This window comes from Streptomyces sp. NPDC020422, assembly GCF_044386705.1.
Classification (GTDB): Bacteria; Actinomycetota; Actinomycetes; order Streptomycetales; family Streptomycetaceae; genus Streptomyces.
This window is the reverse complement of record NZ_JBIRVJ010000003.1, coordinates 616284-672045: the sequence shown is the minus strand read 5'-3', so window position 1 is coordinate 672045 and position 55762 is coordinate 616284. Positions and strand designations below refer to the sequence as shown.

Genomic DNA, 55762 nt, shown 5'->3' with positions numbered 1-55762 from the left:
CGCCCGGCGAGTCGGCCTCGACGACGAAGGCGGTGATGCCGCCCCGGTGGCCCTCGGAGGCGGGGACGCGGGCCATGACGACCAGGAGGTCCGCGACGACGCCGTTGGTGGTCCACAGCTTCACCCCGTCGAGGACGTACGTGTCGTCCCCTTCGGGTACGGCGGTGGTGGCGAGGCGGGCCGGGTCGGAGCCGACGTCGGGCTCGGTGAGGAGGAAGGCGGAGAGGTCGGTGCGGGCCAGCCGCGGCAGGAAGGCGTCCTTCTGCTCCTGGGTGCCGAAGAGCTTCAGCGGCTGGGGCACGCCGATCGACTGGTGGGCGGAGAGCAGCGCGCCGAGCGCGGGACTGACCGAGCCGACGAGGGCGAGGGCCCGGTTGTAGTACAGCTGGGTGAGGCCGAGGCCGCCGTACTTGGGGTCGATCTTCATGCCGAGCGCGCCGAGCTCCTTGAGGCCGGTGACGGTCTCGTCGGGGATGCGGGCCTCGCGCTCGATGCGGGCGCCGTCGACGCGGGTCTCGCAGAACTCCCGCAGTTTGGCGAGGAAGGCCTCGCCCCGCCGTACGTCCTCGTCGGCGGGGAGCGGGTGCGGATGGATGAGGTCGAGACGGAAGCGGCCGAGGAAGAGCTCCTTGGCGAAGCTCGGCTTGTGCCAGTCCTGCTGGCGTGCCGCCTCGGCGACCTGCCGGGCCTCGCGTTCGGAGACCTTGGGCGGGCGCTGGGTGGGTGCGGACATGAGGGGCTCACCTCGCCGCTCGTCGGGGGCCTTGAGTGGCTACTCGTCCGTCGTACCCGATATCCACGGGTTGGGAAAGACGAGCGGAGCGGATGGCGGACGCGTAGGGTCCCCGCCATGTCTCAGACGATCAAGCTCATCATCCACATCTCGTGTCTGCCGGGCCGGGGCGCGGAGCAGGCCGCCGCTTTCGAGGCGCTCGCGCCGGTGGTACGGGCGGAGGAGGGGTGCCTCCAGTACGACCTGCACCGGGTGGCGGACGACCCCGACCGCTTCGTGCTGCTGGAGCGCTGGGCCTCGGCCGAGGCGCTCGCCGCGCATGACGCCGCCGGGCACATGACGGCGGCGGACGCGGCGAACAAGGCCTTCAGGGCCGGTCCCGCCCGGGTCGTGAGGCTGCTGGACGCGCCGGTCGCGTAGGGCGGGAGGACAGGAGACGGCCGGAGCCCCCGCACAGTGGGCTCCGGCCGTCGGTCTGTGGTGCGTACGTACGGGTTACAGCGCCAGGCCCGTGAGGACCAGGACCCGCTCGTAGGTGTAGTCGTCCATGGCGTACTTGACGCCCTCGCGGCCGACGCCGGAGCGCTTGGCGCCGCCGTACGGCATCTGGTCGGCGCGGTAGGACGGGACGTCGCCGACGATCACGCCGCCGACCTCCAGGGCGCGGTGGGCGCGGAAGGCGGCCTGCAGGTCGTGGGTGAAGACACCGGCCTGGAGGCCGAAGTCCGAGTCGTTGACCGCGGCGAAGGCCTCGGCCTCGCCGTCGACCTTGGCGATGGTCAGGACCGGGCCGAAGACCTCGGCGCGGGCCAGGGTGACGTCGGCCGGGAGGTCGGTGAGGACGGTCGGGGCGTAGGTGGCGCCCTCGCGCTTGCCGCCGGCGAGGAGCTTGGCGCCGGCCGCGACGGCCTCGTCCACCCAGGCCTCGACGCGCTTGGCGGCGTTCTCGTCGACGAGCGGGCCGACGTCGGTGGCGTCGTCCGCCGGGTCACCGGTGACCTGGGCCTCGACGGCGGCGACGATCTTCGGCACCAGGCGCTCGTAGAGCGAGGCGTCGGCGATCACGCGCTGCACCGAGATGCAGGACTGGCCGCCCTGGTAGTTGGAGAAGGTGGCGATGCGGGTCGCCGCCCAGTCCAGGTCGGCCTCGGAGGACCAGTCGGGCAGCACGACGGCGGCGGCGTTGCCGCCGAGCTCCAGGGTGCAGTGCTTGTGCGGCACGGACTCCTGGATGGCGTAGCCGACCTTGTCCGAGCCGGTGAAGGAGATGACCGGGAGGCGCTCGTCCTGGACCAGGGCGGGCATGCGGTCGTTCGGCACGGTCAGGATCGACCAGGAGCCGGCCGGCAGGTCGGTCTCGGCCAGGATCTCGCCCAGGACGAGGGAGGAGATCGGGGTGGCCGGGGCCGGCTTGAGGATGATCGGGGCACCGACGGCGATGGCCGGGGCGACCTTGTGGGCGCTGAGGTTCAGCGGGAAGTTGAACGGGGCGATGCCGAGGACGACGCCCTTGGGGATGCGGCGGGTGAGCGCCAGACGGCCGACACCGCCGGCCTCGGTGTCGAGGCGCTGGGCCTCGCCGCCGTTGAAGCGACGGGCCTCCTCCGCGGCGAAGCGGAACACGGACACGGCGCGGCCGACCTCGCCGCGGGCCCACTTGATGGGCTTGCCGTTCTCGGCGGAGATCAGCTGGGCGATCTCCTCGGTGCGCTCGGCGAGGCGCTTCGACACGTGGTCGAGCGCGGCGGCGCGGACGTGCGCCGGGGTGGCGGCGAACTCGTCGACGACGGCGTGCGCGGCGGCGACGGCCTCTTCGACCTGGGCCTCGGTGGGCACGCTGACCTTGCCGACCAGACGTCCGTCGAAGGAGTTCGTGACGTCGAAGGTGGCCTCGCCGGTGGCCTCGCGGCCGGCGAGCCAGAAGGCGTGGGTGGTCGTCATTGCGTACCGGCCCTTTCCGTATCGGTGCATCGCTCGGGGGTGCGTGCGATCGCTCTGCTGACACGTTAGGGCGAAGCGGGCAGCGGGAGGCTTGTCCGCTGTGGAGTGGTGACGGGGCCCTCCTGTCCGCTTTGGCGCGCCGCTGTGGGCTGCCCCCGCCCCCGGCTCGGGGCGGGGGCGGGGATCAGCGGCGCCGTTCGGTCGAGACGATCAGGCAGACTCCGCCGACGACGATCGCACCGCCGAGCACGATGGGCCAGGTCAGGGCCTCGTCGAGGACGAGGGCGCCGAGGGCGACCGCGACGACCGGGTTCACGTACGCGTAGGTGGCGACCAGCGAGAGCGGTGCGGCCTGGAGGAGCCAGGCGTAGGCGGTGAAGGCGAGCAGCGAGCCGAAGACGACCAGATAGGCCAGGGCCGCCCAGGAGCGCCCGGAGACGGCGGAGAGGTCGAGGCCGTGCTGCTCGCCGCGGACCAGGCCGACGCCGAAGCCCGCGAGGCCGCCGGCGATCATCTCGTAGGCACTGGCGGTGAAGGGGTTGGCCGGCATCGGCAGGCGGGAGGAGCTGAACGAGCCGACCGACCAGCACAGCGTCGCGACGATCACGAGGACGACCCCGCCCGCCTTCACCTCGCCGCTGAGGCCCGGCAGGGTGAGCACGGCGAGACCGACCAGGCCGAGCAGCACTCCGGCGAGGCCGCCCCTGGTCGGCCGGTCCCCCGAGAGGGCCTTGAGGACGACCACCCAGGCCGGGACGACGGCGATGAGCAGCGCCGCGAGTCCGGAGGGCACGGAGGTCTCGGCGAGCACGACGAGCCCGTTGCCGCCGAGGATGAGCAGCAGGCCGACCCCGACGGCCGAGGCGAGCTGCCGGGGCGTCACCTTGAGCGCGGCGGGCCCCTGCCGCAGGGCGATGATCCCCGCGAGGATCAGCCCGGCCGTGACGAAGCGGGTGCCGGCGGACAGGAACGGCGGCAGGGTCTCGACGACGATCCGGATCCCGAGGTACGTCGACCCCCAGACGACGTACACGATGCCGAGGGCGGCCCATACGGCACCGGAGATCCGGCGGGCGGGGGCGGACGGCTTCTCGGGCCGGGCGGGCTGGGCGGGCTGCTCGTGCTTCTCGTGGTACTCGTGGTGCTCGGGGGCCGGATCGACGGCGGGGGTTGTCATGTGCAGGAGATTAGGCAGCGGGGCGGGACAAGGCCAAGAAATTTGCCCGGGATCGGGCAGCATGAAGGCGATTGACGCCCCGATCATGCCGTCTCGGCCACGTCGGCCACACCGGCCACGTCGGCCATGTCGGCGACGCCGGCCACACCGACCACGTCGGCCATGTCGGCGACGCCGGCCACACCGACCAGGTCGGCGACGTCGGCCCCATCGGCCCCATCGGCCCCATCGGCCACACCGAATCCGCCGGCCGTGTCACCCGGTTCGCGTCCGGCTACTCCGCCGGGCCCCCTCCCCCGCCCTCCCCCGTCGCCTTCAGGGCCAGCCACAGCTCCATCCGCACGTCCGGGTCGTCGAGCGACCGCCCGAGGATCTCCTCCACGCGGCGCATCCGGTAGCGCAGGGTGTGCCGGTGGACGCCCAGGTCGGCGGCGGCCGCGTCCCACTGGCCGTGCCGCGAGAGCCAGGCGCGCAGGGAGGCGACGAGGTCGCCGCGGCCGGTGGCGTCGTGCTCGTAGAGGGCGCGCAGCAGCCCGTCGGCGAAGGCGCGGACGGCGTCGTCGGCGAGGAGCGGCAGGACGGATCCGGCGGCCAGCTCCTCGTGCTCGACGAGGGCCCTGCCGCGGCGGCGGGCGACGGACAGGGCCTGTTCGGCCTGCTTGTACGCGGCGGCGGCCGCGATCGGGCCGGTCGGGGCGGACAGGCCGACGAAGACCTCGGCCTCCTCGGCCTCCCGTGACGCGTACGCCTCGCAGGCGGTGACCACCGCTCCCCCGTCCCCGGCGAGGACCATGAGCCGTTCCTCGGACTCGGGCACGGTCAGGACGGACTCGCCCGCCCGGGCCGCGGCGGCTTCGAGCGACTCGGCGAGCACCGCGAGCGGGGCCTCGCCCGAGCTCGCCTCGGTCGACGCGGGCTCGGCGATGAGCAGCCGGAAGGGCGCGTCGAGCAGGCCGCCGTAGAGGTCGCCGGCGACCGCGCGGGCGTGGTCGGGCTGCCCGGCGAGCAGCATCCGCAGCACGGCCGCGCCGAGCCGCTGTTCGGCGGCCTGGAGGGACCGGGAGCGTTCCGTCGTGAGGGTGAGCAGGGCGATGGCGGAGTGCACCGCGTACCGCTCGGCCGTGCCCAGCGGCGCCCCCGTGCCGACGGCGAGCGCACCGCGCACCCGGCGTCCGGTGCCCAGGGACTGCAGCTCGACCCGGTCGTCGGTGCCGCCGACCACGGCGCTGGCGGGCGCGGGGCGCTCGCGGAGCCGTTCGACGTCGGCGGTGAGGCGGGCGGCCCGGCGGGCGGCCCACTCGGGCGAGGCGGCGAGGACGCTGCCGGAGGTGTCGTACAGCGCGGCCCAGCCGTCGATGTGCGCGGCGAGCCGGGCGACGACGGCGTCCGGGCCCTCGGCGAGGGCGGCCCTGGTCAGTTCGCGCTGGGCCTCGAAGCCGGCGGTCACCGCCCGGTACTGGTCGGCGGCGATGGCCGCCGACACGGCCTTGCTGATCGCGAGGAACGGGGTGCGGCGCGGCACTTCGAGCAGCGGCAGGGACTCCTCGCGGGCCGCGTCCAGGAGCGCCCGCGGGATCTCCTCGTAGTTGACGCCGACGGCGAAGCCGAGCCCGACCACGCCCGCCCCGAGCAGCCGCCGGACGTAGCGGCGCATCGCCTCCGGGTCCTCGGCGTCGAGGGTGAGCGCGGTGGTGAGCAGCAGCTCGCCGCCCTCCATGTAGGGGACGGGGTCGGCGAGCTCGCTGACGTGCGCCCAGCGCACGGGGGTGTCGAGGCGGTCCTCACCGGCACGGACGGTGAGCTTGAGCGCCGAGTGCTGGACGAGCGAGGCGAGGGTGGGCGGCATTGGGGACCGTCTTTGAGGGGAGGGAGGCGCGCCGCCTGTCCGGCGGCGCGCCCCCGATTGTGCCAGCCCGCCGAGGGGGGCGCCCTCAGCCGCCCAGCCGCACCAGGAAGGGCGGCGTCTGCTCGCCGTCCACATGGGTGAGGGAGACGACGGCGTGCCCGAGGGGGACGGAGTGGGCGAGGTCGGAGGCGGACCACCGCTCGCGTTCGACCTCGCGGACGGTGACGGCCTCCGTCGTCACGGCCTCGCCCGTGAGCTTCTTCCGCAGGGCGTGCAGGACCCGTGTCATGGGCGCGTCCGCGAAGACCGTGTGGTGGGCCACCTCGGTGGCCTCCACCCGTTCGGTGCCCCACGCCTGCGCGAAGGCCCGGCCCTCCCAGGCGGACACCCCGGCGAAGGCCATCCGGCAGCCGACCGCCGCGAGGAGCGGCCCGTGCAGCGCGGCGGGCACGTCCGCGAGGGTGCGCAGCGCGAGCACGACACCCGCGTGCTGGGGTCGCAGGCCCTGCAGGGCCTGGACCGTCCCCGGGGTGAGCGCGCCCGCCGCGTCGTCGAGCACCAGGCAGGCGAAGGGCCCGCGCCCGGCACGCGCGCGGGTGACGGCCTGGAACTGGGCGAGGACGAGCCGGTTGAGCAGGCGGCCCGCCTCCTCGTGGCCGCCCTCCGGCAGGCTGATCCGCACCCGCATCGGGTGCTGGGCGACCGCCTGGAGCGAGAAGGGCCGCACCTCGCTCCCGCCGCCGAAGAACCCGGCGAAGACGGGCCGGTCGAGCACGGCGAGCCGGTCGGCGAGGACGGGGCCGACATCCGTCGGGGTGCCCACCTGCCGCATCCGGGAGTCCAGCTCGCGCCGCATGGTCTGCGCGCCCTCCGGCGGCAGGAGGTCGAGCAGGGCCCGCAGCGTCTCGGGGATCCCTTCGAGCAACTCGCGGAGGACCGGCACGGTCGGGAAGCGGCCGTGCGCGGCCCGGTACGGGCCGATGAGCTGGGCCAGCGCGGTGGCGGCGCGCCGCATCTCCACGCCCTCCATGTCCCCGACCAGCCCCTCGGCGAGGACGGCCGCGGCCTCGTCGGCGTCGGTGGACCCGGCGTACAGGTCCAGGTCGTAGGCGGAGGACGGGTCGCCGAGACGCACCACGACGTCGTACGCCGCGTCGGGTCCGAGCGGTGCACGGGGCGTGCCGACGGCGACGACGGCGCAGCTGCCGGTGAGGGCCTGGAGGACGAGCGACTCGACGACCGGTCCGACCAGGGCGCGGCTCTTTCCGGTGCCCGAGGGGCCGACGGCCAGGAGCGAGGTGCCGAGCACTCCGGGTTCGAGGGCGAGTCCGGCACCGTGGTAGGCGTACGGGGTGCGTTCGGCCGGGGCGTAGCGCCCGAGCAGGACCTGGCCCGTGAGCAGGTCGTGCGGGGTCGAGCGGTGGGGAAGGTCGCGGGCGCCCGAAGGGTGGGTGGCCGCCGCGGCACCCTGTTCCAGGAGGGCGCGGACGAGGGCGGCACGCCCCGCGGTGTCGCGGGCGGTCTCCCGCCAGGCGCGGCGGACGCGCGCGCAGTCGACGTCGTTCATCCGTCCGCCGGCCACGTCGACGGCGAGCCGGTCGGCGGCCTGGTGCTCCCCGGACTCCCTCAGCTGCGGCCACTGGGACAGCGGGACGGCGGGCGCGGCGGGGTGCCGGGCGGCCACGTCGGCGGCTGCGGTCCGACGGGCGCGGAGGAGCTCCGCCCAGCGGCCGAGCCTGGCGAACGGCCAGACGACCAGCGCCGTGATCACCGCGTACAGGGAGTAGACGAGGAGGGGCGAGGCGAAGGTGTCGTAGCCGCCGGTGAGCAGGGCGGTGAGGCCCATCACCGCGGGGACGATCGGGAGCGGGTCCCAGTCGAGGCCCGGCACCTCGGGCCAGACCAGCGCGAGGACGACCAGGGCGAGGACGCCGGCGAGCGCGGCGCGGACCGGCGGGCGGCAACGGTCGAGATAGAACTGCGTGACCCTGCGCCAGCCGCCGATCCGGTCGATCGCCCAGAGCATCAGGAGAAAGACGACACCGGCGAAGACGCGGTGTGCCTCGCCCCCGTGCCAGTCCCGCGGGGAGGTGGTCCCGGGCCACCACCACTCCGACGGCGTGAGGGCCTGGAGCGGGAGGTAGCCGTAGGGGACGACGCCTCGCGTCCAGGAGGACCAGAGGAACATCCCGATGAGCACCGGGATGAACATGCCGGCGATGGTGACCGGCTTGATCCGCTCGGCCGGGGGGTACGCCGTCTGCGCGTACCGGTACCGCCAGATCCCCAGCCCCGCCTCGGGCCGTGGCGCGTCCAGCCACTCGGCCACCGGATGGCGCGCCTCGGGCGCCCGGTCCGGCGGCGGCGGGGCGGCGGCCGGGCGCGGAGGGACGAGGGGGGCGGGGGGAACGAGCGGGGCGGCGGCCGGAGGGGGCGTCTGCGTCGCGCCCGGCTCGACCGCCGGGCTCGGCGGCCGGCCGGTCGGCGGAACCGCCGGCACCCCGCCCCCCGGCCCCCCAGGCCGCGGCACCCCCGTCGGCGCCTCCCGGGCCGGTCGGGGCCACGTCCCGCCGGACGGGTCGCGTGACTCGTACGTGCCTTCGGTCTCCATGAACCCCTGCCCCCTGACCAGCCAGGTCGCCGCATCCGTGCAAGCGTCAATCTAGTGGTGATCGGCGCCGTCCGAGCCGTTTCGCCCAGCCGGGCGGCAGCGTGCCGTCACGAGTGCCGTCCGGAGCGCCGCCATGTCCACCGCGGACAACGACACACCCCCCAACACTCCCGATCGGCGCATGCCTCTCGCCCTCCCTCGCGCCTAGCCTGCGGAGGAAACCCGCAAGTGCGTCCAGAACACCCCCAGGAGCCCCGCATGAACGCTGTCCCGCAGGAGCGGCGCGTCGTCACCGCCATCCCCGGCCCGAAGTCGCAGGAGCTTCAGGCCCGCCGTCTCGACGCGGTCGCCGGTGGCGTGGGCTCCGTGCTGCCCGTGTTCACCAAGCGGGCCGGCGGCGGCATCATCGAGGACGTCGACGGCAACCAGCTGATCGACTTCGGCTCCGGCATCGCCGTGACCTCCGTCGGCGCCTCCGCCGAGGCCGTGGTGCGCCGCGCCTCCGCGCAGCTCGCCGACTTCACCCACACCTGTTTCATGGTGACGCCGTACGAGGGTTACGTGGAGGTCTGCGAGGCGCTGTCCGAGCTGACCCCGGGCGACCACGCCAAGAAGTCCGCCCTGTTCAACTCGGGCGCCGAGGCGGTCGAGAACGCGGTCAAGATCGCCCGTTCGTACTCCAAGCGCCAGGCCGTCGTCGTCTTCGACCACGGCTACCACGGCCGGACGAACCTCACGATGGCGCTGACGGCGAAGAACATGCCGTACAAGCAGGGCTTCGGCCCGTTCGCGCCCGAGGTCTACCGCGTGCCGGTCGCCTACGGCTACCGCTGGCCCACCGGTGCGGAGAACTGCGGCCCCGAGGCCGCCGCCCAGGCGATCGACCAGATCAGCAAGCAGATCGGCGCCGAGAACGTCGCCGCGATCATCATCGAGCCGGTCCTCGGCGAGGGCGGCTTCATCGAGCCGGCCAAGGGCTTCCTGCCGGCGATCGTGAAGTTCGCCAACGACAACGGCATCGTGTTCGTCGCGGACGAGATCCAGTCCGGCTTCTGCCGCACCGGCCAGTGGTTCGCCTGTGAGGACGAGGGCATCGTCCCCGACCTCATCACCACCGCCAAGGGCATCGCGGGCGGTCTGCCGCTCGCCGCGGTGACCGGCCGCGCCGAGATCATGGACTCCGTCCACGGCGGCGGCCTGGGCGGCACCTACGGCGGCAACCCGGTCGCGTGCGCCGGTGCGCTCGGCGCCATCGAGACCATGAAGGAGCTCGACCTCAACGCCGCGGCGAAGAAGATCGAGTCCGTCATGAAGGCCCGTCTGACGGCCATGCAGGAGAAGTTCCCGATCATCGGCGACATCCGCGGCCGCGGTGCGATGATCGCGATCGAGCTGGTCAAGGACCAGGCGACCAAGGAGCCGAACCCGGAGGCCGCCGGCGCGCTCGCGAAGGCCTGCCACGCCGAGGGCGTCCTCGTGCTGACCTGTGGCACCTACGGCAACGTGCTGCGCTTCCTGCCGCCGCTGGTGATCGGTGACGACCTTCTGAACGAGGGCCTGGACGTGATCGAAAGCGCGTTCACCCAGATCTGACGCTCCGTGTGAAGAAGCTGTGGGGGGCCGATGGCGGGATGGAGATCCGGCTGTCGGTCCCCCTTTTCGTGCCGTACGGTTTCTGCAGATGAGAGAAACACCCCGGGCGGAGCCTCCCCAGCCCCGCCCACACCGTGCCCTCGCGCACACCGCTGGAGCCCTGGGCTCCGGAACTCCTCACCGATCGGATGGCCGCCCGCCCCACACCCCCCGGGGCGCGCGGCAGCCCGGTCAAGGCGACCGCCCCGGAACCACCCCCCCTGTTCCGGGGCGGTCGGCTGCCTTCTGGGCCCTTGTCGCCCTCGCCCTCACCACCTGGCAGGTGGTGGTCCGCGGCCCGTTGGCCCGTCTCGACGAACGCCTCTCCCGCGCCCTGGTGGACACCGTCCCGCGCGGTCTGAGCGAGGCCGCCTCCGATCTGGGAGGGCCCCTGGTCGCCCTTCCGGTGCTTCTCGCCGCCATGGCGTACGCGTACGCGCGGGGGCGCCGCGCCGCCGCCCTCTTCGCGGGGCTCGCCATGGCCGCCGTACCGCTGCTGGTGGTCCCCCTGAAGGAGTGGACCGCCCGGCCGGGCCCGCTGGAGCCCTGGGCGCACGGCTACTACCCCTCGGGGCACACGGCCACCGCCCTGGTCGCCTACTTCGGCGCGGCCTTCCTGGTGTCCCGGCGCCTGGTGCCCGTCGCCGCCGTGCTCACGGCGGTGACGGGCACCGGGCTGGTCCTGCGGGGCTACCACTGGCCCCTGGACGTGCTGGCCAGCTGCTGCCTCGGCGTGCTGATCCTGTTCGCCGCCTCGGGCGGGCCGCGTCAGGGGAAGTAGGCGTCGAAGTTCCGGCTGAACTCGCCCTGGTTGTAGCGGTCCCAGTTGATCGACCAGGTCATCAGGCCGCGCAGGGCCGGCCAGCTGCCGTGGGTCTGGTACGTGCCGCAGTTCTGCTTCTTCGTCAGGCAGTCCAGGGCCTTGTTCACCTCGGCCGGGGCGGTGTACCCGTTGCCGGCCTGGGTGGAGGCGGGCAGACCGATGGCGACCTGCTCGGGGCGGAGGGCCGGGAAGACGCGGGAGGTGTCGCCGGCCACGGGGAAGCCCGTCAGGAGCATGTCGGTCATCGCGATGTGGAAGTCCGCGCCGCCCATCGAGTGGTACTGGTTGTCGAGGCCCATGATCGAGCCCGAGTTGTAGTCCTGGACGTGCAGCAGGGTGAGGTCGTCGCGCAGGGCGTGGATGACCGGGAGGTACGCGCCGGCGCGCGGGTCCTGGCCGCCCCAGGGGCCGGAGCCGTAGTACTGGTAGCCGAGCTGGACGAAGAAGGTCTCGGGGGCCATCGTCAGGACGAAGCCGGCGCCGTATCTGGCCTTCAGCGCCTTCACCGCCGAGATCAGGTTGACGATGACCGGGCTGGTCGGGTTGCGGAAGTCGGTGTCGCCGGTCTGGAGCGACAGGGAGTGGCCCTCGAAGTCGATGTCGAGGCCGTCGAGTCCGTACTCGTCGATGATCTTCGAGACGGAGGAGACGAAGGTGTCGCGGGCGGCGGTGGTGGCGAGCTGGACCTGGCCGTTCTGGCCGCCGATGGAGATCAGGACCTTCTTGCCCGCGGCCTGCTTGGCCTTGATGGCGGCCTTGAAGTCGGCGACGGACTCCACGTTCGGGCACGCGGTCGCGGGGCAGAGGCTGAAGCGGATGTCGCCCGAGGTCACCGAGGTCGGCTCGCCGAAGGCGAGGTTGATGACGTCCCAGGAGTCGGGGACGTCGGCCATCCGGGTGTAGCCGGAGCCGTTGGCGAAGCTCGCGTGGAGGTAGCCGACGAGCGCGTGGGCGGGCAGGGTCCCGCCGGGGTTGCCGCCGCCCCCGCTGGTGGTCGTCCCGGTCACGGCGGTGGACTTCGCCGACTCCCCGGCGCTGTTGGCCGCCGAGACCTGGAAGGTGTACGAGGTGGCGGCGGCCAGGCCGGTCGCCGTGTACGAGGTGCCGGTGACGGTCGCGAGCGGGGCGCCGTCCTTGTGGACCTTGTAGCTCGTGGCGCCCGCCACCGCCGGCCAGCTCAGCGTGACGGAGGAGGAGGTCGCGGAGCCCGCGGTCAGGCCGGTCGGGGTCGCGGGGACCTGGACCGGGTCGCCGCCCGGGCCGAGGAGGGACAGGTCGTCGGCGAGGTAGGCGCCGGTGCCGTACCAGCCGTGGGTGTAGATCGTGACCGAGGTGGTCGAGGCGCCGGTGGTGAAGCTGGTGGCGAGGCGCTGCCAGTCGGGGGCCGACTGGGTCCAGGTGGAGACGTCGGTGGTGCCGGTGCCGGAGGCGCCGAGGTAGACGTAGCTGCCGCGGACCCAGCCGCTGAGCGCGTAGGTGGAGTTCGGCTTCACGGTGACGGTCTGGGAGCACCGGGCGTTGTCGCTGCCCGCGGGGGTCGCCTGGAGGGCCTTCGTCCCGCCGTGCACGGGCGACGGGACGACGGCTCCGCTGCCCGCCGTACAGCTCCAGCCGTCCAGGCCGGACTCGAAGCCGCCGTTGCGGGCGAGCTCGGTGTCGGCGGCGTGGGCCAGGGGGGTGAGCGCCACGAGTCCGCCGGCGGCGAGGGCGCCCGCGAGGAGCAGGGTGAGAGGTCTGGAGCGGTCCACAACTGCCTCCGGGAGTGGGGGGAATCGAGGTGGAGCGCGCCACAGCATGGTCCAGACCAATTGAGTGGTCAAGACCTCTGTTCGGCATGACGGTGCCTCAGACTCCCTCGATCTCCCCTTTTCCGCGCGCCAGTTGGCCGGCCGCCTCGTGCATGGCCAGTTCGAGCAGGGTGGCGTCCGTGAGCGTGCCCGAGGCGTCCGGCGCCACCAGCCAGCGCACCCCGCCGGCCGCGCGCCCGGGATACGGGACGACGATCCAGGTGCCGCTGCCCGCGCCGCGCACCCCGGTGCCGAGCCAGCGGGCGGCGGTCCCCGGCGGCACGAAGAAGCCCATCCGGGCGTCGCCGAAGTCCGCCAGGACCGGCCCGGGCCGGTCCACCAGCCGGGTCAGCACGTCGAGCGTCGGATAGCCGAGCTCGGCCGGCAGGATCAGCACGTCCCAGCGCCTGCCGGCGGGCAGCAGCGCGACCCCGTGCGGGTTGCGCTCCCACTCCCACCGGCAGGCGTCGGGATCGGGTGCGACCGAGGCCAGCCACTCCACGGCCGTCCTGGCGTCCGAAGCCCCCGAACCAGTCATCGCAACGGTCTCCTCTCCACAGGGACCCGCCGGTCGCGGTGTCCACACGGAGAGAGGGGGCTGCCTCGCGGTTATGACGCGGGTTTCCTACCCGCTGGTTGTGAGCTGCGTCACAGGTTCCGTCAGCTGTCGAAGCCCAGGCCCAGCTTGTCCATCGTCTTCAGCCACAGGTTCCGCCGGCCGCCGTTCTCGTCGGCCCGGGCCAGCGACCACTTGGTCAGCCCGATGCCGGCCCAGGCGATCGGCTCCGGCGGGAACGGCAGCGGCTTGGAGCGGACCATCTCCAGCTGCGTCCGCTCGGTCCGCTCACCCGCCAGCAGGTCCAGCATCACGTCCGCGCCGAAGCGCGTCGCGCCCACGCCGAGGCCGGTGTAGCCCTGCGCGTACGCCACCTTGCCCTGGTGCGAGGTGCCGAAGAAGGCCGAGAAGCGCGAGCAGGTGTCGATGGCTCCGCCCCAGGCGTGGCTGAAGCGCAGGCCCTCCAGCTGCGGGAAGCAGGTGAAGAAGTGCCCGGCGAGCTTCAGATACGTCTCCGGGCGGTGGTCCATCTCGGCGGTCACCTTGCCGCCGAAGGGGTACACCGCGTCGTAGCCGCCCCACAGGATGCGGTTGTCCGCGGTGATCCGGAAGTAGTGGAACTGGTTGGCGCTGTCGCCGAGGCCCTGCCGGTTCTTCCAGCCGATGGAGGCCAGCTGCGCGTCCGAGAGCGGCTCGGTCATCAGCGCGTAGTCGTAGACCGGGACCGTGTAGTGCCGCAGCCGCTTGACCAGCGAGGGGAAGACGTTGGTGCCGAGGGCGACCCGGCGGGCCGCGACCCGGCCGTAGGGCGTGCGCACGGCCATGCCGCCGCCCGCCGACACCAGGTCGAGCGCCGGGGTGTTCTCGAAGATCCGCACGCCCAGGTCGAGACAGGCCCGCTTGAGGCCCCAGGCCAGCTTCGCCGGGTGGAGCATGGCGACCCCGCGGCGGTCCCACAGACCGCCCTGGAAGGTCGGCGAGTCGACCTCGGCCCGGACCGCGTCGCGGTCCAGGAACTCCATGCCGTCCGCGAGACCGAGCCGGTCGGCCTCCTCGTACAGCTCGTGGAGCTCGTCCAGCTGGTAGGCCTCGGTGGCCACGTCGATCTCGCCGGTGCGCTCGAAGTCGCAGTCCAGGGAGTAGCGGGCGACGGCCTCCTCGATGGCGTCGAGGTTCCGCTCGCCCAGCCGCTCCAGGGTGGCGAGCTCGCCCGGCCAGCGGGCGAGCCCGTTGCCCAGGCCGTGGGTGAGGGAGGCGGCGCAGAAACCGCCGTTGCGGCCCGAGGCGGCCCAGCCCACCTCGCGGCCTTCGATGAGCACGACATCCCGGGAGGGGTCGCGCTCCTTGGCGAGGAGCGCGGTCCACAGTCCGCTGTAGCCGCCGCCCACGACGAGCAGGTCGCACCGCTCGGTGCCGGTGAGGGCGGGGACGGCTCCGGGCTTGCCGGGGTCTTCCAGCCAGAAGGGGACGGGCTGGGCGTCGGAGAGAGATTGTGCAGCGAGACGCATGGCGACTGGGGCCATGGTTTCCAACTCCTTCGGTGCCTGACCGACGGTCGGTCAGGCTGTTGCTGTTTTCTTGCGCCGGCTTGTGACGATCTGTCCGGCCACTACCACCAGGACCGCGATGACGAACATCGCCGTACCGATGACGTTGATCTGGACGGGCGTACCGCGCTGCGCCGAGCCCCAGACGAACATGGGGAAGGTCACGGTGGAGCCCGCGTTGAAGTTGGTGATGATGAAGTCGTCGAACGAGAGCGCGAAGGCGAGCAGGGCGCCGGCCGCGATGCCGGGAGCGGCGATCGGCAGCGTCACCCGCAGGAAGGTCTGCACCGGTCCGGCGTAGAGGTCGCGCGCTGCCTCCTCAAGACGCGGGTCCATGGACATCACACGCGCCTTGACCGCCGTCACGACGAACGACAGGCAGAACATGATGTGGGCGATCAGGACCGTCCAGAAGCCCAGCTCGGCCCCCATGTTGAGGAAGAGCGTGAGCAGCGAGGCGGCCATGACGACCTCGGGCATCGCCATCGGCAGGAAGATCAGCGAGTTGATCGCGCCGCGCGCCCGGAAGCGGTAGCGGACGAGCGCGAACGCGATCATCGTGCCGAGCACGACCGCGCCGACCGTCGCCCAGGCGGCGAGCTGGAGCGAGAGCGAGAGGGACTCGCACATGTCCGCGACGCCGCAGGGGTCCTTCCAGGCGTCCAGGGAGAACTGCTGCCACGCGTAGTTGAAGCGCCCGTTCGGCTTGTTGAACGAGAACACCATCACGACGACGTTCGGCAGGATCATGTACGCGAGCGTGAGCAGACCCGCGATGACGACGAGGTGCTGTCGGATCCAACGCATCAGACCAGGTCCTCCGTTCCCGCCCGGCGGATGTAGACGGTGACCATGAGCAGCACGATCGCCATGAGGATGAAGGACAGCGCGGCGGCCGTCGGATAGTCGAGGACCCGCAGGAACTGCGACTGGATGACGTTGCCGACCATCTTGGTGTCGGTCGAGCCGAGCAGCTCGGCGTTGACGTAGTCACCGCTCGCCGGGATGAAGGTGAGCAGCGTGCCGGAGACGACACCCGGCATGGACAGCGGGAACGTCACCTTGCGGAAGGTGGTCGCCGGGGAGGCGTAGAGGTCCTGGGCGGCCTCGTGCAGCCGCCCGTCGATCCGCTCCAGCGAGGTGTACAGCGGCAGGATCATGAAGGGGAGGAAGTTGTACGTCAGACCGCACACCACCGCCATCGGCGTGGCGAGCACCCGGCTGCCCTCGGTCCAGCCGAGCCAGCTGGTGACGTCGAGGACGTGCAGGGCGTTGAGGGCGTCCACGACGAGGCTGTCGTCCGCGAGGATCGTCTTCCAGGCCAGCGTCCGGATGAGGAAGCTGGTGAAGAACGGCGCGATGACGAGGACCAGCAGGACGTTGCGCCAGCGGCCGGCCTTGAAGGCGATCAGATACGCCAGCGGGTAGCCGAGCAGCAGACAGAGCAGGGTCGCGGTGCCCGCGTACAGCAGCGAGCGGACGAACTGCGGCCAGTACTCCTGGAAGGCGTCCCAGTAGGTCTGGAAGTGCCAGGTGACCTCGAAGCCCTTCTCCAGGGAGCCGGTCTGCACCGAGGTGGAGGCCTGGTAGACCATCGGCAGCGCGAAGAAGACCAGCAGCCAGACGATGCCGGGCAGCAGCAGCCAGTACGGGACGAGCCGCTTGCGGGTGGAGGGCTTGCGGAGGGCCGGCTCCTCCAGGGGCCCGGTCTCCTTGACGAGGGTGGCGCTCATGCGGCGTCCCCCACCGTCTCCACGCCGGCGTCGATGTCCTGGGCGGCGTCGAGGCCGAAGGTGTGGGCCGGGTTCCAGTGCAGGACGACCTCGGCGCCGGGGGCCAGGCGGGCGTCCCTCTCGATGTTCTGCTCGTAGACCTGGAGCTCCGCGCCGGCCGGCGAGTTCACCACGTACTGGGTGGAGACGCCGATGAACGAGGAGTCGACGATCCGGCCGGTGACCCGGTTGCGGCCGTCGGCGATCTGCCCCGCGTCGTCGGCGTGGGTCAGCGAGATCTTCTCCGGGCGCACGCCGACCAGCACCTTGCCGCCGCTGCGGACGGCGTCCGTACAGCGGTCGCCGGGGACGCGGAGCTTGGCGCCGCCGGCGGTGGCGAGGACGTCCGCGCCGCCGGCCTCGAGGACCTCCGCCTCGATGAGGTTGGAGGTGCCGAGGAAGTTGGCGACGAAGGTGGTCCGCGGGTTCTCGTACAGCTCGGCGGGGGCGCCGAGCTGCTCGACACGGCCGCCGTTCATCACCGCGACCTGGTCGGCCATGGTCATGGCCTCCTCCTGGTCGTGCGTGACGTGCACGAAGGTGATGCCGACCTCGGTCTGGATGCGCTTCAGCTCCAGCTGCATCTGCCGGCGCAGCTTGAGGTCGAGCGCGCCGAGCGGCTCGTCGAGCAGGAGCACCTGCGGGTGGTTGATGAGCGCGCGGGCCACGGCGACGCGCTGCTGCTGGCCGCCGGAGAGCTGGTGCGGCTTCTTGTGGGCGTGCTCGCCGAGCTGCACGAGCTCGATCATCTCGTCCACCTGCGGCTTCACCGACTTGATGCCGCGCCGGCGCAGACCGAAGGCGATGTTCTCGAAGATGTTCATGTGCGGGAAGAGCGCGTAGGACTGGAAGACCGTGTTCACCGGCCGTTTGTACGGCTGGAGGTCGGTCACGTCCCGGTCGCCGAGGAAGACGGTGCCCGTGGTGGGGTCCTCCAGGCCGGCGATCATGCGCAGCGTGGTCGTCTTGCCGCAGCCGGAGGCGCCGAGGAGCGCGAAGAACGAGCCCTGCGGGATCGTCAGGTCGAGCGGGTGGACGGCCTGGAAGGAGCCGTAGGACTTGCTGATGCCGGAGAGACGGACGTCGCCGCCGGTGTTCTTTTCGGTGTGAGCAGTCTTGTCAGTCATGGGTTGCGGTCCCGGAAGGTCGTAAGGAAGGGGGCGGCGGCTGTCAGGCACCGATGAGCTTGGCGAACTTCTCCTCGTACGCGGTCTCCTCCGCGCTGCTCAGCGAGCGGAACGCGTGCGACTTCCGGGCCATCGCCTTGTCGGGGACGATCAGCGTGTTGTTCGCGAGCTCCGGGTCGATCTTGGCGAGCTCGTCCTTCACCCCGTCGACCGGGCAGACGTAGTTGATGTACGCGGCCAGCTGCGCGGCGACCGGAAGCTCGTAGTAGTAGTCGATGAGCTTCTCGGCGTTGGTCTTGTGCCGGGCCTGCGCCGGGACGAGCAGGTTGTCGCTGGAGGTGATGTAGCCGGCCGAGGGGATCGCGAACTTGATGTCCGGGTTGTCCGCCTGGAGCTGGATGACGTCACCGGCCCAGGCGAGACAGGCCGCCAGGTCGCCCTTGTCGAGGTCGGAGGTGTAGTCGTTGCCGGTGAAGCGGCGGATCTGCTTCTTGTCGACGCCCTTCTGGAGGCGCCCGACGGCCGCGTCGAAGTCGGCGTCGGTGAACTTCCCCGGGTCCTTGCCCATGTCGATGAGGGTCATGCCGACCGAGTCGCGCATCTCGGTGAGGAAGCCGACCCGGCCCTTGAGCGCCGGGTCGTCGAGCAGCTGGCTGACCGAGTCGACCTTCCGGCCGCCGGTCGCCTTGGAGTTGTACGCGATGACGGTCGAGATGCCCGTCCAGGGGTACGAGTAGGCCCGGCCCGGGTCCCAGTCGGGGCGCCGGAACTGCGGGGAGAGGTTGGCGTACGCGTTGGGGAGGTTCGCGGCGTCCAGCTTCTGTGCCCAGCCGAGCCGGATGATGCGGGCGGCCAGCCAGTCGGTGACGCAGATCAGGTCGCGGCCGGTGTCCTGGCCGGCCGCGAGCTGCGGCTTGATCTTGCCGAAGAACTCGACGTTGTCGTTGATGTCCTCGGTGTACTTGACCTTGATGCCGGTCCGCCTGGCGAACGCCTCCAGCGACGGGCGGGACTTCTCGTCCTCGCTGACGTCCATGTACTCGGTCCAGTTGGAGAAGCTCAGCGTCTTCTCCTTGGCCGAGACGTCGATGGACGCCGGCCCCTGGCCCTCCCGCTTGGCCGGCGGGATGCCGCAGGCGGTCAGGCCCGCGAGACCGCCGACGGTGAGTGCGCCCACGCCTCCGGCGCGCAGCACGGAGCGGCGGGTGAGCGCGCCCCGGCCGCTCGTGAGGCTGCGCCGCATCGCAGCGATCTGCGCCGCGGAGAGGCTGTCGGGCTGGTACTGCTCCATGCGCTGTGCCCTTTCGGGATGGGTTGGCCGCTGGTCCGGCGGCTGACTGCTATCGGTCCCCGAAGATCGTGCGGTGCCAGTCCTTGGCCGCCACCGCGGTGTTGTCGTACATCACGTGCTTGACCTGCGTGTACTCCTCGAAGGAGTACGCCGACATGTCCTTTCCGAAGCCGGAGGCCTTGTAGCCGCCGTGGGGCATCTCGCTGATGATCGGGATGTGGTCGTTGACCCACACACAGCCCGCCTTGATCTCGCGGGTGGCCCGGTTGGCCCGGTAGACGTCGCGGCTCCAGGCGGAGGCCGCGAGGCCGTACGGGGTGTCGTTGGCGAGCCGGATGCCCTCGTCGTCGCTGTCGAAGGGCAGGGCCACCAGGACCGGGCCGAAGATCTCCGACTGCACGACCTCGCTGTCCTGTGCCGCGCCGGTGATCAGGGTGGGGCGATAGTACGCCCCGTCCTTCAGGTCGCCCCCGGGGGCTTCGCCGCCGGTGACGACGGTGGCGTAGCCGCGGGCGCGCTCGACGAAGCCGGCCACCCGGTCGCGCTGGGCGTGGCTGATGAGCGGCCCGAGGTCGGTCGAGGGGTCGAACGGGTCGCCGAGCCGCACCGTCTCCATGAGCTCGGCGACTCGGGCGACGAAGGCGTCGAACAGCGGCCGCTGCACATAGGCGCGGGTGGCCGCGGTGCAGTCCTGCCCGCTGTTGATGAGCGAGGCGGCGACGGCGCCGTGGGCGGCGGCCTCCAGGTCGGCGTCGTCGAAGACGACGAAGGGGGCCTTGCCGCCCAGCTCCAGGTGGAGCCGCTTGACGGTGGCGGTGGCGATCTCGGCGACGCGCTTGCCGACCGGGGTGGAGCCGGTGAAGGAGGTCATCACCACGTCGGGGTGGCCGACCAGGTGCTCGCCCACGGTGCGGCCGGCGCCGGTGACGACGTTGACGACTCCGTCGGGGATCCCGGCCTCGGTGGCCGCCTGCGCGAACATCAGCGAGGTCAGCGGGGTGAGCTCGGCCGGCTTGAGGACGATGGTGTTGCCCGCCGCGATCGCCGGGAGGATCTTCCAGGCCGCCATCTGGAGCGGGTAGTTCCAGGGGGCGATGGAACCGACCACGCCGATGGGCTCGCGCCGTACGTAGGAGGTGTGGTCGCCGTCGTACTCGGCGGCCGACTGGCCCTGGAGGTGACGGGCCGCGCCGGCGAAGAAGGCCGTGTTGTCGACCGTGCCGGGGACGTCGAACTCGGTGGTCAGCTTGATGGGCTTGCCGCACTGGAGCGACTCGACGGCGGCGATGTCCGCCGCCCGCTCGGCCAGGATGCCGGCGAAGCGGTGCAGGGCCTCGGCGCGCTCGCCCGGGGTGGCACCGGCCCAGCCGGGGAAGGCCGCCTTCGCGGCGGCGACGGCCTCGTCGACGTCGGCCGTGGAGGCCAGCGTGTAGGTGTAGACGCTCTCGCCCGTCGCCGGGTCGATGACGCTGTGCTCCTCACCCGAGGTCCCGGGGCGGAGCCGCCCCCCGATGTACTGCGCGCCGTCCGCGAAACGGTCCGACACCTGGAAGCGGTTGCCCATGACGCTCTCCGTTGTTCCCGCTCGAATTGAGTGCCGATCCTGACAGAGGAGATCGGGTGCAACAAGTGATTCCGTTGTTGCCTTTTGGTTACGCGACGGAATCGGTCGACCATGTGTCGAGAGCGGCCGGAAATTGCCGTACGGAGTGTCCGTGGCGGGTGGGAAGGTGGCGTGCATGAAGGATCTTGAGGGGCTGATCGACCAGGTCAGACGAGGTGGGAGGGTCAAGTGGCTGCACTTCTGGGGCCACCGCCCGCGGCCGGACGGCGAGCTGTCGGCGAGCTGCCTGAGCCAGTGGTGGCCGTCGCCCTTCGTGGTGGACGGCGTGCGCTACGCGACGGCGGAGCACTGGATGATGGCCGCGAAGGCGAGGCTGTTCGGGGACCCGGAGGCCGAGGCCGCGGCGCTGGCGGCGCCCACGCCCGCGCAGGCGAAGAACGCCGGACGCCTGGTCCGCGGCTTCGACGAGACGGTCTGGGAGCGCGAGCGGTTCGGCATCGTCACGGCCGGCAGCGTCCACAAGTTCGGCGCCGACGAGGCGCTCAGGGCGTTCCTGGTCGGAACGGGCTCGCGCGTCCTGGTGGAGGCGAGCCCGCTGGACCGCGTCTGGGGCATCGGCCTGGCCGCGGACGACCCGCGGGCCCGGGACCCGCGGCGCTGGCGCGGGCTCAATCTGCTGGGCTTCGCGCTGATGGAGGCGCGGGAGCGGCTGCGCTGACGGGGGCCCGGCCGGGGCCGCGGCTCCGACCGGGCTCCGGCGGTCCTAGCGGGCCGCGGTGTCCACGACGAGCGAGGTCGCGAACGGGTCCTCGTCCGAGTCGCTCTGGGACTCGCCCTCGACGATGGCCCAGATGATGAACGCGAGGAACACCGCGCTCACCAGGGTGCCGATCGAGCCGAGCACCACACCGGCGATGGCCATGCCCCGGTTGGTCGCCTCGCCCCGGTTCGCCTTCTTCAGGCCGATGATGCCGAAGACCAGCGCCAGGATGCCCAGGACGATCCCCAGGCCGTACATGCAGAAGCCGGCGACCGCGATGATGCCGAGCACCATCGAGGTGACGCCCATCCCGTTGGACGGGGACTGCTGCCAGCCCGGCTGCCCGTACCCCGCGCCGTAGCTCGGGTACGGCGAGGCCGGCGGGTAGCCGTAGGACGGCGCGGCCGGCGCCGGGGCCGGCGGAGCCGTCGGGTAGCCGAACGCGCCGCCCGGGGCGACCGGCGGCGGCGGGACCTCGTTGCCCGGCATCGAGATCACGGTGTTCTGGTCGTGGACCGGCGGCGTCGCCGGGGTCGCCGGGGTCGCCGGCTTGCTCAGCTCGACGCCGTCCTGGTTGGGCGGAGCCCACGGGTCCACCGGCTGGTCGCTGTTCTCGGACATTGGGCCTCCCCCATCGTGGTCACGCCATGCTACGACCTCGCCCTTCGGGGGAAGGGGCCCGGCCTACCATGACCCGATGACCGACCTGCATTCCTTCATCGCCGGGCTCCCCAAGGCCGAGCTGCACGTCCACCACGTCGGCTCTGCCTCGCCGCGGATCGTCGCCGAGCTGGCGGCCCGCCACCCGGACTCCAAGGTCCCGACCGACCCGGAGGCCCTGAGCGACTACTTCGTCTTCACCGACTTCGCGCACTTCATCGACGTGTACCTGTCGGTGGTGGACCTGGTGCGCACGCCCGAGGACGTCCGGCTGCTGACCTACGAGGTCGCCCGGGACATGGCCCGGCAGAACATCCGCTACGCCGAGCTGACCATCACCCCGTACAGCTCCACCCGCCGCGGCATCGACGAGCACGCCTTCATGGCGGCCATCGAGGACGCCCGCAAGGCCGCCGAGAACGAGCTCGGCGTGATCCTGCGCTGGTGCTTCGACATCCCCGGCGAGGCCGGCCTCGAGGCGGCCGAGGAGACCGCGCGGCTCGCCGTCGAGCTGCGGCCCGAGGGCCTGGTCGCCTTCGGCCTCGGCGGCCCGGAGATCGGTGTGCCGCGCCCGCAGTTCAAGCCGTACTTCGACCGGGCCCGCGCGGCCGGGCTGCACTCGGTGCCGCACGCCGGCGAGACCACCGGGCCCCAGACGGTCTGGGACGCCCTGACCGAGCTGGGCGCCGAGCGCATCGGCCACGGCACCAGCTCGGTGCAGGACCCGGAGCTCCTGAAGCACCTGGCCGAGCACCGGATCGCCCTGGAGGTCTGCCCGACGTCCAACATCGCCACCCGTGCCGTGGAGCGTCTGGAGGACCACCCCATCCGGCAGATGGTGGACGCCGGCGTGCTCGTCACGATCAACAGCGACGACCCGCCGATGTTCGGCACCGACCTCAACAACGAGTACGCCGTCGCCGCCCGCCTGCTGGGCCTGGACGAGCGCGGTGTCGCGGCCCTCGCCAAGAACGCGGTCGAGGCCTCGTTCCTGGACGAGGCCGGCAAGGCCCGGATCGTCCAGGAGATCGACACGTACACGGAGCAGTGGCTGGCGCGCTGAGCGCCGGGAGAATGGGGTCATGGACCCCGTCACTGTCGTAGGCCACCGCGGCGACCCCTACCGCGTCCGCGAGAACACCGTCCCGTCGATCGTCTCGGCGATCGACCGGGGCGCGGACGCCGTGGAGGTCGACGTGCGGCTCACCAAGGACGGCGTGCCCGTCCTGCTCCACGACGACACCCTCAAGCGGCTCTGGAAGGTCGAGCGCCCGCTGTCCTCGCTGACGGTCGGCAACCTCGAGGAGCTCACCCAGGGCCGGGTGCCGACGCTGCGCGAGGCGCTGATCGCCGCCGGGGCGCACCGGCTGATGCTCGATCTGCCGGGGGGCGACGAGCGCTCGGTGCGCACGGTCGTCGGCACGGTCCGCGAGTGCGGGGCGGGCGAGCGCGTGTACTACTGCGCCGGGGCCGTCGCCATGCTCCAGGTGCGCGCCGCCGACCCGGCCGCGGAGATCGCCCTGACCTGGAACACGCTGGTCCCGCCGCGTCGGGCGCTGCTCGAAGCGGTGCGCCCGCGGTGGCTCAACTACCGCTTCGGCCTGGCGAGTCGGGAGCTGGTGGCGCGGGTGCACAAGGACGGCCTGCTGGTCTCCACCTGGACCGCGGACACCGCCTGGACCATGCGTAAGCTGATCCGCAACGGGGTGGATTCGATCACCACCAACCGGGTCGACACCCTCGCCGCCGTACTGCGAAAGGCCCGTGCATGAACGACAGGATCCGCACCGACATCGCGCACAACGCCCGTGTGTGGAACTACTGGCTCGGCGGCAAGGACAACTATCCGGTGGACCGGGCGGTCGGCGACCAGGTCACGTCCTTCCATCCGAGCATCGGCGCGGTGGCCCGGGCGGACCGGGCGTTCCTCGGGCGGGCGGTGACCCTGCTCGCGGCGGAGGCGGGGACGCGCCAGTTCCTCGACGTCGGTACGGGGCTGCCGACGGCCGACAACACCCACGAGGTCGCGCAGCGGGTGGCGCCGGAGTCCCGGGTGGTCTACGTCGACAACGACCCGATCGTCCTGACGCACGCGCGGGCGCTGCTGACCAGCTCGCCCGAGGGCCTGACCGAGTACGTGGACGCGGACGCCCACGACCCGGAGCGGATCCTGGCGGCGGCCGCCGGGACGCTGGACTTCTCGCGGCCGGTCGCGGTGCTGATGCTGGGCATCCTCAACTTCGTCCTGGACACCGACGAGGCCCGGTCGATCGTGCGCACGCTGATGGCGCCGCTGCCGTCCGGCAGTCATCTCGTGCTGACCCATCCGACCTTCGACGCGGAGGTGGGCGGCGAGGGGAACATCGCGGCGATGGAGTTCTGGAACGCCAACGCCACCCCGCCGATCACCGCGCGCGGCCGGGCGGAGTTCGCCTCCTTCCTGGACGGTCTCGAACTGCTCGAGCCGGGGATCGTGTCCTGCGCGCAGTGGCGTGCGCCGGGGGCGGCGGCGGTCGCGCAGTACGGAGCGGTGGGCCGCAAGCCGTAATGGGGGCAGGGGGGACACGGGGGTTGCGCGCGCTGCGCGGGGTTCGGGAGGTCCAGGGGCTGCGGGACTGGGCCGCCGCCCATCCGTGGGCGGTGGACATCGGTCTGGCGCTGCTGGTGCAGGCGGCGATGACGATGCCGTTCGTGGTGCCGCGCCCGCCCGAACTGGAGCCGGCGACCTGGCCGGCGTACGGGCTGACGACGCTCACCGTGCTGCCGCTGGTGTGGCGGCGGCGGGCGCCGATGACGGTGCTGTTCGCGCTGCTGGCGGCCGGCGCCCTGTACAAGCTGGCGCTCGAAGGCCCCGGGCAGCCGCTGCCGTACCCGGGGCTGGTCAGCGTCTACACGGTCGCCGTGCTCTCGCCGCCGTGGAAGCGGCTGGTGACGGCGCTGCTGCTGCTCGTCGCGGTGCCGGTGTCGGTGTGGCTCAACACCCAGTCGGCGCGTGAACTGACCTTCTCGCTCTTCGTGTTCGGCGCCGCCTGTGTCTTCGGGCGGCTGACGGACGCCCGGCAGCGGGCCCACCGGGTCGAGGCCGAGCAGGCCGCCGCCCGGGAACGGTCCCGGATCGCCCGGGAGATGCACGACATCCTGTCGCACGCGGTGAGCCTGATGATCGTGCAGGCCGAGGCGGGACCGCTGGCGGTGCGCAGGGCGCCCGAGCGGGCCGAGGCCGCGTTCGAGGCGATCTCGGAGACCGGGCGCGACGCGATGGCCCAGCTGCGCGGGATGCTGGGCGTGCTGCGCGACGAGGGCGGTTCCGCCGCGCCGCGGGACCCGCAGCCGGGCGTCGACCGGCTGCCGGAGCTCGTCGAGCGGGTGCGGGGCGGCGGCATCGAGGTGCGGTACGCGACGGAGGGCACCGTGCGGCCGCTGCCCGCGGCGACCGGGGCGACGGTCTTCCGGATCGTTCAGGAGGCGCTCACCAACGTGGTCAAGCACGCGGAGGCCGGCTCGGTGTCGGTGCGGCTCGGCTACCGCGGCGACGAGGTGGAGGTCCGGGTGACGGACGACGGGCGCGGCCCGCGGCCCGGTGGTTCCGGGGGGCACGGCCTGGTCGGGGTCCGCGAGCGGGCCGCCGCCCACGGCGGCAGGGCCTCGGCCGGGCCGGGCCCGGACGGGCGTGGTTTCGAGCTGCGGGCGGTGCTCCCGCTGGAGGTGCGCGGATGACGCTGCGCGTGGTGGTGGCGGACGACCAGGAGCTGGTGCGCAGCGGCTTCTCGCTGATCCTGGACGTGCAGGAGGACATCGAGGTGGTCGCGGAGGTCGGGGACGGCGCCGCGGCGGTGGAGGCGGTGCGGCGGCTGCGGCCCGATGTGGCGCTGCTCGACATCCGGATGCCCCGGATGGACGGGATCGAGGCGTGCCGGCTGATCAGCGCGGAGTCGGAGTGCCGGACGGTGATCCTGACGACCTTCGACTCGGACGAGTACGTGTACGAGGCGCTGCACGCGGGCGCGAGCGGCTTCCTCCTGAAGGACGTGCGCCGGGACGACCTGGTGCACGCGGTCCGGGTGGTGGCGGCGGGCGAGGCGCTGCTCGCCCCCTCGGTGGCCCGGCGCCTGGTGGAGCAGTACACGGCGGCGGGTCCGCGCCGGGCCGGGACGCCCGCCGACGCGCGCCTCGACGTGCTGACGGGGCGGGAGCGGGAGACGCTGCTGCTGCTCGCGCGGGGGCTGTCCAACGCGGAGATCGCGGCGGAGCTGGTGGTGAGCGACCACACGGTGAAGACGCACGTGGGCAATGTGCTGGCGAAGCTGGGGCTGCGGGACCGGATCCAGGCGGTGATCTGCGCGTACGAGACGGGGCTCGTGGCGGCCGGGCCTCCCCCGGGCGGGGGAGCTTTCCGGGGGTGACTCCCCCGGCCGGGTGAGGAAAGCCGGCCGCGCGAACCGCCGGTGCGGGCGATCCGGGGAACGCGCCTGGTCAGCAGGATGGAGCCATCCCGAACGACGGCTCACACCCACGGAGTTGACCATGAAGCGCACGACCCGCACCCTGCTCGCCGCCGCCCTCGTCCTGGGTGTCGCGGCGGGCCCCTCGGTCCTGTCGAGCGCCGCCGCCCCGGTGCCGGCGGCGGCCGCCGAGCCGGGTGCGCAGCGGAGCCCGGACCTGAGCGCGGTGATCGCCGGGCTGCCCTCGAAGGACGCGACGGCGGCGCTGGTGAGGGTCGGCGGCACGGAGGGCGCCTGGCAGGGCGGCGCGGGCGTGCACGACCTGCGGACGAACCGGCCGGCCGATCCGGGGGGCCGCTTCCGGGCCGGCTCGGTGACCAAGGTGTTCACGGCCGCGGTCGCGCTGCAGCTGGCGGGCGAGGGCCGGATCGACCTGGACCGCTCGGCCCGTTCGTATCTGCCGGAGCTGATCCCCGCCGCGTACGCCGGTGTCACGGTGCGCCAGTTGCTGAACCACACGCACGGGATCCCGGCGGCCGAGATGCCCGGCGAGACGGTCGAGGAGTGGTGCGCGAACCGCTTCGTGGCGCACGACCCTCGGGACATGGTCCGCTCGGCGACCGCGCGGCCGCGCGAGTTCGCCCCGGGTGAGAAGCAGCACTATCTGAACATCGGCTACACGATCGCCGGTCTGATCATCGAGCGCGTCACGGGCGACTCGTACGCGCACCAGGTGGGCACGCGCGTGCTGCGCCCGCTCGGTCTGCGCGACACCTTCTTCCCCGGCGCGAACCCGCGCATCGAGGGGCGCCACAACCACGGCTACCAGACCATGCGGCTGGACGACGGCACGACCGGGCTGCGGGACGTGTCCGTCTGGGGCGCCACGGACGGCTTCGCGGCCGGGGACCTGATCTCCACCACCGCGGACCTGGAGCGCTTCACCGACGCCCTGTTCGCGGGCCGGGTGGTGCGCGGGCCGCTCCTGGAGGAGATGTTCACGCTGCCGCAGGTGGCGGACCTCGGGACCGGGGACCCGGCCGCGTACTCCGTCGGTCTGTCGATGAAGAAGCTCGGCGGGCGGGAGGTGTGGGGCAAGACGGGCGGCCGCTGGGGCTACAACGCGGCCATCGCCTCGACCCGCCACGGCGAGCGGACCCTGGTCTACAGCGTCAACTCCACCGACGCCAAGGGCCAGGAGATGAACAAGGTGGCGCTGAACCTCATGCTGGCGACGTACGGGATGCCGTCGGCCTGAGGGCCGGTGCGGCTTCCAGGGCTTCCAGGCGCTTGATCATCCGGCGGACGACGAGCAGCGGGACGATGCCGAGGACCCCGAAGGACATGTCGATGACCGACCACCAGAAGGGGATGCCGCGGATCGGGCCGCAGACCAGGGCGAGCGGGATGATCCCGACACAGGCGATCATGCCGAACTCGACCACCCAGATGTTGCGGACCGGGTCGCGGTAGGGGCCGTAGAAGGCGACGGCGATGACGAGGTGGGCGAAGGCCAGCCAGTCGGTGCCGTAGAGCAGGTAGGGGGCGTCGGCGTCGGCTCCTTCGAGGCCGGTGCGGACGCGGGCGATCCACTCGGCGAGGCCGGGGAAGGCGTCGGCGAGGGGCGCCGCCCAGGAGTCGAGGGCGCCGTCGGCCAGGCGCAGTTCGGTGACGAGCGGGAACGCGGTGGCTCCGCTCAGCACCAGACAGACGATGAAGACGACAAGCCAGATGCGGATGCGCGTGGAGAGGGCTCTGGGCCCGTTCGTGTCGCTCATGGGGGCAGCGTACGCCCCTCATGAACACGTTCAAAAATGGGGGGCCAGCTTGCGCCCGACCGCGTGCGCGACGACGGTCGCCCCCGCCGCGATCGCGGTCCCGGCCACCACGTCCCTGGCCCGGGTGGGCCGCAGCACTCCCGCCCGCCGCAGCCGGCCGCGGGCCCACAGGGTGAAGGGAACGACCACGAGCGGCGAGGTCACCGAGCCGGGGGTCACCCCGCGCACGGCCGCCGCCTGGGCGAGATGCACCAGCCCGTGCAGCCCGAAGCCGTTCAAGGCGCCCTGGTAGAAGGCCGACCGGCCGCCCGACCGGCCGCCCGCGGCGGCGGCCGCGCCGACGATCGCGGCCATCACCGCCACCGCTGCCCGGAACTCGCGGTCGTCCACCGATCCGGCCGCCTTCCACACCGCCTCCGGCACCGCCGGGAAGCGCTCCCGCAGCCGGGGCAGGTTCTCCCGCATCCAGCGCGGCCCGCAGGCCACCTCCTCGGCGTCGTGCAGCGCCCAGGCGGCGAACAGGCCGTACGTGGCGAGGGCGTCCAGGGGTGCGTCTCTCGTGATCCGGTCCGTCATGCCCCGAGAACTCACAGCCCGACGATGGAGTTCCACCGCTTGGCGAACTCGGCGCGCTCCTCCGCGGAGATGTCCCGGGCGATGGCCAGCCGCGCCCGCATCGCGTCGTCCGGGAAGATCAGCGGGTCCTCGGCGAGCGCCGCGCGCTCCTCGTCGCCCGAGTCGGCGAGGACGTCGCGGGCCGCGGGGACCGGGCAGACGTAGTTGACCCAGGCGGCCAGCTCGGCGGCGACCTCGGGCTCGTAGTAGTAGTCGACGAGCCGCTCGGCGTTGGTCTTGTGCCGCGCCAGATTGGGGATCATCAGGGACTCGGCCCACAGCTCGGCGCCCTCCTCGGGCACCACGAACGCGATGTCCGGGTTGTCGGCCTGGAGCTGGATGACGTCGCCGGAGTACGCCTGGCAGGCGAGCACGTCGCCGGTGGACAGGTCCTTGATGTAGTCGTTGCCGGTGAAGCGCCGGATGTGCTTGCGCCGGACCAGGCCCTCCATCTGCTCGCACAGTCCGTGGAAGTCGTCCGCGGTCCAGCGGGTGACGTCGACGCCCCGGCCCTGCATGAGCAGCGCGAAGGACTCGTCGAGCCCGGAGAGCAGGGTGACCTTGCCGCGCAGGTCGTCGGCCCACAGCTCCTGGGTCGACCGGATCTCCCGCCCGAGCTTCCTGCGGTTGTACGCGATGCCGGTGATCCCGGACTGCCAGGGCACCGAGTGCAGCCGCCCCTCGTCGAAGGCGGGGCTGCGCAGCAGCGGGTCGAGGTGCCTGGCGACGTTGGGCTGCCGGGCCCGGTCCATCTCCTGGACCCAGCCGAGCCGTACGTAGCGGGCGGCCATCCAGTCGCTGATCACGACGAGGTCCCGGCCGGTCTCCTGGTGGTTCATCAGGGCCGGGCCGATCTTGCCGAAGAACTCGTCGTTGTCGTTGATCTCCTCCGTGTAGCGCACGGAGATCCCGGTCCGCTTCGCGAAGGCGTCCAGGGTCGGCCGCTTCCTGGCGTCCTCGTCGTCGGTGTCGATGTAGAGCGGCCAGTTCGCGAAGTGCAGCAACCGGTCCCGCGCGGACAGGTCGCGCCCGGCCCGGTCCTCCGGGTCGACATAGGCGGCGGGCACCCCGCAGCCGGCGAGGAGCGCGGCGGCGCCGGCACCGCCGATCCCCCGCAGCAGGGCGCGGCGGGACGGGTTCTGGCTCACGGGGACTCTCGCTGTCGCTGTCACCCGCCCAGCATCGTCGGCGCCCACGAACAGCGGCAATGGACGCTCCGTCGACCGGGACGGCGCGGCCCCGACACCTTGTCGATCAAGGTGCCGGGGCCGCGGGGGGCGAGGGGGATCAGCCCAGGGACGTCATCACGTGCTTGATGCGCGTGTAGTCGTCGAAGCCGTAGGCCGACAGGTCCTTGCCGTAGCCGGACTTCTTGAAGCCGCCGTGGGGCATCTCGGCGACCAGCGGGATGTGGGTGTTGATCCACACGCAGCCGAAGTCGAGGGCCTTGGACATGCGCATCGCGCGGGCGTGGTCCTTCGTCCAGACCGAGGAGGCCAGGGCGAACTCGACGCCGTTGGCGAACTCGAGCGCCTGGGCCTCGTCCGTGAAGGACTGGACCGTGATGACCGGGCCGAAGACCTCGTTCTGGATGATCTCGTCGTCCTGCTTGAGGCCGGAGACGACGGTCGGGGCGTAGAAGTAGCCCTTGTCGCCGACCCGGTGGCCGCCCGCCTCGACCTTGGCGTGCGCCGGCAGGCGGTCGATGAAGCCGCTGACCTGCTTCAGCTGGTTGGCGTTGTTCAGCGGGCCGTAGAGCACGTCCTCGTCGTCCGGCTGGCCGGTCTTGGTCTCGCTCGCGGCCTTGGCGAGGGCGGCGACGAACTCGTCGTGGATCGACTCGTGGACCAGGACGCGGGTGGCGGCCGTACAGTCCTGGCCGGCGTTGAAGAAGCCCGCGACGGAGATGTCGCCGACGGCCGCCTCGATGTCGGTGTCCTCGAAGACCACGACCGGGGCCTTGCCGCCCAGCTCCAGGTGGACGCGCTTGACGTCCTTGGCCGCCGACTCGGCGACCTGCATGCCGGCGCGGACCGAGCCGGTGATGGAGGCCATCGCCGGGGTCGGGTGCTCGACCATGGCCTTGCCGGTCTCGCGGTCGCCGCAGATGACGTTGAAGACGCCCTTGGGGACGATCTGGCCGATGATCTCGGCGATCAGGACGGTCGACGCGGGGGTGGTGTCCGAGGGCTTGAGGACGACCGTGTTGCCCGCGGCGAGGGCCGGGGCGAACTTCCACACGGCCATCATCATCGGGTAGTTCCACGGCGCGACCTGGGCGCAGACGCCGACCGGCTCGCGGCGGACGATCGAGGTCATGCCCTCCATGTACTCACCGGCCGAGCGGCCCTCGAGCATGCGGGCGGCACCGGCGAAGAAGCGGATCTGGTCCACCATCGGGGGGACCTCCTCGCTCGCGGTGAGGGCGGTGGGCTTGCCGGTGTTCTCGACCTCGGCGGCGATGAGGTCCTCGGCGCGCTCCTCGAAGGCGTCCGCGATCTTCAGCAGGACCTTCTGGCGCTCGGACGGCGTCGTGTCGCGCCAGGCGGGGAAGGCGGCCGCGGCGGCCTCCATGGCGGCGTCGACGTCGGCCTGGCCGGAAAGCGGGGAGGTGGCGTACACCTCACCCGTGGCGGGGTTGATCACGTCGATGGTGCGGCCGTCGGCCGCGTCGCGGAACTCCCCGTTGATGTAGTTGCGAAGCCGGCGCAGCTCGGTGGTCACTTGCCACCCCTCCTGTCACGTTCTGTCTCCGCACTCCGTCGTGCGGCGTCCCGCGTGGGCGGAACACCTCAGAGCCTAGTCGGTCGGCTGACGCTTTCAACAGGCCCGAGCCTCGCCAACTTCGGATTCCGTTAGATCATCGACCTCGAACAACGGATTTCATCACTTTGGGGTTGCAAGACCGACGAGGTTCGGTGCACAGTGAGGTCGTGGCCAGTCGAAGCACAGACTCCAGAACCGGAACCGGTTCGTCCCCGACGATCGATGCCGTCTCCCTGGCGATCATCGAGCAGCTCCAGGAGGACGGTCGCCGTCCCTACGCAGCCATCGGAAAGGCCGTCGGCCTCTCCGAAGCCGCCGTACGACAGCGCGTCCAGAAGCTGCTCGACCAGGGCGTCATGCAGATCGTCGCCGTCACCGACCCGCTCACCGTGGGCTTCAGGCGGCAGGCGATGGTCGGCATCAACGTCGAGGGTGACCTGGATCCGGTCGCGGAGGCGCTGACCGCCATGGCCGAATGCGAGTACGTGGTGATGACCGCGGGCTCCTTCGACCTCATGGTGGAGGTCGTCTGCGAGGACGACGACCACCTTCTGGATGTGATCAACAAGCGCATCCGCACCCTCCCCGGGGTGCGCTCCACCGAGAGCTTCGTCTACCTGAAGCTCAAGAAGCAGACCTATATGTGGGGAACCCGATAGCCGTGAGCCAGGACCTGTCCAAGACCGCCTACGACCACCTGTGGATGCACTTCACCCGCATGTCGTCGTACGAGAACAACCCCGTCCCCACCATCGTCCGCGGTGAGGGCACCTACATCTTCGACGACAAGGGCAAGCGCTACCTCGACGGCCTCGCCGGCCTGTTCGTGGTCAACGCCGGTCACGGCCGCAAGGAGCTGGCCGAGGTCGCGTACAAGCAGGCCCAGGAGCTCGCGTTCTTCCCCGTGTGGTCGTACGCGCACCCCAAGGCCGTCGAGCTCGCCGAGCGTCTGGCGGACTACGCCCCCGGCGACCTGAACAAGGTCTTCTTCACCACCGGTGGCGGCGAGGCCGTCGAGACCGCGTGGAAGCTCGCCAAGCAGTACTTCAAGCTGCAGGGCAAGCACACCAAGTACAAGGTCATCTCGCGTGCGGTCGCCTACCACGGCACCCCGCAGGGCGCCCTGTCCATCACCGGTCTGCCGGCCCTGAAGGCCCCCTTCGAGCCGCTGGTCCCCGGCGCGCACAAGGTGCCGAACACCAACATCTACCGCGCCCCGATCCACGGCGACGACCCCGAGGCCTTCGGCCGCTGGGCCGCCGACCAGATCGAGCAGCAGATCCTCTTCGAGGGCCCCGACACCGTCGCGGCCGTCTTCCTGGAGCCGGTGCAGAACGCCGGTGGCTGCTTCCCGCCGCCGCCCGGGTACTTCCAGCGCGTCCGCGAGATCTGCGACCAGTACGACGTGCTGCTCGTCTCCGACGAGACGATCTGCGCCTTCGGCCGCCTCGGCACGATGTTCGCCTGTGACAAGTTCGGCTACGTGCCCGACATGATCACCTGCGCCAAGGGCATGACCTCGGGCTACTCCCCGATCGGCGCCTGCATCGTCTCGGACCGCATCGCGGAGCCGTTCTACAAGGGCGACAACACCTTCCTGCACGGCTACACCTTCGGTGGTCACCCGGTGTCCTCCGCCGTGGCCCTGGCGAACCTCGACATCTTCGACAAGGAGGGCCTGAACCAGCACGTGCTGGACCAGGAGGGCAACTTCTTCTCGACGCTGCAGAAGCTGCACGACCTGCCGATCGTCGGCGACGTCCGCGGCAACGGCTTCTTCTACGGCATCGAGCTCGTCAAGGACAAGGCCACCAAGGAGTCCTTCAACGACGAGGAAGTGGAGCGCGTGCTCTACGGCTTCCTCTCGAAGGCGCTCTACGACAACGGCCTGTACTGCCGTGCCGACGACCGTGGCGACCCGGTCATCCAGCTGGCTCCGCCGCTGATCGCGGACCAGACCACGTTCGACGAGATCGAGCAGATCCTCCGGGCCACCCTCACCGAGGCCTGGTCGAAGCTGTAGATCTCGACGTGCGCCACGCCGCCCTCACGGCGTGACCCCGGCCCGGGCATGCGGCCATCCGAGTGGATGGCGGCGGCCCGGGCCGCGTGCTGTCCGTACAAACCGATCTGAATCCTTACGGTGCCGAGTGACGCCGCCGCCCGTCCACCAGGGCCCTCCGGGGACCCCAGTGACCGACAGGCCCGTCCCCTCGTTCCCCCGGACGGGGGAACGGACTCTGTTTGGCTTCGACATCGAGGTGTACGCGATGGCCCCACCGGACAACGACGTGCTCTGGGCGCGTTCCCTGCACTGCACCCTGGGCGGCACGGACGTCCTGACCGGCGTCTCCCTCGGCGTACGCGAAGGCGAGATCCTCGCCCTCGTCGGACCGCGCGGCAGCGGCAAGACCACCCTGATGCGCTGCCTCTCCGGCCAGACCGTCGCCCGGCAGGGCGAGGTCTGGTTCAACAGCGCCCCCGTGCACACCCTCGCCACCGCCCAGCGCGAACGGCTGCGGCGCGAGCGCTTCGGCTGGATCGACCCCGAGCCCGGGCTCGTCCCCGAACTCTCCGGCTGGGAAAACGCCGCCCTGCCCCTGCTGCTGCGCGGCATCTCCCACCGGGCCGCCAAGACCTGCGCCCTGGAATGGCTCGACCGCCTCGACGCCGGCGCAGCCGCCCGCAGACGCCCGAACGCCCTCACCCAGTCCCAGCGCCAGCGGATCGCCATCGCCCGCGCCCTCGTCACCACCCCCTCGGTGCTCTTCGCCGACGAGCCGACCGCCACCCTGCACCGGGCCGACGGCACCCAGGTGCTGCGCACCCTCGCCGCCGCGGCCCGCTCGCACGGGATCACCGTGCTGCTCGCGACCCACGACCCCGAGGTCGCCGCCCTCGCCGACCGCACGGTCGCGCTCCTCGACGGACGGCGCGTCGGCTCCGTACCGCCGGCCACCGGGGCGGAGGGCGTCACCGCGTGCTCGCTCTCCGTCTAGTCCGCGGCTCCCACCCCCTGGTCCAGCTCCGCCGCCTGCTCGTCGCCGCCGCCGCGGCGGGCGTCGGCTTCCTGCTGCTGTGCACCCTGGGCTACGCGGTAGGCCACCCGGACCGCTCCTCGGCCTCCCTGCTGCGCCTGCTGTGGTGCACGCTGCCGCTCGCCGCGACGGTGCAGTTCGCGGTGGCGGTGGCCAGGACCGACCCCAGCACCCGGCCCCGGCCGGGCCTCTCCGCGGTCGGCCTCGGCCCCGCCCGGCTCACCGCCGTCGCGGCGGCGTCCACCGCGGTCGCGTGCACCCTCGGCTCCATGGTCGCCCTCCTCTTCTACCTGCACCTGCGCGGCGACATCACCGGCCTGCCCTTCGACGGCGCGGCGGCCGAGCTGCTCGCCGCCGACCAGCCGATCCCGCTGGCGGCGGCGCTCACCCTGCTCGCGGTCCTGCCGGTGGTCGCGGCGACGGCCGCGGGCCTGGCCCTGCGCCCCCGCAAAGCCGCCGAGACCACCCCGCAGCCCTCGGGCCTCCCCTGGGGCGTGGCCCTGCTCGCGACCGGCCTCGCCCTGGAGACCTACGCGGGGCGGACCGGCAGCGGCGGCGTCCTCGCGGGCTGGATCCTCACCGCGGTGGGCCTGGCGATGGCGGGCCCGGGCCTCACCCACTGGTGCGGCCGGCTCCTCCAGATGGTCCGGCCCGGCGCGGTCCGCCTCCTGGCGGGCCGCGTCCTGATCTCCGAGTCCCGCCGCATCGGGCGCCCCCTGGGCGTGGTGTGCGCGGTCGGCTCGGGCGTCGTCGCCGCGCTGGCCCTGGGCGGCGGCATCGGCCCCCTGACCGGCCTGGGCGCCACCCTGGTCATCGCCTGCACGACGGCGACCCTCCTGACGGCGGCCTTGGAAGCCCGCCAGTCCCGCACGCTCACCACCGAGGCCCTCCTCCGCATCGGCGCCCCGCCGACGGTCCTGCGCACCGCGGCCCTCATGCGAGCGGCCGTCCTCCTGGCGGTGTTCGTCCCCTTGACCTGGACGGTGGGCGAACTGGCGGCGGTACCCCTGAGAGGCTGACCGCCTGCGCCGACGGCGCGCGGGCGGCACGGCAACACCCGCACACCGCTGCCGGCCCCGGCGCACGAGCGGCGCGGGCGGGGCCCCCGGGCCCGGCCGGAGGCCGGGCACCGGCCCGCGCCCGCCGCCTATCGTGGCCCCATGCCGACGCATCCGCACCAACGGGAGATCCACTCCCTCGCCGAGTTCGACGCCGCGCTCGGCGCGCACGGCTCCCTCACCTCGTACCGGATCCAGTCCGTCGACCTCACCGACCGCACCTTCGCCCTGCTCGCCGCCTCCACCGCCGACGCCGTCTTCCTGGGCTGCGCCATGCAGCCGGAGGCCGCCGCCAAGGTGCGGGCGGACGGCGCGCTGGTGTTCCCGCCGGTGCCGGACCTGCCGTTCCACCCGTACCGGGCACGGCTCTACTCCCCCGAGGAACTGTTCGAGGGCATCGCCACGCACCCGTACGAGGCGACCCCGGACGCCCGCGCGTACGCCTGGTTCCAGCGGACCAGGGAGGACGGCGACATCTTCTCCTCGATCCTGCGCTCCCTCCACGACGACGCCATCTCGGACGCGCTGGACGAGCACCTGACGGGCGCCCGGGTCGTCGGCGTGATGGGCGGACACCGGATGGGCCGGGGCACGGAGGCGTACGCGGGGGCGGCCCGGCTCGGGCGGTCGCTGGCGCGCGGGGGACTGACCGTCGCGACCGGCGGCGGACCCGGCGCGATGGAGGCGGCGAACCTGGGCGCGTACACCGCCCCGCTCGCCGACGCCGTCCTCGACGAGGCCCTGGAGCTGCTCGCCAAGGCGCCGTCGTTCACGCCCTCGGTCGCGGACTGGGCGCGGGCCGCCTTCGAGGTACGGGCCCGGTGGCCGCGCGGCGGCGACTCGGTCGGCATCCCCACCTGGTTCTACGGCCACGAGCCGCCGAACCCGTTCGCCGCCCGCATCGCCAAGTACTTCGCCAACGCGACCCGCGAGGACGGTCTGCTCGCCCGCTCGAACGCCGGGATCGTGTTCCTGCCGGGCGCGGCCGGCACGGTGCAGGAGATCTTCGACAACGCGACGCCGAACTACTACGCCCCGCCGAGCGGACCCACCCCGATGGTCCTGGTGGACCGCGCCCACTGGACCGAGCGCCTGCCGGCCTGGCCGCTGCTCGGCGCACTCGCGCAGGGGCGCCCGATGGCGGCCCGGATCGCGCTGGTCGACTCGGTCGACGAGGCCCCGGCGGCACTGGCCCGGCTGGCGGAGGCGTAGCACTCCCCACCGGCGCCCCGCCTCGACGCCCCGCGGACCGTCAGCCGTCGAGGACGAGGACGTCCTCCGCGCGGAAGGCCACGTCCACCGCCCCGCCCTCCTCCGGCGCGTCCCGCAGCGGGAACTCCGCCTCCAGGGCCGGGCCCTCGACGGGCCGGAGGCGTACGGCGACGTGGTTGCCGCGGAAGGTGCGGGACTCGACCCGGCAGGGCAGCCCCTCGCCGGGGGCGACGAGACGGACGCCGCCGGGGCGGACGAGGAGGCGCCGGTCGCCCTGGGCGGAGCCGTCCGGGACGGGGATCTTGCCCCAGGCGGTGTCGGCGGCGGCCCCGGTGACCGTGGCCGCGACCACGTTGTCGAAGCCGAGGAAGCGCGCCACGAACTCGGAGGCGGGCCGGCGCCAGACCTCCAGGGGCGTGCCGGACTGGGCGATCCGCCCGTCCCGCATCACCACGACCCGGTCGCCGAGCGCGAAGGCCTCGCCCTGGTCGTGGGTGACGGCGAGCACGGTGGTGCCCAACTGCCCGAAGAGGCCGCGGAGCTCGATCACGAGCCGTTCGCGCAAGCCCCGGTCGAGCTGGCCCAGCGGCTCGTCGAGCATGAGCAGCCGGGGCCGGGGGGCGAGCGCCCTGGCGAGGGCGACGCGCTGCTGCTCGCCGCCGGAGAGCGAGGAGACGGACCGGCGCCCGGCGCCCGGGAGGCCGACGAGGTCGAGCAACTCCTCGACGCGGGCGCCCTGTTCTGCCTTGGGGGTGCCGTGCATGCGCAGCCCGAAGGCCACGTTCCCGGCGACGTCGCGCTGCGGGAACAGCTGGTGGTCCTGGAACATGAGGCCGACCCCGCGCCGGTGCACCGGCACCCCGGTCTGGTCGGCGCCGCCGAGGAGCACGCGGCCCGCGGAGAGCGGCTGGAGTCCGGCGACGGCCCGCAGCAGGGTGGACTTGCCGCTGCCGCTGGGTCCGAGCACGCACACGATCTCGTGGTCGGCGACCTCCAGGTCCACCGCGTCGAGCACCGCGCGGTCCCCGAAGCGTACGGTCGCGCCGTCGAGCGTCAGCATCAGAACTCCCCCGGGGTCCGGTCGGAGCGCAGCCGTTCGAGGAGCAGCAGGGACACCGCGCACACCACCATCAGGATCGTCGAAAGGGCCATGGCCTGGCCGTAGTTGAGCTCGCCCGGCCGGCCGAGCAGCCGGGCCACGGCCACCGGCAGGGTCGGGTTGTCGGGGCGGGCGATGAAGACCGTCGCACCGAACTCGCCGAGCGAGACGGCGAAGGCGAACCCGGCGGCGATGAGCAGCGCGCGCCGCACGAGCGGCAGGTCGACCTCGCGCCAGGCCCGCCACGGCGAGGCCCCGAGCACGGCGGCGGCCTCCCGCAGCCGATCGTCCACCGCACGGAGCACGGGGAGCATGGTCCGTACGACGAAGGGGACGCCGACCAGGGCCTGTGCGAGCGGCACCAGGATCCAACTGGCCCGAAGGTCGAGCGGCGGCTCGTCGAGGGTGATGAGGAAGCCGAAGCCGACCGTCACGGCGGACACCCCGAGCGGCAGCATGAGCAGCGCGTCGAAGCCGCGGACGAGACGGCCGGCCCGCCTGGTGAGCGCGGCGGCGGCGAGCCCGCCGATGACGACGGCGATGGCGGTGGCGGCAAGCGCGTACTGCAGGGAGTTGACGATGGTGTCGGTCATCGGCACGAGGAAGGTGCCGTTCTCGTCCACGGACTGCAGCGCCCGGTAGTAGTCGAGGCCGTAGCCGGTCGGGGTGGCCAGCGAGCGTTCGACGAGGACGCCGAGCGGCGCCAGGATCAGCAGCCCGATCGACAGCAGGACGGCGGCGAGCAGCAGCCACTGGCCGGCGCCGCGCGGGCGGGCGGCGGTGCGCTCCGGCGGGACCAGCCGCAGCGCGGTCTCCCGGCGGCGGACCATCCGGGCGTGCACGGCGAGGATCGCGCCGACGGCGACGAACTGCACGATCGTGAGGACGGCGGCGGTGGAGAGCTGGAGCCGGTCGGCGGTCTGCCGGTAGATCTCGGTCTCCAGGGTGGAGTACGCGGGGCCGCCGAGGATCTGCACGATGCCGAAGGAGCTCGCGGTGAACAGGAACACCATGAGCGCGGCGGCGCCGACGGACGGGCCGAGGGCCGGCAGGGTCACCGTCCGCCAGGCCCGCCATCGGGAGGCGCCGAGGACCCGGGCGGCCTCCTCCTGGCGGGGGTCGAGCTGGGACCAGAGGCCGCCGACGGTGCGGACGACGACGGCGTAGTTGAAGAAGACGTGGGCGATCAGGATGGCCCACACGGTGGTGTCGAGCCGGACGCCCCACAGCTCGTCGAGCAGCCCGCGACGCCCGACCAGGGCGAGGAACGCCGTGCCCACCATGACGGTGGGCAGGACGAACGGCACGGTGACGACGGCGCGCAGCACCCGCTTGCCCGGGAAGTCGAACCGGGCGAAGACGTACGCGCCGGGCAGGGCGACGAGCAGGGTGAGCGCGGTGGAGGCGAGCGCCTGCCACAGCGTGAACCACAGCACGTCGAGGATCTCGGGGCTGCCGAGCGTCTCGGTGAAGCGGCCGAGCTCCCAGTGCCCGTCCGGCCTGAGCCCGCGCTCGACGATCGAGACGACGGGCCAGGCGAAGAAGACGGCGAAGAACGCGACGGGCAGCACCATGAGGGCCGGCCGCGCCGCGTTCCCCGTGCGGCCCGGGGCGGCTACTTCAGGACGAGCGAGGTCCACTGCCGGATCCACTGCTCGCGGTTGGCGGCGATCTTCTCGGGCGCCATGGTCTCCGGCTTGTCGACGACCACACCGTGCTTGGTGAAGAGTTCGGGGAGCGCGGCGTCGTCGGTGACCGGGTTGACGAACATCTGGAGCGGCATGTCGTCCTGGAACTTCTTGGAGATCAGGAAGTCGATCAGCGCCTTGCCGCCCTCGGGGTTCTTCGCCCCGTTCAGCAGGCCCGCGAACTCGGTCTGCCGGAAGCAGGTGCCGGTGGAGACGCCGGTCGGCGCCACCTTCGGCTGGGGCTCGGCGTAGAGCACCTCGACCGGCGGGCTCGATGCGTAGGAGACGACGAGCGGACGGTCGCCCTTGGCCTTCTTGCCGCCGGCGGAGCCGGAGAACTCCTGGTTGTAGGCGAGCTCCCAGCTGTCGACGGTCTTCACGCCGTTGGCCTTGAGCTTCTTCCAGTAGTCCGGCCAGCCGGCGTCGCCGTACTTCGCGGCGGTGCCGAGCAGGAAGCCGAGGCCCGGGGAGGAGCGCTCGGGGTTCTCGACGACCAGGAGGTCCTTGTACGCCGGCTTGGCCAGGTCGTCGAAGGACTGCGGGGGCGCGAGCTTCTTGTCGGCGAAGTACTGCTTGTCGTAGTTGACGCAGATGTCGCCGGAGTCGATCGGGGTGACCCGGTGCTCCTTGTCGAGCCGGAGCGCGGCGGGGATCCGGTCCAGGCCCTTCGCCTCGTACGGGGTGAAGATGCCGTTGTCGAGGGCGCGGGAGAGCAGGGTGTTGTCGACGCCGAAGAAGACGTCGCCCTGGGGGGAGCCCTTGGTGAGGATCTCCTTGTTGACGGCCTCGCCGGCGTCGCCGCTCTTGAGGACCTTGATCGTGAAACCGGTCTGCTTGGTGAACTCCGCCAGCACCTCCTTGGAGGCGTTGAAGGAGTCGTGGCTGACCAGGGTGACGGTCTTCGGCGCGGGCGAGTCGCTCTTGCCGGCGGCTCCGCGCGCGTCGTCGGTGCCGCAGGCGCCGAGGGTGGCGACGCCGAGCGCCGCGACGAGCGCGGCGGCGGCGGCCTTCTTGGTGTTCACGTGGACTTCCTCCTGGGTGTGACCAGGAAGAGACGCGGCCCTGCCCGCGTCCGGGGGACCCGGACGCGGGCAGGGCGCAACAGCTCGAGTTACGACCGAACTTCCTACCCAGAATGACCTGGGCAAGGTTCAGAGGGTCTGCGGCCTTACGGTTGCCGCACTCTCAGCGCTGTGGCGCTCCCCTGTCGGAATATGCAGATGTGTTCGAGCTCAGAGTACAAGGTCAGCGTTCGGCGGCCGCGAGCTGTCCACAGGCACCGTCGATCTCCTGTCCGCGGGTGTCGCGGACGGTGACGGGCACGCCGTGGCGGGCGATGGCCTCGACGAACGCCTTCTCGTCCTCGGGACGGGACGCGGTCCACTTGGAGCCGGGCGTCGGGTTGAGCGGGATCAGGTTGACGTGCACCCGCTTGCCCTTGAGCAGCTTGCCCAGCAGGTCGCCACGCCAGGCCTGGTCGTTGATGTCCCTGATCAGGGCGTACTCGATGGAGATTCGGCGGCCGGACTTCTCCGCGTACTCCCAGGCGGCGTCGAGGACCTCGCGGACCTTCCACCGGGTGTTGACGGGGACCAGGGTGTCGCGCAGCTCGTCGTCGGGGGCGTGCAGCGAGACCGCGAGGCGGCACTTGAAGCCCTCGTCGGCGAAGCGCAGCATCGCCGGGACCAGGCCGACGGTGGAGACCGTGATCCCGCGCTGGGACAGGCCGAGGCCGTCGGGCTCCGGGTCGGTCAGCCGCCGGATGGCTCCGACGACCCGCTTGTAGTTGGCGAGCGGCTCGCCCATGCCCATGAAGACGATGTTGGAGAGCCGGGCCGGCCCACCGGGGACCTCGCCGTCGCGCAGGGCGCGCATGCCGTCGACGATCTGGTGCACGATCTCGGCGGTGGACAGGTTGCGGTCGAGCCCCGCCTGGCCGGTGGCGCAGAAGGGGCAGTTCATCCCGCAGCCCGCCTGCGAGGAGATGCACATGGTCACCCGGTCCGGGTAGCGCATGAGCACCGACTCGACGAGCGTGCCGTCGTGCAGCCGCCACAGCGTCTTGCGGGTGGTGTCGTCGTCACAGGAGATGTGCCGCACCACCGACATCAGATCGGGCAGCAGCTCCCCCGCGAGCTTCTCGCGCGAGCCGGCGGGGATGTCGGTCCACTCCGCCGGGTCGTGCGCGTAGCGCGCGAAGTAGTGCGTGGACAGCTGCTTGGCGCGAAACGGCTTCTCGCCGATCGCGGCGACCGCCTCCTTGCGCTCAGCGGGCGTGAGGTCGGCGAGGTGCCGCGGGGGCTGCTTGGCTCCGCGCGGGGCGACGAAAGTGAGTTCTCCGGGCTTGGGCATGGTCCTACCAGTGTCGCAGACGCGCGCCGGTGTCCCCGTTCCACGGACGGGGCGGTGTCAGGGTCGCGTCGAGCCGGGCTGGGTCCCGGGGATGCGGGAGGTGAAGAAGAGCGCCACGACGGAGGCGAGGGCCAGGATCGCCAGGGCGGCGCGCAGGCCGTCGAGGCGGGCCGCGGCGTTGGCGTCCAGGGCGGCCTGGGTGACCTCGGGGTCGACGCCCGCCTGGTCGAGGGCGTCGGTGAGCTGGGCGTCCGAGAGGAACGGGATGCCGCTCTGGAGCTCCACGGAGGCCTGGCTCTTGACCTCGGCGGGGACGGCCGGGTTCTGGTCGATGGTGGTCAGGAACGACGAGGTGAGCACCGCGATCATGATCGAGCCGGCGAGCGCCGTGCCGATGGAGGCGCCGAGGTTGGTGACGGCGTTCTGCAGGCCGCCGACCCGGGCGCTCTCCTCGTCGGGGACGGCGGAGACGGTGACCGAGCCCAGCTGGGAGGCGAGCGCGCCCATGCCGAGGCCGATGAGCAGCAGCGGCAGGGTGACGACCTCCGCTCCGGCGTCCGCGTCCAGGGCGCCCATGAGGACGATCGCCCCGGCGAGCAGGGCGAACACGCCGAGCCGCACCACCCGGCGGGGCGAGACGTCGGGGAAGAAGCGCGGGATGAGCAGCGCGGCCGCCAGCAGGGTCACCGACAGCGGCAGGATGTGCGCACCGGTCTTCAGCGCGGACAGGCCGAGGGCGACGGAGAGGTAGAGCGGGACGAGGAAGAAGACGCCCATCTGCACCAGGTACTGGAAGAAGAACATGGTCAGACCGCCGGTGAGCTGCCGGTTCCGCAGCATCGCCGGGTCCACCAGCGTGTCCCCGCCCCGGCGCGCGAGCCGGGACTCCCAGCGCAGGAAGGACCAGAGCAGCAGCAGGCCCGCGAGCGCCAGCCACACGGTCGGGGAGACGCCGAGCCAGGAGGGCGCGTCCGGCTTGGGCCGGACCCAGCCCCACGCCCCCGAGCGCAGCACGCCGTAGACGAAGGCCCCGAGGCCGGCGGCGGACAGGAACGCCCCGACCACGTCGAGGCGCGGCGGCTCGGTGACCGGGGCGTCGGCGATGCGGCGGGCGAAGACGAGGATGACGAGGACGACGAACACCTCGCCGGCGAAGACCCACCGCCAGGAGAAGTAGGTCGTAGCGAGACCGCCGATGAGCGGTCCGAGCGCGATGGCGACGGCTCCGGCGGCCGCCACCACGCCGTACGCCGTCGGGCGCCGTTCGGTGGGGAAGTTCCCGGCGACCAGGGCCACGATGGCGGGCATGATGAGCGCCGCGCCGACGCCTTCGAGGAACGACCAGCCGATCAGCAGGACGGTCAGGTTGGGGGCGAGGGCCGTGGTGAGGGAGCCGCAGCCGTAGACCACACAGCCGATCATGAAGGCGCGCTTGCGGCCGATCAGCGCCCCGACGGTGCCGCCGGGGATCATCAGCATCGCCATCACCAGGGTGTACGCGGTGATCGCGCCCTGGATCCCGGTGACCGTGGTTCCCACGTCCTCGGCCACGGTCGCGATGGACACGTTCATGACGGAGCTGTCGAGCGCCATCAGGAACTGCCCCGCCGCCAGGGTCAGCAGGACGGTGGTGGCCCCCGTGGCGCCCCGGGCCGGGTGTGCCTTCGCTGTCATGGTGCGATGCCTGCCCCGGCGGACGCGCCCGGGCCACGACACGCCGCACACGTCCCCCGTCCGGCGGATGACCGAAGGGCCCGCCGCCCCCAGGGGGACGACGGGCCCTTCGTACGAACCGGACCGTCAGCCGCTGCCCACGAACAGCACGAGGAGCAGCCACACCACCGGAGCGGTCGGCAGCAGGGAGTCCAGGCGGTCCATGATGCCGCCGTGGCCGGGCAGCAGGGTGCCCATGTCCTTGATGCCGAGGTCGCGCTTGATCATCGACTCGCCCAGGTCGCCCAGGGTCGCGCTGGCCGCGACCGCGAGGCCGAGGATCAGGCCCTGCCACCAGGTGCCGTCGTGGATCATGAACTGCATGCACAGCGCGCCGGCCGCCATCGCGAAGGCCACCGCGCCGACCAGGCCCTCGCGGGTCTTGCCGGGGCTGATGCGCGGGGCGAGCTTGTGCTTGCCGAAGCGCCAGCCGACGGCGTACGCGCCGGTGTCGCTGACCACCGTGAGGATCAGGAAGGTCAGCACCCGCTGCGGGCCGTCGTCGGCGGTCAGCAGCATCGCCACGAAGGTCGCGAGGAACGGCACGTAGAACGCGGCGAAGACACCCGCCGTGACGTCCTTCAGATAGCCCTCGGGAGGCTCCGTCATCCGCCACACCAGGACGGCGAGCGCGGTCAGGGCCATCGCGACCCACGCGCCCTCCGCGCCCCGCACGTATCCGGCGACGACCATCGCCGCGCCGCCGACCGCGAGCGGGACCAGCGGGGCCTTGATGTTCTTGCGCTCCTGCAGGCGGGAGGTGAGCTCCCACAGGCCGACCACCACGGCGACCGCTATGACGCCGACGAACGCCGGCTTCCAGATGAACAGCGAGGCGATGATGACGGCGCCGAGGCCGAGGCCGACCCCTATGGCCGCGCCCAGGTCACGGCCCGCGCTCTTCTTCTGCCGCGGCTGCTGCCGGGGCGAAGGCGCGCTCGTGGGCTGGGACGGGCTGGACATGGGCTCCTGCGGGTGCTCGTGCGGCGTCTCGTCACGGAACAGGGGACCGCTCGGCTGAGCGGCCCCCCGGTCGTGATCGTCCTGGTTGTCGCCGGCGGGAACGTCGTCGGACACGATGGGCATGGGCCGAGTCTGCGCCGCCTGCCGCCCTTCGTAGGCGGGACCCGCCGGGGCAGGCCCCTGGTCGGGTCCCCCGAAGCCGGTTCCGGCCGGGGCCCCCCAGGAAGAGTCGTTCATCAGACCTCGAGGAGCTCGGCTTCCTTGTGCTTCAGCAGCTCGTCCACCTGCGCGACGTACTTCGCGGTGAGGTCGTCGAGCTCCTTCTCGGCACGGCGCACGTCGTCCTCGCCGGCCTCCTTGTCCTTGACCAGCTTGTCCAGCGAGTCCTTGGCCTTGCGGCGCACGGAGCGGATGGAGACGCGGGAGTCCTCGGCCTTGCCCTTGGCGACCTTGATGTACTCGCGGCGGCGCTCCTCGGTCAGCTCGGGGAACGTCACACGGATGATGTTGCCGTCGTTGCTCGGGTTGACGCCCAGGTCCGAGTCGCGGATGGCCTGCTCGATGTTGCGCAGCGCGCTCTTGTCGAACGGGGTCACCACGGCCATGCGCGGCTCCGGCACCGAGAACGACGCCAGCTGATTGATCGGCGTGATGGCGCCGTAGTACTCCGCCACGATCTTGTTGAACATCGCCGGGTGCGCACGGCCCGTGCGGATCGCGGCGAAGTCCTCCTTGGCGACCACGACGGCCTTCTCCATCTTCTCCTCGGCCTCGAGGAGGGTCTCTTCGATCACCACTTGCTCCTGCGTGTCGTCGCGTTGTGTCCTGCACGGTGTACGACCGGCAGGGCTCTGTCCATCCCCTCGCGGGGCGGTTCCCGGTTCGGGTCAGGCCCGGGTGCCCTGGTCGCTCACGAGAGTGCCGATCTTCTCACCCTTCACCGCACGCGCGATATTGCCCTCGGCGAGCAGCTCGAAGACGAGGATGGGGAGGGCGTTGTCCCGGCACAGCGTGATGGCGGTGGCATCGGCGACCTTGAGGTCGCGGGCGAGCACCTCGCCGTACTCCAGCGCGTCGAACTTGACCGCGTCCGGGTTGGTCTTGGGGTCGGAGTCGTAGACTCCGTCGACACCGTTCTTGCCCATGAGCAGGGCCTCGGCGTCGATCTCGAGGGCGCGCTGCGCCGCGGTGGTGTCGGTGGAGAAGTACGGCATGCCCATACCGGCACCGAAGATGACCACGCGGCCCTTCTCCAGGTGGCGCACGGCACGCAGCGGGATGTACGGCTCGGCGACCTGGCCCATGGTGATGGCGGTCTGGACGCGGGAGTCGATGCCCTCCTTCTCCAGGAAGTCCTGGAGGGCGAGGCAGTTCATCACCGTGCCGAGCATGCCCATGTAGTCCGAACGGGCCCGGTCCATGCCGCGCTGCTGGAGCTCGGCGCCGCGGAAGAAGTTGCCGCCGCCGATCACGACCGCGATCTCCCAGCCGTCCCGGACCACGGCGGCGATCTCGCGCGCGATGGCGTGCACGACGTCCGGGTCGACGCCAAGCCCGGTGCCGCCGGAGAAGGCTTCTCCGGACAGCTTCAGCATGTAGCGGCCGGTCTTCGTGCCGTTGTTGTCGTCGCCCTGTGCGGCGCCCTGATTCATGGAGATCTCCTCGTGCACATACGAAGAAGGCCATTGCCTTGGGTCCTTGCGGTTTCCCCTACGGCAATGGCCTCCTCGTCAGATCTGCGGTCGTCCCACGCGTGCGCGGACGACTGCTTCAGACCCTACCGGGGTCTGGTGTCCGTTGCGTACGGACTCAGATGCCGACCTTGATGCGGGTGAAGCGCTTCAGGGTGACACCGGCCTCGTCCAGGACCTTCTGGACGGACTTCTTGTTGTCGAGGGCGTACGGCTGGCCGAGCAGCGTGGCGTCCTTGAAGAAGCCGTTGACGCGACCCTCGACGATCTTGGCGATCGCGGCCTCGGGCTTGCCCTCGGCGCGGGTGGTCTCCTCGGCGATGCGACGCTCGGACTCGACGACGTCGGCCGGCACGTCTTCCTTGGTGAGGTACTTCGGGGCGAACGCGGCGATGTGCTGCGCGACACCCTTGGCGGTCTCGGCGTCGGCCTTGTCCAGCTCGACCAGGACACCGATCTGCGGCGGCAGGTCGGGCATGGTGCGGTGCATGTACGCGAAGACGAAGCCGTCGTTGTACTGCGCGAAGCGGTCCAGGACGATCTTCTCGCCGAGGTTGGCGTTGGCCTCGTCGACGTACGCCTGCACGGTCTTGCCGGCCTCGATCTCGGAGGCGAGCAGGGCCTCGATGTCGGCCGGGGAGGTGGCGGCGACGTGGGCGGCGAGCGCGTTGGCGACGGCGAGGAACTTGTCACCCTTGGCGACGAAGTCCGTCTCGCACTTCAGCTCGACCAGGACACCGGAGGTGTTGTCGTCGGCGATGAGGGAGACCACGGCGCCGTTCTCGGCGGAGCGGCCCTCGCGCTTGGCGACACCCTTCTGGCCCTTGATGCGCAGGGCCTCGACGGCCTTGTCGACGTCGCCGTCGGCCTCGTCCAGGGCCTTCTTGCAGTCCATCATGCCGGCGCCGGTGAGCTCGCGGAGCTTCTTGACGTCAGCGGCGGTGTAGTTCGCCATGAGTCTGTTTCTCTCTCGAAGTCTGAAAGATCGGGCGGGTCCACGGGTGGACGGCGGGGGCTTCGTGGGCCCCCGCCGTCGTCACCCGAAGGTCCTCAGGGTCCTGAAGGGTCAGGCCTGCTCGGCGTCCGCGGCCGGAGCCTCGGCAGCGGCCTCGGCCGGAGCCTCGTCGGCCTTCTTCTCGCCCTCGAGCAGGTCGCGCTCCCACTCGGCGAGGGGCTCGCCGGCGGCCTTCTCGCCCGGCTTCGAGTCGCCGGTCGCGGCGCCGGAGCGGGCGATGAGGCCCTCGGCGACGGCGTCGGCGATCACGCGGGTGAGCAGGGTGACGGAGCGGATCGCGTCGTCGTTGCCCGGGATCTTGTAGTCGACCTCGTCGGGGTCGCAGTTGGTGTCGAGGATCGCGACGACCGGGATGTGGAGCTTGCGCGCCTCACCGACGGCGATGTGCTCCTTCTTGGTGTCGACGATCCAGACGGCGCTCGGCACCTTCTGCATCTCGCGGATACCACCGAGGGTCTTCTCCAGCTTGGCCTTCTCGCGGGAGAGGACCAGGAGCTCCTTCTTGGTGAGGCCGGAGGCGGCCACGTCCTCGAAGTCGATCTGCTCGAGCTCCTTGAGGCGCTGCAGACGCTTGTAGACGGTCGAGAAGTTGGTGAGCATGCCACCCAGCCAGCGCTGGTTGACGTACGGCATGCCGACGCGCGTCGCCTGCTCGGCGATGGCCTCCTGGGCCTGCTTCTTCGTACCGACGAACATGATGGAGCCGCCGTGCGCGACGGTCTCCTTGACGAACTCGTAGGCGCGGTCGATGTACGACAGCGACTGGAGCAGGTCGATGATGTAGATGCCGTTGCGCTCGGTGAAGATGAAGCGCTTCATCTTCGGGTTCCAGCGACGGGTCTGGTGACCGAAGTGGACGCCGCTCTCCAGCAGCTCCCGCATCGTGACGACGGCCATGGCCGTATCTCCTTGGGTTTCTCGGTTGTGTTCCTGACGCCCCGACGCGCCGTGCCACGAGGGACCGAAAGGCGCTGCCATCCGCCTCGGGAGACCGATGGCGGGGCGTGCGAAGTCGACCCGGTGACCCGGGTCGCCATGGAAAGTGTACGGGACCCCGGGAGCGCCGGGTGACGGTGCTGTCCACAACCGGCCGCTCGTCCACAGATCCGGGCCGGCGCCGCCGGGGCGCCGAAGGGCCGGGCAGCCTGGGCCCATGCACCTCGTCACGCTGTTTCTGCCGCCCCTGTTGTCCCTGCTCAGCGCGGTCTGGCCGGTCGGGCCGCCGCGGCCCGAGGTCCTGCGCGGCTGGGAGCCGCCGCCCGGCCCCTACGCGGCCGGGCACCGCGGCGTCGACCTCGCGGCCCCGCCGGGCGCCCCGGTGCGGGCGCCCGCGGCGGGCACGGTCGCCTTCGCGGGTCCCGTCGGCGGACGGGGCGTCCTGACGATCACCCTCACGGGGACGGGTCCGGTGCCGCTGCGGACGACCTACGGACCGGTGGAGCCCCTCGTCCGGGCCGGCACCGCCGTCGGTCCCGGCGACGTGGTGGCCCGGGTCGCCCCCGGGGGTCACTGTCCGCGGTCCTGTCTGCACTGGGGCCTGCTGCGCGGCGACGCCTATCTGAACCCGCTGGCGCTGGTGCGCGGCGGCCCGTCCCGGCTGCTGCCGGTGCCGCGGCCGGGGCCGTTCCCGGGGCCCTTCCCTGTGGCTCAGGCGCCGCGGACGCCGCCCAGGGCCATGGAGACGGCGGCCTCGGCGATGACGGCGGGGTCCTCGGCGGCGCCGAGTTCGATACGGCGGACGGCCGCGTCCACCACGCCCTGGAGGAGCATCGCCTCCAGGCGGGGCTGAGGGCGGCCCAGGGCGGTGAGGGCGTCGACGATCATGGTGACCAGGCCGCCGTGCGCGGCGCGGATCTTCTCCCTGGCGCCGTCGTCCAGCTCGCTCGCGGAGATCGCGACCACCGCGCGGTGGCGCCGGTCGCCGACGAGCTCCAGCTGGGTGCGGACGTACGCCTCCACCTTGCCCTCGGCCGTCGTCGCGCCGGCCATGGCGGCCTCGACCTCGGCGGCCCAGACCGGGAAGTCGACGGCGCACAGCTCCTCGACCACGGCGGCGCGGGAGCGGAAGTACTCGTAGACCGAGGAGCGGGCCAGGCCCGTGCGCTCGGCGAGGGCGGGGAAGGTCAGCGCCTCCGTCCCGCCTTCGGACAGCAGGGACCGCGCGGCGTCCAGCAGGGCGCCGCGCTGCATCGTCCGGTGCTCGGCCACGGAGGCCGCTCGAATCCTTGGCACGGATCCACTGTACGACCGGAGCGCGCCGCCCGGTCAGCGCCCTACGTCGGCCAGCTTGGCGCGCAGCTGCAGGACGGACTTGGTGTGGATCTGGCTGACCCTGCTCTCGGTGACGCCGAGGACATGGCCGATCTCCGCCAGGGTGAGGCCCTCGTAGTAGTAGAGCGTGACGACGGTCTTCTCCCGCTCCGGGAGGGTGTTGATCGCGCGGGCGAGCAGTCGGCGCAGCTCGCGGTCCTCGGCGACCTCCACGGGGTTGTCGGCCGCGGTGTCCTCGAGCGTGTCCATCAGGGAGAGCCGGTCGCCGCCCTCGCCGCCGACGTGCAGCAGCTCTTCCAGGGCGACCACGTTGGCCAGGGACAACTGGCTGAAGACGGAGTGCAGTTCCTCAAGGGTGACGCCCATCTCCGCGGCCACCTCCGGCTCGGAGGGGGTCCGCCGCAGCTGCGCCTCCAGGGTGGCGTAGGCCCGTTCGACGTTGCGGGCCTTCTGCCGGACGGAGCGGGGGATCCAGTCGAGGGCCCTGAGCTCGTCGATCATCGCGCCGCGGATGCGGGTGATGGCGTAGGTCTCGAACTTGATGGCGCGCTCGACGTCGAACTTCTCGATCGCGTCGATGAGTCCGAAGACCCCGGAGGAGACGAAGTCGGCCTGCTCGACGTTGGAGGGCAGGCCGACGCTGACGCGTCCGGCGACGTACTTCACGAGGGGCGAGTAGTGCAGGATCAGCTGCTCCCGCAGGCGCTCGTCGCCGGTGTCCTTGTAGGAGCGCCACAGTTCGTCGAGTGAGGTCGGTGCGGGCGGTCGCACGGTGCCCCGGGCTGCTGGGGGCACCGCAGCGCGGTCAGACCCGGAGGTGTGCTGGGGCATGCGTCGCCTTGAGCCGTTCTGCTGTCGGGGGTGAGGGGATCGGTCCGGTCGTCGGGGAGGGGATCCTCGTGAGCGTAGCGTGAGTGCGCTGTCGCAGTGCGCGAACATCGGCGGATCGCGCCGGTCCGGGTGGGTACCGTCGGCCACATCTTCGAACGGGGGCCGTGGCGCGCGTCGGCCCCTCGGGTGTGACCGAGAGAACTCGATTGCTCATCGTCATCACCCTTTCACCCGAATGCTCCAGGTCAAGTACCGCCATGCCGGGTGTTCGAGGCTTCTGTCCCGCTGTTCGTCAACTGCCAGTCGTCCTGGCGTCGTTCGACGAACCCCAGGGAGTGGAGTTCGTACAGCTTGGCGAGGGTGTGGTCGGGGTGGATGCCGGCCCGGGCCGCGATCTCCGAGAGGGGAACGGGACTTCGGCCGGGCAGCGCTTCGAGGACCCGGGCGGTGTCGGGGGCGAGCAGGTCGCGGGGCAGCACGGGCCCGCGGCGGGGCGGGGCGAGCTGGCCGATGGCGCCGACGAGTTCGACGATCTCCGCTGCGTCGGTGACGAGGGTGGCCTCGCCGCGCAGGAGTTCGTGGACCCCGGCGGAGAGTCCGCTGGTCACCGGTCCGGGGACGCCCATGGTGTGCCGGCCGAGCCGGGCGGCGGCCCGGGCGGTGACCAGGGAGCCGCTGCGGTACTCGGCCTCGACCACGACGGTGCCGCGGGTGAGGGCGGCGATGACGCGGTTGCGCAGGACGAAGCGGCTGCGGGTGGGGTGGGCGCCGGGCGGGAGTTCGCCGATGACCAGGCCCTGTTCGGCGATGCGGCGGAGGAGGCCGGCGTGGCCCGGCGGATAGGACTTGTCGACCCCGCACGCGAGGACGGCGACCGTGGCACCGCCGGAGCCGAGCGCGCCCCGGTGCGCGGCGCCGTCGATGCCGAAGGCGGCACCGGAGACGACGACCCAGCCGCGCTCGGCGAGCCCCGCGGCGAGGCCGGCGGCGGTGTGCGCGCCGTAGGGGGTGCAGGCGCGGGCGCCGACGACGGCGACGGAACGCAGCGCCCAGCCGCGCAGGTCGGCGGGGCCGCGGACCCAGAGCCCGACGGGCCGGGCGTCTTCGAGGTCGTCGAGCTGCCGGGGCCACTCGGCGTCCCCGGGCACGAGGAAGCGCCCACCGTGCCGCGCGACGAGATCGAGATCCCGCCCGGGATCGCCCCCGAGAGCCCTCCGCCGCCAGCCCTCGACCCGCCCGGCCGTGACACCGGCGAAGGGGTGGGCGCCGGGGGCGTGCTCGGGGCCGAGCCCGGGGTCCGCGCCGGGGCCGTGCCCGGGACCGGGGGCGTGCTCGGGGCCGGGGCCGAGACCCAGGTCCGCGTCGTGCCCGGGGCCGGGACCGTGCCCACGGCCGGGGCCGCGCCCAGGGCCGGGGCCGCGTCCAGGGCCGGAGCCGCGTCCAGGGCCGGGCCCAGACACGCCCCCGCGAGCCCTCGCTGCCATGCCGTGCTGCTCCCCCGGGGCGGGCCCTGTCGTCCCGGCGCCCTCGCGCAGCAGCCGGAGGAACTCCACGGCGCCGTGTCGGCGGAGCAGGCGCCCCGCGTGCTCGTCGCCGGGCTCGACGATGTGGGTGAGCGCGGCGCGGGCCAGGCGGTCCTGGTCGAGGGCGGTCATGGCCGCTCCCCCGCGCCGACGGGGACGGCCCGCACGGCGCGGGCCCGGACGCCGGTGCCGGGGCCTTCGTGTTCCCGGCCGCTCATGCGAACTCCCCCGCGCCGACCGGCACTCCCCGCGCGATCCCGGTGCGCAGTTCGAGGGCGAGGGCCAGGTCGTCGGCGCCCGGGCGGTCGTGGCCGGCGAGGTCGGCGACGGTCCAGGCGACGCGGAGGACCCGGTCGAGGCCGCGGGCGGTGAGCAGGCCCCGCTCGATGTCGCGTTCCGCGGCGGCGAGGGCACCCGGCTCGGCGGTGTAGCGGGTCCGCAGCTCGTGGCCGGGGACCTCGCTGTTGACGGTCCAGGGGGTGCCGCTGAGGCGGGCCGCCGCGCGGGCTCTGGCCTCGCGGACGCGGTCGGCGACGGCGCTGCTCGGCTCGCCGCGGCCGCCCTGGCCGAGGAGGTCGGAGCGGGTGACGGGTTCGACCTCGACGCGCAGGTCGACTCGGTCGAGCAGGGGGCCGGAGAGCCGGGCCTGGTAGCGGCGGATGAGGGAGGCGGGGCACTCGCAGCCCGCCCCGTGGAGGGTGTGGCGGCCGCAGGGGCAGGGGTTGGCGGCGAGGGCGAGGAGGAAGCGGGCGGGGAGCCGGACGACTCCGGCGGCCCGGGCGATCACGACATGGCCGGATTCGAGGGGCTGGCGCAGGGCGTCGAGCGACTTCGTGGAGAACTCCGGCGCCTCGTCCAGGAAGAGGACTCCCCGGTGGGCGAGGGAGACGGCGCCGGGGCGGGGCAGTCCGTTGCCGCCGCCGACGAGGGACTGCATGGTCGCCGAGTGGTGCGGCGCGCAGTAGGGCGGCCGGTGGACGAGGGGCTCGCCGGGCGGCAGGATCCCGGCGACCGAGTGCACGGCGGTGACTTCGAGGGACTCCTGTCGGGTGAGTGGCGGCAGGATGCCGGGCAGCCGCTCGGCGAGCATGGTCTTGCCGGCGCCCGGTGGCCCGGAGAGCAGCAGATGGTGGCTGCCGGCGGCGGCGACCTCCAGGGCGCGGCGGGCGGTGTGCTGTCCGGCGACGTCGGCGAGGTCGGGCCCTTCGGCGGGGTCGGCGGAGAGTCCGGTGCCGATCCCGGCGCCGGGGACGAGGAGTCCGGCGAGCATGGGGTCGGGCCTGCCCTCCTCCAGGGGCTGCTCGTCGGGGACGGGTTCGTCGGACAGGACGGCGATGAGCTGGCGCAGGCTGCGGACGCCGAGGACGGAGACGCCGGGCACGAGGGCGGCCTCGCCCGCGGTCTGTTCGGGGACGACGACCTGGCGGTATCCGGCGTCGGCGGCGGCGAGCACGGCGGGCAGCACGCCGCGGACGGGCCGGACGCGTCCGTCCAGGCCGAGTTCGCCGATGAGGACGAGGTCGGCGATGCTGCGCGGGTCGATGCGCTCGGCCGCGCCGAGCACCGCCGCCGCGACGGCGAGGTCGAATCCACTGCCTCCCTTGGGCACGGAGGCGGGGCTGAGGCCGACGGTGAGCTTCTTCTGGGGCCATTCGGCGGCGGAGTTGACGATGGCGGCGCGGACGCGGTCGCGGCTCTCGGTGAGGCTCTTGTCGGGGAGTCCGACGAGGGTGAAGGCGGCGACTCCGGCTTCGAGGCCGGCCTGGACCTCGACGACGACGCCTTCGACGCCGACGAGGGCGACGGAGCAGGTGCGGGCGAACCCCATCAGGCCACCCCCTGGGCGTGGGTGAGCACGGGTGCGCCGCGGCGGGGCAGCAGGACGCCGATGAGGTCGATGCGGACACCGCCGCCGGCGGGCGGGCCGCCGTGGCGGTCGAGCCAGCAGGCGGCGAGGCGGCGCAGCCGTTCGGCCTTGCTCGGGGTGACGGCCGCCATCGGGTGCTCGAAGGCGCCTTCGCGGCGGGTCTTGACCTCGCAGACGACGAGGGTGTCGCCCTGGCGGGCGACGATGTCGATCTCTCCGGTGCGGCCGCAGCGCCAGTTCCTGGCGAGGATGTGCAGGCCGGTCGCGGTGAGCCGGCGGGCGGCGAGCTCTTCCCCGTACCGCCCGAGTGCTCGGGTCGCGTTCATTCGGTACCACCTCCGGCACCGACTGTGACGCACCCGCACTCTCCGTGTGCGGCGCTGTGGACGGGCTGCCCGCTGTGGACAACCCGGTCACTCGTGCGAGTGGTCCGTCAGCTGCCGGGGAGTTCCAGGTCGCTCTTGTTGAGCTCCTCGATGTTCACGTCCTTGAACGTGAGGACGCGGACCTGCTTGACGAACCTGGCGGGCCGATACATGTCCCAGACCCAGGCGTCGGCCATCGAGACCTCGAAGAACACCTCGCCCTGGACCGAGTGCACCTGCATCTCGTAGTCGTTGGTGAGATAGAAGCGGCGCTCGGTCTCGATCACGTATTTGAACAGCCCGACGACGTCGCGGTACTCCCGGTAGAGCTTCAGCTCCATCTCGGTCTCGTACTTCTCGAGGTCCTCGGCGCTCATGGCATGTTCCCCTTCAGCCGTGCGTCCCCCTATTGTGCGCCAGTCGCACGGGCCCCTAAACGATTTCCGGGGCGAGAACGAGCGGCACGCTGGGAGGTCCTTCGTCGAGCAGCCGCTGCAGCAGCTCGGCCAGTCTGTCGGGGTACACCGTCTCACGGGCCGCCGACAGTTCGGCGGAGGTCCACCACCTCAGGCCCGCGACGCTGCGCTGCTCCAGTTCGGTCAGGCCCGCCGGGGCGGTGGCCGTCTGGGTGGTGCGGGCCAGGTAGTACCACTCGTCCTGGTCCCAGCGGCGCCCGGCGAAGGGGAAGGAGCAGTAGCGCCGCCAGAGCACGGGGCCGAGTTCGACCTCGGTGATCCCGGTCTCCTCGGCGAGCTCCCGCAGCGCGGCCTCCTCCCGGCTCTCCTCGCCCTCCAGGCCCCCGCCGGGGGTGAACCACCAGGTCGTCGTGGGGTCGTCGGGTTCGTGGCCGTGCAGGAGCAGGATGCGGTCCTCGGGGTCGAGCAGGATGACCCGGGCCACCCTTCGGGGCTCCGCCGCTTCCCTCATGCGTGCACCTTGTCCTTGGCGTTGCCGGCCGCGGGCGCCGCCTTCCGGGCGCCCATCCGGGCCAGCGGCCCGTACGCGGCCCCGGCCAGGATCAGTACACACCCGGCGACGATCGCGTAGAAGAGCGGCACGACCGGTCCCGGCTCGGAGATCCCGCCGGGCAGCGCCGCGAAGCTCGCGGGGCGCGCCAGGGCGGCCGGGGCCGGCCAGGCGACGGCGTCGACGCGGCCGGCGACGGCGGAGACGGGCACGGCTCCGTGACCGGCCTCCTGGAGGTGGGCGCGCGAGTCCATCGAGTTGCGCCGCTCGTCGCCGAGCAGGAAGAGCTTCCCGGGCGGGACCGTCGTGGAGAACTTCCAGGCGGAGGCGGGCTGGCCGGCCGGCAGGTACGGTTCCTCGACCGGCTTCCCGTTGATCGTGAGCCGCCCGTCGGCAGCGACGGCGACGGTGTCCCCGCCGACGCCCACGACCCGCTTGACCATGGTCACGTCGCCCCAGAGCGGGTCGGCGAAGACGACGATGTCGCCGCGCCGGACGTCCGTGCCGTCGATGCGCTCGGCGAGCACCTTCGAGCCGACGGCGAGGGTCGGCGTCATCGAGTCGCTGGGCACCGTGTACGGCTGGTAGAGCAGGGCTCCGAGCACGAACCCGCCGAGGAAGAGCACACAGCCGACGGCCACGGCCAGTCCCGACAGCACACTGCCGAGACGGCCGCGGCCGT

Annotated in this window: 52 protein-coding genes, 1 pseudogene and 1 riboswitch (2 of these 54 only partly in view); of the genes and pseudogenes, 16 read left to right on the top strand and 37 right to left on the bottom strand. The window is 72.3% G+C overall.

The window, feature by feature from the left end; translation table 11 throughout:
- Nucleotides 1–733, bottom strand: the 5' end (the start) of a protein-coding gene (locus ACH414_RS10485) for an acyl-CoA dehydrogenase family protein (protein WP_382547894.1). It extends 1196 nt beyond the left edge of the window; the window shows 733 of its 1929 coding nt (coding positions 1–733); it begins with the start codon at nucleotides 731–733; its stop codon lies beyond the left edge, outside the window.
- 117 nt (nucleotides 734–850) lie between these two features.
- On the opposite strand from ACH414_RS10485, the gene ACH414_RS10480 reads away from it, so the two are divergent.
- A complete protein-coding gene (locus ACH414_RS10480) occupies nucleotides 851–1153 on the top strand; it encodes a putative quinol monooxygenase (RefSeq protein WP_382547896.1) in 303 nt (100 codons plus the stop codon).
- A 75-nt stretch (nucleotides 1154–1228) separates the two neighbouring features.
- Here the strand turns inward: ACH414_RS10480 and ACH414_RS10475 are convergent, their stop codons facing one another.
- The 5 genes from ACH414_RS10475 to ACH414_RS10455 form a co-directional block, all read right to left on the bottom strand.
- Entirely contained in the window at nucleotides 1229–2674 is a 1446-nt protein-coding gene (locus ACH414_RS10475; protein WP_382547897.1) for an aldehyde dehydrogenase family protein, read from the bottom strand.
- A 184-nt stretch (nucleotides 2675–2858) separates the two neighbouring features.
- Entirely contained in the window at nucleotides 2859–3851 is a 993-nt protein-coding gene (locus tag ACH414_RS10470; RefSeq protein WP_398941474.1) for an EamA family transporter, read from the bottom strand.
- Nucleotides 3852–3934: 83 nt separating this feature from the next.
- Nucleotides 3935–4087, bottom strand: a complete 153-nt coding sequence (locus ACH414_RS10465) for a hypothetical protein (protein ID WP_398941472.1) — start codon at nucleotides 4085–4087, stop codon at nucleotides 3935–3937.
- A gap of 38 nt (nucleotides 4088–4125) precedes the next feature.
- On the bottom strand, nucleotides 4126–5697 hold the full coding sequence (locus ACH414_RS10460; RefSeq protein WP_382547901.1) for a PucR family transcriptional regulator: 1572 nt from the start codon (nucleotides 5695–5697) through the stop codon (nucleotides 4126–4128).
- Between the two features lie 85 nt (nucleotides 5698–5782).
- Nucleotides 5783–8308: an ATP/GTP-binding protein gene (locus ACH414_RS10455; RefSeq protein ID WP_398941470.1), complete on the bottom strand. Its 2526-nt coding sequence runs from the start codon at nucleotides 8306–8308 to the stop codon at nucleotides 5783–5785.
- Nucleotides 8309–8566: 258 nt separating this feature from the next.
- On the opposite strand from ACH414_RS10455, the gene gabT reads away from it, so the two are divergent.
- Nucleotides 8567–9901, top strand: coding sequence for a 4-aminobutyrate--2-oxoglutarate transaminase (gene gabT / locus ACH414_RS10450; protein ID WP_398941468.1), 1335 nt, complete (start codon nucleotides 8567–8569; stop codon nucleotides 9899–9901).
- A gap of 340 nt (nucleotides 9902–10241) precedes the next feature.
- Nucleotides 10242–10721 carry a phosphatase PAP2 family protein gene (locus ACH414_RS10445; protein WP_382547906.1) on the top strand — a complete coding sequence of 160 codons (480 nt, stop codon included), beginning with the start codon at nucleotides 10242–10244 and terminating at the stop codon, nucleotides 10719–10721.
- Here ACH414_RS10445 and ACH414_RS10440 read toward each other — a convergent pair.
- The 8 genes from ACH414_RS10440 to ACH414_RS10405 all read right to left on the bottom strand — a co-directional run bounded on the left by ACH414_RS10440 (nucleotide 10709) and on the right by ACH414_RS10405 (nucleotide 20407).
- On the bottom strand, nucleotides 10709–12511 hold the full coding sequence (locus tag ACH414_RS10440; RefSeq protein WP_382547908.1) for a chitinase: 1803 nt from the start codon (nucleotides 12509–12511) through the stop codon (nucleotides 10709–10711). The two genes, ACH414_RS10445 and ACH414_RS10440, sit on opposite strands and share 13 nt — an antisense overlap.
- A 97-nt stretch (nucleotides 12512–12608) precedes the next feature.
- Nucleotides 12609–13088 (bottom strand): hypothetical protein, encoded by a 480-nt coding sequence (locus ACH414_RS10435; protein ID WP_382547910.1) that lies wholly within the window; start codon nucleotides 13086–13088, stop codon nucleotides 12609–12611.
- A gap of 122 nt (nucleotides 13089–13210) precedes the next feature.
- Nucleotides 13211–14629 (bottom strand): NAD(P)/FAD-dependent oxidoreductase, encoded by a 1419-nt coding sequence (locus ACH414_RS10430; RefSeq protein ID WP_382547912.1) that lies wholly within the window; start codon nucleotides 14627–14629, stop codon nucleotides 13211–13213.
- 36 nt (nucleotides 14630–14665) lie between these two features.
- Nucleotides 14666–15460: an ABC transporter permease gene (locus ACH414_RS10425; protein WP_382547914.1), complete on the bottom strand. Its 795-nt coding sequence runs from the start codon at nucleotides 15458–15460 to the stop codon at nucleotides 14666–14668.
- Complete coding sequence (locus ACH414_RS10420) at nucleotides 15460–16386, bottom strand: ABC transporter permease (RefSeq protein WP_382547916.1); 927 nt, start codon at nucleotides 16384–16386, stop codon at nucleotides 15460–15462. Before ACH414_RS10420 ends, ACH414_RS10425 begins: the two co-directional genes overlap by 1 nt.
- The gene (locus ACH414_RS10415) at nucleotides 16383–17552 is read right to left on the bottom strand and encodes an ABC transporter ATP-binding protein (protein ID WP_391770271.1); all 1170 of its coding nucleotides are present in this window, start codon (nucleotides 17550–17552) and stop codon (nucleotides 16383–16385) included. The genes ACH414_RS10420 and ACH414_RS10415 overlap by 4 nt, the downstream gene beginning before the upstream one ends.
- A gap of 43 nt (nucleotides 17553–17595) precedes the next feature.
- A complete protein-coding gene (locus tag ACH414_RS10410) occupies nucleotides 17596–18843 on the bottom strand; it encodes a spermidine/putrescine ABC transporter substrate-binding protein (protein ID WP_386569979.1) in 1248 nt (415 codons plus the stop codon).
- A gap of 49 nt (nucleotides 18844–18892) precedes the next feature.
- Nucleotides 18893–20407 (bottom strand): gamma-aminobutyraldehyde dehydrogenase, encoded by a 1515-nt coding sequence (locus ACH414_RS10405; RefSeq protein WP_386569977.1) that lies wholly within the window; start codon nucleotides 20405–20407, stop codon nucleotides 18893–18895.
- Nucleotides 20408–20582: 175 nt separating this feature from the next.
- On the opposite strand from ACH414_RS10405, the gene ACH414_RS10400 reads away from it, so the two are divergent.
- Nucleotides 20583–21125, top strand: a complete 543-nt coding sequence (locus ACH414_RS10400; RefSeq protein ID WP_398941465.1) for an NADAR family protein — start codon at nucleotides 20583–20585, stop codon at nucleotides 21123–21125.
- Nucleotides 21126–21170: 45 nt separating this feature from the next.
- Here ACH414_RS10400 and ACH414_RS10395 read toward each other — a convergent pair whose 3' ends face one another.
- Complete coding sequence (locus ACH414_RS10395) at nucleotides 21171–21788, bottom strand: DUF4190 domain-containing protein (protein ID WP_382547926.1); 618 nt, start codon at nucleotides 21786–21788, stop codon at nucleotides 21171–21173.
- A 76-nt stretch (nucleotides 21789–21864) separates the two neighbouring features.
- Here ACH414_RS10395 and ACH414_RS10390 point away from each other — a divergent pair, with 76 nt between their 5' ends.
- From ACH414_RS10390 to ACH414_RS10365, 6 genes are all read left to right on the top strand, one after another.
- Nucleotides 21865–22890 (top strand): adenosine deaminase, encoded by a 1026-nt coding sequence (locus tag ACH414_RS10390; protein WP_382547928.1) that lies wholly within the window; start codon nucleotides 21865–21867, stop codon nucleotides 22888–22890.
- A gap of 19 nt (nucleotides 22891–22909) precedes the next feature.
- Entirely contained in the window at nucleotides 22910–23599 is a 690-nt protein-coding gene (locus tag ACH414_RS10385) for a glycerophosphodiester phosphodiesterase (RefSeq protein ID WP_382547930.1), read from the top strand.
- Nucleotides 23596–24375 (top strand): SAM-dependent methyltransferase, encoded by a 780-nt coding sequence (locus ACH414_RS10380; RefSeq protein WP_382547932.1) that lies wholly within the window; start codon nucleotides 23596–23598, stop codon nucleotides 24373–24375. Before ACH414_RS10385 ends, ACH414_RS10380 begins: the two co-directional genes overlap by 4 nt.
- Before the next feature lie 128 nt (nucleotides 24376–24503).
- Nucleotides 24504–25544: a sensor histidine kinase gene (locus ACH414_RS10375; RefSeq protein ID WP_398941518.1), complete on the top strand. Its 1041-nt coding sequence runs from the start codon at nucleotides 24504–24506 to the stop codon at nucleotides 25542–25544.
- The gene (locus tag ACH414_RS10370; RefSeq protein ID WP_382547934.1) at nucleotides 25541–26230 is read left to right on the top strand and encodes a response regulator; all 690 of its coding nucleotides are present in this window, start codon (nucleotides 25541–25543) and stop codon (nucleotides 26228–26230) included. The genes ACH414_RS10375 and ACH414_RS10370 overlap by 4 nt, the downstream gene beginning before the upstream one ends.
- Before the next feature lie 121 nt (nucleotides 26231–26351).
- A complete protein-coding gene (locus ACH414_RS10365) occupies nucleotides 26352–27527 on the top strand; it encodes a serine hydrolase domain-containing protein (RefSeq protein WP_398941464.1) in 1176 nt (391 codons plus the stop codon).
- Here the strand turns inward: ACH414_RS10365 and ACH414_RS10360 are convergent.
- The 4 genes from ACH414_RS10360 to ACH414_RS10345 all read right to left on the bottom strand — a co-directional run bounded on the left by ACH414_RS10360 (nucleotide 27493) and on the right by ACH414_RS10345 (nucleotide 31386).
- Nucleotides 27493–28047: a hypothetical protein gene (locus tag ACH414_RS10360; protein WP_386569972.1), complete on the bottom strand. Its 555-nt coding sequence runs from the start codon at nucleotides 28045–28047 to the stop codon at nucleotides 27493–27495. The genes ACH414_RS10365 and ACH414_RS10360 overlap by 35 nt on opposite strands.
- Nucleotides 28048–28077: 30 nt before the next feature.
- Nucleotides 28078–28623, bottom strand: a complete 546-nt coding sequence (locus ACH414_RS10355; RefSeq protein ID WP_391770285.1) for an HXXEE domain-containing protein — start codon at nucleotides 28621–28623, stop codon at nucleotides 28078–28080.
- An 11-nt stretch (nucleotides 28624–28634) separates the two neighbouring features.
- On the bottom strand, nucleotides 28635–29810 hold the full coding sequence (locus ACH414_RS10350; protein ID WP_386569970.1) for a spermidine/putrescine ABC transporter substrate-binding protein: 1176 nt from the start codon (nucleotides 29808–29810) through the stop codon (nucleotides 28635–28637).
- 139 nt (nucleotides 29811–29949) lie between these two features.
- A complete protein-coding gene (locus ACH414_RS10345) occupies nucleotides 29950–31386 on the bottom strand; it encodes a gamma-aminobutyraldehyde dehydrogenase (protein ID WP_382547942.1) in 1437 nt (478 codons plus the stop codon).
- Nucleotides 31387–31580: 194 nt separating this feature from the next.
- On the opposite strand from ACH414_RS10345, the gene ACH414_RS10340 reads away from it, so the two are divergent.
- The 5 genes from ACH414_RS10340 (at nucleotide 31581) to ACH414_RS10320 (ending at nucleotide 36736) form a co-directional block, all read left to right on the top strand.
- A complete protein-coding gene (locus tag ACH414_RS10340; protein ID WP_132918998.1) occupies nucleotides 31581–32087 on the top strand; it encodes an Lrp/AsnC family transcriptional regulator in 507 nt (168 codons plus the stop codon).
- On the top strand, nucleotides 32072–33451 hold the full coding sequence (locus ACH414_RS10335) for an aspartate aminotransferase family protein (protein WP_382547944.1): 1380 nt from the start codon (nucleotides 32072–32074) through the stop codon (nucleotides 33449–33451). The genes ACH414_RS10340 and ACH414_RS10335 overlap by 16 nt, the downstream gene beginning before the upstream one ends.
- A gap of 247 nt (nucleotides 33452–33698) precedes the next feature.
- Complete coding sequence (locus ACH414_RS10330; protein WP_382547946.1) at nucleotides 33699–34427, top strand: ABC transporter ATP-binding protein; 729 nt, start codon at nucleotides 33699–33701, stop codon at nucleotides 34425–34427.
- The gene (locus tag ACH414_RS10325; RefSeq protein WP_398941460.1) at nucleotides 34409–35485 is read left to right on the top strand and encodes a hypothetical protein; all 1077 of its coding nucleotides are present in this window, start codon (nucleotides 34409–34411) and stop codon (nucleotides 35483–35485) included. Before ACH414_RS10330 ends, ACH414_RS10325 begins: the two co-directional genes overlap by 19 nt.
- 141 nt (nucleotides 35486–35626) lie before the next feature.
- Nucleotides 35627–36736 carry a Rossmann fold nucleotide-binding protein gene (locus tag ACH414_RS10320; protein ID WP_382547950.1) on the top strand — a complete coding sequence of 370 codons (1110 nt, stop codon included), beginning with the start codon at nucleotides 35627–35629 and terminating at the stop codon, nucleotides 36734–36736.
- A 40-nt stretch (nucleotides 36737–36776) separates the two neighbouring features.
- On the opposite strand, the gene ACH414_RS10315 is transcribed toward ACH414_RS10320, so the two are convergent.
- The 10 genes from ACH414_RS10315 to rpsB all read right to left on the bottom strand — a co-directional run bounded on the left by ACH414_RS10315 (nucleotide 36777) and on the right by rpsB (nucleotide 48154).
- Nucleotides 36777–37796 carry an ABC transporter ATP-binding protein gene (locus tag ACH414_RS10315; protein ID WP_386569963.1) on the bottom strand — a complete coding sequence of 340 codons (1020 nt, stop codon included), beginning with the start codon at nucleotides 37794–37796 and terminating at the stop codon, nucleotides 36777–36779.
- Nucleotides 37796–39409 (bottom strand): ABC transporter permease, encoded by a 1614-nt coding sequence (locus tag ACH414_RS10310; protein WP_386569993.1) that lies wholly within the window; start codon nucleotides 39407–39409, stop codon nucleotides 37796–37798. Before ACH414_RS10310 ends, ACH414_RS10315 begins: the two co-directional genes overlap by 1 nt.
- A gap of 41 nt (nucleotides 39410–39450) precedes the next feature.
- Nucleotides 39451–40545, bottom strand: coding sequence for a thiamine ABC transporter substrate binding subunit (locus ACH414_RS10305; RefSeq protein ID WP_398941457.1), 1095 nt, complete (start codon nucleotides 40543–40545; stop codon nucleotides 39451–39453).
- 83 nt (nucleotides 40546–40628) lie between these two features.
- A riboswitch (TPP riboswitch) is annotated at nucleotides 40629–40739 on the bottom strand.
- A 29-nt stretch (nucleotides 40740–40768) separates the two neighbouring features.
- Nucleotides 40769–41875 carry a 23S rRNA (adenine(2503)-C(2))-methyltransferase RlmN gene (gene rlmN / locus ACH414_RS10300; RefSeq protein WP_382547956.1) on the bottom strand — a complete coding sequence of 369 codons (1107 nt, stop codon included), beginning with the start codon at nucleotides 41873–41875 and terminating at the stop codon, nucleotides 40769–40771.
- Nucleotides 41876–41932: 57 nt separating this feature from the next.
- Complete coding sequence (locus ACH414_RS10295; protein WP_398941455.1) at nucleotides 41933–43549, bottom strand: MFS transporter; 1617 nt, start codon at nucleotides 43547–43549, stop codon at nucleotides 41933–41935.
- Nucleotides 43550–43675: 126 nt separating this feature from the next.
- On the bottom strand, nucleotides 43676–44788 hold the full coding sequence (locus tag ACH414_RS10290) for a phosphatidate cytidylyltransferase (RefSeq protein WP_382547959.1): 1113 nt from the start codon (nucleotides 44786–44788) through the stop codon (nucleotides 43676–43678).
- Nucleotides 44788–45345, bottom strand: a complete 558-nt coding sequence (gene frr / locus ACH414_RS10285) for a ribosome recycling factor (protein WP_382547961.1) — start codon at nucleotides 45343–45345, stop codon at nucleotides 44788–44790. The genes ACH414_RS10290 and frr overlap by 1 nt, the downstream gene beginning before the upstream one ends.
- Nucleotides 45346–45438: 93 nt before the next feature.
- Nucleotides 45439–46203, bottom strand: coding sequence for a UMP kinase (gene pyrH, locus ACH414_RS10280; RefSeq protein WP_382547963.1), 765 nt, complete (start codon nucleotides 46201–46203; stop codon nucleotides 45439–45441).
- A gap of 157 nt (nucleotides 46204–46360) precedes the next feature.
- Complete coding sequence (gene tsf, locus ACH414_RS10275; RefSeq protein WP_382547965.1) at nucleotides 46361–47197, bottom strand: translation elongation factor Ts; 837 nt, start codon at nucleotides 47195–47197, stop codon at nucleotides 46361–46363.
- Between the two features lie 111 nt (nucleotides 47198–47308).
- Nucleotides 47309–48154 carry a 30S ribosomal protein S2 gene (gene rpsB, locus ACH414_RS10270; RefSeq protein WP_398941452.1) on the bottom strand — a complete coding sequence of 282 codons (846 nt, stop codon included), beginning with the start codon at nucleotides 48152–48154 and terminating at the stop codon, nucleotides 47309–47311.
- A 256-nt stretch (nucleotides 48155–48410) separates the two neighbouring features.
- Between rpsB and ACH414_RS10265 the strand changes: the two are divergent.
- Nucleotides 48411–48764, top strand: a pseudogene (locus ACH414_RS10265) (peptidoglycan DD-metalloendopeptidase family protein); the annotation flags it as partial.
- 140 nt (nucleotides 48765–48904) lie between these two features.
- On the opposite strand, the gene ACH414_RS10260 reads toward ACH414_RS10265, so the two are convergent.
- From ACH414_RS10260 to lepB, 8 genes are all read right to left on the bottom strand, one after another.
- A complete protein-coding gene (locus ACH414_RS10260) occupies nucleotides 48905–49465 on the bottom strand; it encodes a TetR/AcrR family transcriptional regulator (protein ID WP_382548033.1) in 561 nt (186 codons plus the stop codon).
- A 57-nt stretch (nucleotides 49466–49522) separates the two neighbouring features.
- Complete coding sequence (gene whiG / locus ACH414_RS10255; RefSeq protein ID WP_382547968.1) at nucleotides 49523–50359, bottom strand: RNA polymerase sigma factor WhiG; 837 nt, start codon at nucleotides 50357–50359, stop codon at nucleotides 49523–49525.
- A 245-nt stretch (nucleotides 50360–50604) separates the two neighbouring features.
- On the bottom strand, nucleotides 50605–51843 hold the full coding sequence (dprA, locus tag ACH414_RS10250; protein WP_398941517.1) for a DNA-processing protein DprA: 1239 nt from the start codon (nucleotides 51841–51843) through the stop codon (nucleotides 50605–50607).
- A gap of 253 nt (nucleotides 51844–52096) precedes the next feature.
- Nucleotides 52097–53710, bottom strand: coding sequence for a YifB family Mg chelatase-like AAA ATPase (locus ACH414_RS10245; protein WP_398941450.1), 1614 nt, complete (start codon nucleotides 53708–53710; stop codon nucleotides 52097–52099).
- A complete protein-coding gene (locus ACH414_RS10240; protein ID WP_382547974.1) occupies nucleotides 53710–54075 on the bottom strand; it encodes a YraN family protein in 366 nt (121 codons plus the stop codon). Before ACH414_RS10240 ends, ACH414_RS10245 begins: the two co-directional genes overlap by 1 nt.
- A gap of 107 nt (nucleotides 54076–54182) precedes the next feature.
- Nucleotides 54183–54491, bottom strand: coding sequence for a DUF2469 domain-containing protein (locus ACH414_RS10235; RefSeq protein ID WP_005311352.1), 309 nt, complete (start codon nucleotides 54489–54491; stop codon nucleotides 54183–54185).
- A 55-nt stretch (nucleotides 54492–54546) separates the two neighbouring features.
- Nucleotides 54547–55041, bottom strand: a complete 495-nt coding sequence (locus ACH414_RS10230; protein ID WP_398941448.1) for an NUDIX hydrolase — start codon at nucleotides 55039–55041, stop codon at nucleotides 54547–54549.
- Nucleotides 55038–55762, bottom strand: partial view of a signal peptidase I gene (gene lepB / locus ACH414_RS10225; RefSeq protein WP_386569951.1) — the 3' portion only. The gene runs 25 nt beyond the window's last position; only the last 725 of its 750 coding nucleotides appear in the window; its start codon lies beyond the right edge, outside the window; the stop codon is at nucleotides 55038–55040. The genes ACH414_RS10230 and lepB overlap by 4 nt, the downstream gene beginning before the upstream one ends.

Bases quoted from the DNA above. Each gene is read 5' to 3' on its own strand.
- ACH414_RS10480 (WP_382547896.1), top strand. From the start codon at position 851: ATGTCTCAGACGATCAAGCTCATCATCCACATCTCGTGTCTGCCGGGC.
- ACH414_RS10475 (WP_382547897.1), bottom strand. From the start codon at position 2,674: ATGACGACCACCCACGCCTTCTGGCTCGCCGGCCGCGAGGCCACCGGC.
- ACH414_RS10470 (WP_398941474.1), bottom strand. From the start codon at position 3,851: ATGACAACCCCCGCCGTCGATCCGGCCCCCGAGCACCACGAGTACCAC.
- ACH414_RS10460 (WP_382547901.1), bottom strand. From the start codon at position 5,697: ATGCCGCCCACCCTCGCCTCGCTCGTCCAGCACTCGGCGCTCAAGCTC.
- ACH414_RS10455 (WP_398941470.1), bottom strand. From the start codon at position 8,308: ATGGAGACCGAAGGCACGTACGAGTCACGCGACCCGTCCGGCGGGACG.
- gabT (WP_398941468.1), top strand. From the start codon at position 8,567: ATGAACGCTGTCCCGCAGGAGCGGCGCGTCGTCACCGCCATCCCCGGC.
- ACH414_RS10435 (WP_382547910.1), bottom strand. From the start codon at position 13,088: ATGACTGGTTCGGGGGCTTCGGACGCCAGGACGGCCGTGGAGTGGCTG.
- ACH414_RS10430 (WP_382547912.1), bottom strand. From the start codon at position 14,629: ATGGCCCCAGTCGCCATGCGTCTCGCTGCACAATCTCTCTCCGACGCC.
- ACH414_RS10425 (WP_382547914.1), bottom strand. From the start codon at position 15,460: ATGCGTTGGATCCGACAGCACCTCGTCGTCATCGCGGGTCTGCTCACG.
- ACH414_RS10420 (WP_382547916.1), bottom strand. From the start codon at position 16,386: ATGAGCGCCACCCTCGTCAAGGAGACCGGGCCCCTGGAGGAGCCGGCC.
- ACH414_RS10415 (WP_391770271.1), bottom strand. From the start codon at position 17,552: ATGACTGACAAGACTGCTCACACCGAAAAGAACACCGGCGGCGACGTC.
- ACH414_RS10410 (WP_386569979.1), bottom strand. From the start codon at position 18,843: ATGGAGCAGTACCAGCCCGACAGCCTCTCCGCGGCGCAGATCGCTGCG.
- ACH414_RS10405 (WP_386569977.1), bottom strand. From the start codon at position 20,407: ATGGGCAACCGCTTCCAGGTGTCGGACCGTTTCGCGGACGGCGCGCAG.
- ACH414_RS10400 (WP_398941465.1), top strand. From the start codon at position 20,583: ATGAAGGATCTTGAGGGGCTGATCGACCAGGTCAGACGAGGTGGGAGG.
- ACH414_RS10395 (WP_382547926.1), bottom strand. From the start codon at position 21,788: ATGTCCGAGAACAGCGACCAGCCGGTGGACCCGTGGGCTCCGCCCAAC.
- ACH414_RS10390 (WP_382547928.1), top strand. From the start codon at position 21,865: ATGACCGACCTGCATTCCTTCATCGCCGGGCTCCCCAAGGCCGAGCTG.
- ACH414_RS10385 (WP_382547930.1), top strand. From the start codon at position 22,910: ATGGACCCCGTCACTGTCGTAGGCCACCGCGGCGACCCCTACCGCGTC.
- ACH414_RS10380 (WP_382547932.1), top strand. From the start codon at position 23,596: ATGAACGACAGGATCCGCACCGACATCGCGCACAACGCCCGTGTGTGG.
- ACH414_RS10375 (WP_398941518.1), top strand. From the start codon at position 24,504: ATGACGATGCCGTTCGTGGTGCCGCGCCCGCCCGAACTGGAGCCGGCG.
- ACH414_RS10370 (WP_382547934.1), top strand. From the start codon at position 25,541: ATGACGCTGCGCGTGGTGGTGGCGGACGACCAGGAGCTGGTGCGCAGC.
- ACH414_RS10365 (WP_398941464.1), top strand. From the start codon at position 26,352: ATGAAGCGCACGACCCGCACCCTGCTCGCCGCCGCCCTCGTCCTGGGT.
- ACH414_RS10360 (WP_386569972.1), bottom strand. From the start codon at position 28,047: ATGAGCGACACGAACGGGCCCAGAGCCCTCTCCACGCGCATCCGCATC.
- ACH414_RS10355 (WP_391770285.1), bottom strand. From the start codon at position 28,623: ATGACGGACCGGATCACGAGAGACGCACCCCTGGACGCCCTCGCCACG.
- ACH414_RS10330 (WP_382547946.1), top strand. From the start codon at position 33,699: ATGGCCCCACCGGACAACGACGTGCTCTGGGCGCGTTCCCTGCACTGC.
- ACH414_RS10320 (WP_382547950.1), top strand. From the start codon at position 35,627: ATGCCGACGCATCCGCACCAACGGGAGATCCACTCCCTCGCCGAGTTC.
- ACH414_RS10315 (WP_386569963.1), bottom strand. From the start codon at position 37,796: ATGCTGACGCTCGACGGCGCGACCGTACGCTTCGGGGACCGCGCGGTG.
- ACH414_RS10310 (WP_386569993.1), bottom strand. From the start codon at position 39,409: ATGGTGCTGCCCGTCGCGTTCTTCGCCGTCTTCTTCGCCTGGCCCGTC.
- rlmN (WP_382547956.1), bottom strand. From the start codon at position 41,875: ATGCCCAAGCCCGGAGAACTCACTTTCGTCGCCCCGCGCGGAGCCAAG.
- ACH414_RS10295 (WP_398941455.1), bottom strand. From the start codon at position 43,549: ATGACAGCGAAGGCACACCCGGCCCGGGGCGCCACGGGGGCCACCACC.
- ACH414_RS10290 (WP_382547959.1), bottom strand. From the start codon at position 44,788: ATGAACGACTCTTCCTGGGGGGCCCCGGCCGGAACCGGCTTCGGGGGA.
- pyrH (WP_382547963.1), bottom strand. From the start codon at position 46,203: ATGAATCAGGGCGCCGCACAGGGCGACGACAACAACGGCACGAAGACC.
- tsf (WP_382547965.1), bottom strand. From the start codon at position 47,197: ATGGCGAACTACACCGCCGCTGACGTCAAGAAGCTCCGCGAGCTCACC.
- rpsB (WP_398941452.1), bottom strand. From the start codon at position 48,154: ATGGCCGTCGTCACGATGCGGGAGCTGCTGGAGAGCGGCGTCCACTTC.
- whiG (WP_382547968.1), bottom strand. From the start codon at position 50,359: ATGCCCCAGCACACCTCCGGGTCTGACCGCGCTGCGGTGCCCCCAGCA.
- dprA (WP_398941517.1), bottom strand. From the start codon at position 51,843: ATGGCAGCGAGGGCTCGCGGGGGCGTGTCTGGGCCCGGCCCTGGACGC.
- ACH414_RS10245 (WP_398941450.1), bottom strand. From the start codon at position 53,710: ATGGGGTTCGCCCGCACCTGCTCCGTCGCCCTCGTCGGCGTCGAAGGC.
- ACH414_RS10240 (WP_382547974.1), bottom strand. From the start codon at position 54,075: ATGAACGCGACCCGAGCACTCGGGCGGTACGGGGAAGAGCTCGCCGCC.
- ACH414_RS10235 (WP_005311352.1), bottom strand. From the start codon at position 54,491: ATGAGCGCCGAGGACCTCGAGAAGTACGAGACCGAGATGGAGCTGAAG.
- ACH414_RS10230 (WP_398941448.1), bottom strand. From the start codon at position 55,041: ATGAGGGAAGCGGCGGAGCCCCGAAGGGTGGCCCGGGTCATCCTGCTC.